Source organism: Nitratidesulfovibrio vulgaris str. Hildenborough (genome assembly GCF_000195755.1).
In the GTDB taxonomy this organism is placed as follows: Bacteria; Desulfobacterota; Desulfovibrionia; order Desulfovibrionales; family Desulfovibrionaceae; genus Nitratidesulfovibrio; species Nitratidesulfovibrio vulgaris.
Map to the genome: position 1 here is coordinate 2,055,776 of NC_002937.3, position 57,671 is coordinate 2,113,446.

A 57,671-nucleotide genomic window follows, 5' to 3' on the forward strand; every position below is an offset into this window, starting at 1 on the left:
TGACCGTCACCCTGTCGTTGCCGTTCGCCACGTTGTCCATGGCGTTGGCGTCGATGTCGAGCGCTTCGCGCATCTGGTCGAAGTAGGCCACTTCAAGGCGCGTACCGTGCCGCACCCGGCCCTGTTGCGGTTCAAGGTCGCCAAGCAGGATGCGCAGAAGAGTCGTCTTGCCCGCACCGTTGGGGCCGATGAGCCCCACGCGGTCGCCCCGCTGGATGCAGACATCCACGTCGCGCAACACAGGTTCACTGTCGCCGTGGGCGAAGGTCACGCCCGTGGCTTCGATGACCAGCTTGCCCGAACGTTCCGCCTCATGCACCCGCATGGCTGCCGTCCCCATGCGCTCGCGCCTTTCGGCCCGTTCAGACCGAAGGGCCTGCAACGCGCGGACGCGCCCCATGTTGCGGGTTCGCCGGGCCTTGACCCCCTGCCGTATCCACGCCTCCTCCTGCGCCAGCTTCTTGTCGAAGAGCGCATTCTGCCGCGTCTCGTTCTCAAGCCGTTCTTCACGCCGTTCGAGGTAGGCATCGTACCCGCAGTCGTAGGCGAAGAGTTGCCCGCGGTCGAGTTCGACGATGCGGGTGGCCAGATGTCGCAGGAAGGTACGGTCGTGAGTGACGAAGACGAGGGTGCGGGCCCTGCGCTGAAGAAAGTCCTCAAGCCACGATATGGCTTCGATGTCGAGATGGTTCGTGGGTTCGTCCAGCAACACGTCCGAAGAGGAGACAAGGGCGCGCGCCAGCAGGGCACGCCGCTTGAGTCCGCCGGAAAGTTCTTCGAAGCGCGCGTCGGGGTCGAGGTGCAAGTGGTTGAGCACGGTCATCATGTCTCCATGCCGTTCCCATCCGTTGCCCGTATCGAGGTGGTGCCGCGCGGCATCAAGCGTGCCGGAGTCGGCGTGCCCGGTCTCCAGCCTGTGGTAGGCGGCAAGGGCCACTCCGTCAGGCCCCATGCCCTCCGCCACGACCTCGTAGACCGACCCCGAGAGATGTGCCGGGACATCCTGCGGCATATGCCCGAAGCGCGTACCCTGGGCACGGACGACTTCGCCCGCGTCCGGGCGCAGGTCCCCCGCCATCAGACGCAACAGTGTCGACTTGCCCGCACCGTTGCGCCCCACGAGGCACAGGCGCTCGCCCGCCTCGACGTGCAGAGTCGCGCCGTCGAGCAAGGGCCGACCGCCAAGATTGAGCGTGATATTCTGAAGACTGAGTAATGCCATGGTGCTCTCCGGGGACGATAGTGCCCGGCCCCCTCTACACCGTCAAAGGCCGGGGGACAAGGGCGAATCACCGGCGGCGGGCTGGTGCGAAGCAAACGCCCCTTGCGCTCCCCCACCGGGCGCGCTACTGCAAGGACATAACAGGAGGAAGAGCCATGTCCGACAACGATCGCGAAGCAAGGGCCGGTCGTCAGGCCGTGCGCCACTGGCTCGAAGACATGTGCACCGCCGTGCGCGACATCGAACGGGAAGCCGCCGACGCCCTGCACGACAAAGAGGATGAGACCGCCTACCGCGAGGCCATGCGCCGCAAGGCTCTTCTGCTGGCTTCGCTTCCCGACCGCGGACGGGACGCCGTATCCCTGCTGCCGCCTCAGGACCGCACTCCGGTCGAGGAACGGCTGCACCGCTTCGCCGCCAGTGCCGCCAACGCGCTCAGCATCGGGTCGGTGTTCTACATGTCGGCCCTGCTGTACCCCGAAGACCACGCACCGGGGGAGCCGAACGACCTCGAACGCTTCGCCGCCAGTTTCACCGAACCGGCCTGAACGCACGATGACGCCATGACCGGACGCTCCTGACGCCGCAAAAAGGCGTGTTCCAGACGATTGTTCAGGCCGGGGAGATTCCCCCGGCCTGAAAGAACGAGCATCCAGGTCTGCCCCGCATCCTCGTGACCTCTGGCAACATGGTCTGTCGCCGTGTCGGGGCGGTCACCTCTTCGGGTGCGCCAGACCTGCGCGACAGCCGATTCGAGCGAACAGGGTGAGGAAAACGAGGCAAACGGAGCAACGAAGTCGAACGGGCCGCATCGGACGAAACGAACCGGCCACCCCGGCCAAAAGGATCGAAAGGGCCTGACGTGACGCGGAACCGAGGCTAGCAAGCCACCACGGGAACACGGGCATCCGGGACGATACCGCTGGCATCCAGAGACTGCCGGAGCGAGCGCATCCACGCACATCCCCCCGGCACCGGCTCAGGATGTACCCCATGCCGAAAGCGTAGAAGACCGCTCGTCAGCTTCAGTTCTTCATGTTCACGAACTGGAGCGGGATGCCGAAATCGCCTTCACGAAGCAGGGCGATGACGTCTTGCAGGTCGTCGATCTTCTTTCCGGTGACGCGCACCTGCTGGTCCTGAATGGCGCCTTGCACCTTGAGCTTGCTGTCCTTGATGGCCTTGACGATCTTCTGCGCCACATCCTTGGCGATGCCTTCCTTGACCTGCACCTCACGCTTCACCGCGCCCCGCGACGTCGCCTCGATCTCCTTGAACTCAAGGCAGCGAGGGTCGATCTTGCGACGTACGCAGTGGGCGTGCAGCATTTCCTCAAGGGCACGCATCTTCATCTCATCGGCGGCAACGACGGTGATACGGAGATCGCCCTTGTGCAGGTCGATCTCGGTCGTGGTGTTCCGGAAATCATAGCGTGTCTCGATCTCCTTCTTCACGTTGTTGACGGCGTTGTCGAGCTCCTGAAGTTCTATCTTGTTGACCACGTCGAACGACGGCATAGCATACCTCCACGTCTTGAATGTCCGTCCGCATGTACCAGACAGGGCACAAGCCTTCAAGCGATGCCCGCCCTCCACAACACCCGCGACGAGACGCGAGCAACACGGTAGTCTGCACCTGCAGCCCTTCATCATCAAACGGGAACAATACCGCCCGTTATTCGTACGGTACGCGCCGCTCATCGCATGCGGCAGCATGGGCGACACCGGACACAGCATGGCGAGCTCGGGCAGGATGCGCTGGGGAACATGCGGGACACTGCGTGACACAACGGGACACAACGGGACTGGGGGGACAGGCGGGACAGCGCGCCGACAGCGCGCCGACAGCGAGAGGCGCAAAACCACGCCCTCTACCGACAGGCTATTCGTCTGAATCACCGCCCTGCCCCCGCATCCGGGAACTTCTGACGAGGTCGACCTGTTCCGCACCCGCAGGCGTCTGTCGTGGGAGACGCGAGGGAATCGTCGGGGGGTGTGCCGCCGGGGGCACGGCATGACGGGGCGGACGCGGACGCCCGCGGCGCGGCTGTTCCTGCGCCTCTTGCGGTGCAGCCGGACGTTTGCCTGCTGGCAGTCGCGGCTGGCGGGGAGGCATGGCCGGACGCGCCCCCTCCGGCCCGCGCACAGGCGCGCCATAATCGAAATCGGCAAGCCTCTCGCGCGGGATGACGGTGCCCAGTACCCGTTCGATGTTCCGCACCTGCGCCTCATCCGCCGGGGTGACAAAGGTCATGGCCGTTCCATTGCGGGCAGCACGCCCTGTGCGCCCCACCCTGTGGATATAGGCGTCGGCCGTCGACGGCACATCGTAGTTCACCACATGCGTCACCTGCGAGATGTCCAGCCCGCGTGCCGCCACATCGGTGGCCACCAGCACGTCGTAGCGCCCGTCGCGGAAGCCCTCGAGCGCGGCAAGTCGCCGTCGTTGCGACAACTTCCCCTGAAGGCAGGTGACGCTGAACCCCACGTTGTCGAGTTGCTGCCAGAGTCTGCGTGCCCCGTGGCGGGTACGCACGAAGACAACGACAGACCCCTCGGGCCCGCTTCGCAAAAACGTCTTGAGCAGGGGCGTCCGCAAATGGGCTGGCACGGGGTACAGGGCATGATGCACGGTGGATGCGGGTTGCACGGCGTCCACCTGCACCGTCACAGGCTGACGTAGCGCCTCGGCGGCAAGGACGCGCACGGCGTCGGGCATGGTCGCGGAAAAGAGCATCCGCTGGCAGGTCGCGGGCACCATGCCAAGCAGCATCCTCACATCCGCCAGAAAACCGAGGTCGAAGAGGGAATCGCCCTCGTCAAGCACCAGGACCTCAAGGGACGAAAGATCAAGGTTGCCACGCCGGATATGATCGAGAAGCCTGCCGGGGCACCCCACCACCACCTCGACCCCGGCCCGCAGCCGCAAGGCCTGCGCCACGACGCCCACGCCTCCGTAGATGGTCGTGCTACGCAGGCGCGACATCGAACCGAGACGCCGCACATGGTCATGGGTCTGTTCCGCAAGCTCACGCGTAGGGGCCACGACGAGGGCGCGCACCGCCCCTCTCGGACCATCCATGAGCCGCTGCAGCATGGGCAGCACGAATGCCGCCGTCTTGCCCGTTCCCGTCGCGGCAAGGGCCAGTACATCCTCTCCCGCCAAGGCGGGCGGGATGGCCCCACGCTGGACGGGTGTGGGCTGGCGATAGCCCATGCCGTCGAGCGCGGCGAGCAACCGGGGAGAGAGGGAGAGGTCTGCGAAAGTCACGGAGCGTCCTGCGGTTGCGGTTTTCGGCGGTGTCGTGCCAGAACGCCCATAGTACGTCGTGCCGTGCTGCGATGCAACGCACAGACATCACCTGCCGGAGGGGGGTGGACAACACCCGCGACCTGTGCGAGGTGACACACTCCACAAGAACCTCGCAGACGGGCGACGGGCAACGGGGCGCGGGCATACGGCATAGCCCGACGCGACCAGCAGCCCGACAGGCGTGGAGCACGGCCCATAGTAACGCCAGCTAGCCGTATACGGGGATTCGACAGGCTGCGACGCATCGTCGCAGGAGCCCGCCATCCGGCAGAGGCTCCCGGCAATCACCCGATGGCAACAGGATGGCGGCCTCCGACGGCCACCCCGGTCACCGGGCAGACGGCCAGCCAGCACACGGGGCGGCACCCCGCGCAGCCCCATACCGCAGTCGGGCGACGGGCCACCGGTTGCCAGCCCACACGTCTTCGCCTGCGCCCATCATGCGTCCATGCTCAACCGCCATCAGGACAGGTACATGCCTCTTCCCCTCCATGGGTACGCCCCCGATTCCGACATCGTCACACCGCGCCTCCTCTCCGAGGTCGCTGCCCGCTTCGACCTTGTACTGCTCGAAACACCACGTGGATACGCCTTCCCCGGAAGTCCCGAACGCTGTGTCAGCCGCCATGTGGTCAGGGCGCATCCCGCGCACGTTACGGCGCCGGAAGCGTCGTTGTGGATGGTCGAACGGCTTGCCCCCGGACAGGCATCGCGCCGCGGCATCATAGGCAGCCTTATTGCCCGCCTCGCCCGTGACGGACTCTCATGGGTACCTGCTCCACGCGCTGTCCGCAGACCGGACAGGGAAACGGGTGATGCCGACCCCTGCACCGTCTTGCCCCAACCCCTGACAGCGGCCCACACTTCTGGGCCGGACTCCGCACAGCCCCATCAGAAAGACGAAAAGCCCCACATGCGCGCGTATGTGCTCGACCACGCCGGATTCCCATGGCAGGTCACGCCGTTCATCGAAGGTGCCCCCCTCCCCCGTCCCGACTACCTCGGTCATGGGTGGCGCGGTGCGGCGGTGGCTGCGTGCATCCTCGACCTCGTCCATGCCGGAGGCGCACTGGAAACAATCCCGCCCGCAGAACACTGCGATGACGGACGGCAGGGCGTGGTAGCGTATGTGAAGCACATGGTCTCTGTCATTGCCGAACGCCATCCCGGAATACGCCAGCGCCTCGCCCCCGTCCTGCCCGTCATGGAGACACTGCCCGACGTGCTTGCCTCGCAGCCTGTGGTGCTGGCACATGGCGACCTGCACCCGCTGAACATCATCTGGAAGGGCGATGTCCCGGCACCCGACACCGCGCACCGGGATATACCGGGAACACCCGGCAGAGAGACCACACATCACGCCATCGCCGGGGTCATCGACTGGGAGTTCGCCGGAGCACGCCCTCTGTTGTACGACGCTGCCAACTGTGTCGGATGCGTCGGGTTCGAGCACCCTTCAGGACTGCGCGGCCCGTTCGTTCTCGGACTCGTACACACGCTGCACAGGGGCGGCATCTCCGCCGACATGCTGCGCCTGCTGCCCGACATGGTCATCGCCTCGCGCTTCGGCTGGCTTTCCGAATGGCTACGCAAGCGTGACCATGAGATGCTGGAGATGGAACTCGACTATTTCGACATCCTCGTGCACCAGCGCCGCGCCCTTGCCGACTTGTGGGGCACGTCAGGCGCGGCATCATAGGTGCGAACCGGCCCCCTGCACGGAGGCTGCAAGCCGGGTGAGGGGTACAGAGTATTCACGGCCTGTACAACACACAACGGCATTGCTATCTCTCAATGACGTGTCACGCCAATCCAAGGAGCACGCCATGACTGCCATTGAAACCCTGCTGCTAACCGGGCTTCTTCTTGCCACCGCCCTGCTGCCGCCGGCCCTTGCCCATGCGGCACAGCCTGCCCCGCCTCCACCAGCCGGGATGCAGGTAGCCGTCTTCGCTGGCGGGTGCTTCTGGTGCATGGAAAAGCCCTTCGATGCGGTGGAGGGGGTGCTGGAGACGACCTCTGGCTATACGGGCGGCACAGTGGAGTCACCGACCTACGAACAGGTCTCAAACGGCGGGACAGGTCACGCAGAAGCCTTGCGCGTCGTGTACGACCCCGCCAAAGTGAGCTATACCGCCCTTCTGGACACCTTCTGGCACAATGTCGACCCGTTCGACGCCGGAGGACAATTCTGCGACAGGGGCAGCCAGTATCGGTCTGCCATCTTCCCGCAGGACGCATCGCAACGCGCCGATGCGGAATCCAGCCTGAAAGCCCTCGAAGAACGATTCGGACGCCCCGTGGCGACCCGCATCGAACCGGCCGGTGCCTTCTGGCCCGCCGAAGAGTACCATCAGGACTATTACAAGAAGAATCCGCTACGTTACAGCTTCTACCGCTCCAATTGCGGTCGTGACCGCAAGCTCAAAGAGGTCTGGGGAAGTCCGAAGTAGCGCGCCCGCCTCCCGGCATGATGCAAAACGGGGACGCCTCACGGCGTCCCCGTTGCATATGCCCTGCTCGCATCTCCCGTCCGCAAGCGGACGAGAGATGCCGGTGCGATCACTCCCCGGCGGGGATATCGCGCGGCATGATCCATTCCAGAAGCATCTTCTGCTCCTCATGGCCCAGCGCCATCTGCGACATGCGGCACAGGTCGTAGGCGTTACGCAGAAACGACTTGGCCACCTCACGCAGGTTCACACTCTGCACTTCATTGAGCAGGTACCCGCCACGCCCGATGCCCACGAGGACGAAGTTGACATGCGCGCGCGCCACCGGCAGTCCGGCTTCGACGCACTTGTCACGGACGTTGCGCGAGGTCTGCGTCATGCTGAATCCGTTGGTGTTCACCTCTTCGACGATGAAACCGAGGAGGGTCCGGTAGTGTTCGGGCCGCAGCAAAGGCATGTCCGTGAGTCGATGCACCCCTTGGGCGAACTCGAAAAGCTCGGGGTAACGACTGCGGAAGTCCTCATGCGTGCTCCGTTCTTCCGGGGGCTGGTGACGCCCGGCCTCGAACAGGTACCCGGGGGGAACCGCCGAAAACTCGATGGGGGCTATCTCAAGATGGTCTATGAAATCGCGCAGCCTGCCGTAGCCGAACCATTCGGTCGAGGCATCAAGTTCACGCTGCAACAACTGCCCGACGGCGGCGATGGGCACCGGCTGGGGAGACTCCGCCACGGTGCGCCTGATGAGGTCGACGGCGCGGGTTGAGATGTCGAGGTCGACGATGGGCCCGGCAGTGGCAGCGGGGCCGCCGAATTCTTGCGGGTCTTCCTCGACTGCCTGCGCCACGAACCAGTCTTCACGGATACGCCACGAGGCTGCTGCGGCATAGGCGGGCGAGGTGTAGCCCACCGACAGGACAAGCGACCGCCGGGCATGTTCCTGAATACGGATGAGCAACGGCGTGAAGTCCGCATCGCCCGACAGGATGATGAACTCGTCGAAACGTGTGGTGTGGCTGAGCGCATCCATGCAGTCCATCACGAGATGGATGTCGGCACTGGTCTTGCCCTGCTGCGTCAGCGGCGGGCAATCGACGACCTGAAACGCGGCCCGGATGAAATAGGGGCGGTACTCCTGATACCATTCGGGGTTGAGATAGCAGATGCGCTTCAGAATGCGCCGCCGCACGCCATCGCCATACAGCATCTTGAGGGCATGCCCTTCAAGCCACTTGAGCCATCGCTGCGGGTTTCTCCCGAAGAGGCGCGCCGTTTCGGGGTCCATCTCCCGAAGGCGGGTGTAGATGTTGTCGAAGTCGACATACAAGGCACTATAGACCTCTTCATAACCGGTAAACTTACCCATAAAGATACTCCCAAGATGTTCATAAGGAGGCGTACGCCCTCTAGAAACGAGAACGAAGCCCGGTTTCTGCCGTTCTGCGGGTATGAGCCATACCCATGCTTTTGCCTTGCCTGCACCGGCGCAGACAGGACGATGCCGCACCCCGGGACTCTGCGTCATACATGCCGACGCGTGTCCGTATCCTGCGGCGCTTGTTCCACTATGACACTAGCACGCTGCACCTTTCGCGACAATCCCCGCATGAAAAAAAGGTGGACCGACGACACCGCCGATACGTTCCGTCTTCCCCAATATCCGTGCATGCACTAGTATGTGACAGTCCTCATCCATCCACAGCCCGCGGCGGATATGCACGTCCCGCACGGCTCATATCCCCCCGGCGGAAACCCCAGGAGGCCCCATGACACTGGCACACCGTACAGGCAGCATCCTCCTTGCGACATTGATGGCGTTGCTTCTCTGCAACGCGACACCGTCACATGCCGAAAGTCCCGATGCTCTTTTCATCAACATGACCACCGATGACGCGCACAGGGCGAACATGGGCATCGGCTTCGGCTACAACCAGTTGCAACGAGGGCACCCGCTCACCGTATTTCTCAACGACCGGGGCGTGATGCTTGCGGCCAAAGCCAACAGTGCCGCCTTCGAGCAACAGCAGAAGACGCTGGCGGCGGTCATCGCCAAAGGCGGCACGGTCTACGTCTGCCCTACCTGCATGAAGCACTACGGGCTTGCGGAAGCGGACCTCATGCCCGGTGCGAAGGTCAGCAACCCCGACCTGACGGAGAAGGCCCTGTTCTCGAACGATGCAAGGACACTCAGCTGGTAGGGCGGCGCATCTGGTCCATGAAGGACGCGCGTGCCGACGGCGCATAGACGCCCCTTCACGCTTTTCCCGAAAGAATGAAGGGCCACCGCCTTGCCGAGGCAAGACGGCGGCCCTTTTCAGACGTGATACTCCGTGAATCCGCTCACGCCGAAGCACTCCGGGAAGTCGACGGCAACGCCTACCCGCCGTTGCGGATGGCCCGTTCCTGCACGAGGAACGCCCCGGTCACGGATGCCGAGTCTGCGATAATCTCCTCCGGAGTTCCCGCAGAGACGATGCGCCCGCCATTCTCGCCACCACCCGGCCCGAGGTCGATGACATGGTCGGACGACAGGATGACGTCGGTGTTGTGTTCGATGACCACAACAGTCGCGCCCCTGTCCACAAGCTGATGTAACACGCGAATGAGCTTGCCCACCTCGTGCATGTGCAGCCCCGTGGTGGGTTCGTCGAGGATGTAGAGCGTGCCGGGCAGGCTACGCTTTCCGAGTTCGCGTGATATCTTGATGCGTTGCGCCTCACCACCCGAAAGGGTCGTCGCCGGTTGGCCCAGTCTGAGGTATTCGAGGCCAACGTCCTCGAGCACCCCAAGCCTGCGCTCCAGCACGGGATAGTTCTCGAAGAACTGCCGTGCCTGTCGCACGGTGAGGTCGAGCACCTCCGCTATGTTGAGGCCCTTGTACCGGACTTCGAGCGTCTCGTGGTTGTAACGACGCCCCTTGCAGACGTCGCACGTGACGAACACGTCGGGCAGAAAGTGCATCTCGACACGCAGCTGCCCGTCTCCGCCACAGGCTTCGCACCGTCCTCCACGCACGTTGAAGCTGAAGCGCCCCGGCTTGTACCCGCGCTTACGGGCATCTGCCGTCATGGCGAAGATGTCGCGTATCTCGTCGAATATCTTGGTATACGTCGCGGGGTTGGAACGCGGCGTCCGCCCGATGGGCGTCTGGTCGATGGCGACGATACGCTCTATCCTGTCGAGTCCGTCGATACCGCCGATGCTCCCCGGCGAATCGACCTTGATACCCCGCGCCAGCGCGACGTGCTTGTACAGCGTGTCCACCACAAGCGAACTCTTCCCCGACCCGGAGACGCCCGTGACACATGTCAGCACGCCGAAGGGGATGGAGCAATCGAGACCTTGCAGGTTGTTGGTGGTCACGCCGCGAAGCGTCAACGCGCCATCGCCCTTGCGCCGCGATTCCGGCAGGGGAATGGTCATCTCACCGCGCAGGTAGCGCGCCGTCAACGTGTCTGCGGTTCCAAGCAGGTCGGGCACGCGCCCGCTGAACACCACCTCGCCGCCAAGAGCACCCGACCCCGGCCCAAGTTCGATGACGGTATCCGCCTCGCGGATGGTCGCTTCGTCGTGTTCGACCACGAGCACGGTGTTCCCGCGCTGCTGCAACCTGCGCAGGGTGCGGATGAGCCGTTCGTTGTCCCGCGGGTGCAGCCCTATCGAGGGTTCGTCCAGCACGTAGGTCACCCCCACCAGTCCGGAACCGAGTTGCGAGGCGAGGCGGATGCGCTGTGCCTCGCCGCCGGAGAGGGTCGACATGTTGCGGCCCAGCGAAATGTAGTCGAGCCCCACGTTGACCATAAACTCAAGACGGTGCGTGAGTTCCTTGAGCAAGGGTTCAGCGACCAGCGTATGCCGTCCGTCGAAGCTGCGTTCGCGCAGCCATGCAAGGGCACGCGCCACTGAAAGCGAACAGAAACTATGGATGTCGAGGTCGTCGACGCGCACCGACAGCGCCTCGGGCCGCAGCCGTGCCCCATGGCACGCAGGGCAGGGGCGACTCTGGCGGTAGCGCGACATCTCGTCACGCCAAGCGTCACCGTACTGCATCCCGCTTTCAAGAAGCTGTGTCACACCGCTCCAGCCCGTGGGCGGCCCGAACGCCTCATCTGCCCCGCGCCTGCCCTTCTTCCGGGTGTCCGCACCGCCGCCGCTGCCTTCGTCACCGGCAGCCGCATGGGGCAATGAACCGTCGCCATGAAAGAGCACTTCCAGTCCTGCAGCGGGCCATGCGGAAAGGGGGGTGGAGAGAGTCACACCGAAACGCTTCGCCAGCTTCTCAAGGTCAGCCTGCCAGCGCGCGAAGACCCGAGGGTTCTTCCACGGCAGCAACGCGCCCGTGTTGAGCGAAAGCCCCCGGTTGGGCGCAAGGAGTGCGGGTTCGAAGTAGTCGACACTGCCAAGGCCAGAACAATGCGGGCACGCCCCCTGCGGACTGTTGAAGGAAAAGAGTTGCGGACTCGGCGCGGGCAGACTGATGCGGCAGGAGGGGCATACCGATTCGGTGGAGTGCACCGTCTCGCCCTGCCCCGGCACCTCGACGACGAGTCTTCCGTTACCGTAGCGCAACGCCAGTTCGACAGAATCGGCAAGGCGTCCGCGTATGCCTTCCTTGACCACGATGCGGTCGACCACGAGGTCGATGCAATGCTTGCGGTTCTTGTCCAGCGGCGGGACGTCGTCGATGGTCGTCGTCTCGCCGTTGACGCGCACCCGCACGAAGCCCTCGGCCTTCAGCTTCTTGAAGCGGTCTGCGTGCGTACCCTTCTGGTGTTCGACCAGCGGTGCCATGATGATGCATCGCGTACCCTCGCCCAGCGCGAGGATGTCTGCGATGATCTCATCCGCAGCACGCGCCTCGATGGGGCGTCCGCACTGCGGGCAGTACATGCGACCAAGCCGTGCATAGAACACGCGCAAGAAGTCGTAGACCTCCGTGACGGTGCCCACCGTGGAGCGCGGGTTTCGCGTAGAGGTCTGCTGCTCAAGGGATATGGCGGGAGAGAGGCCCTCGATCTTGTCGACGGCGGGCTTGTCCATCTGCGGCAGGAACTGACGTGCATAGGCGGAGAGCGACTCCACATAGCGGCGTTGTCCCTCGGCGTACACGATATCGAAGGCCAGTGTGGACTTGCCAGACCCCGAAGGCCCGCACACGACGACCAGTTCATCGCGCGGGATGTCGATGTCGACATTCTTGAGGTTGTGCTGGCGTGCCCCTTCGATGTGGATGCAATGTTTGCTCATGCGGCTGTTCTCCGGGCGCGGGCCGGGGGCGGTATGCCCCGTGCGTGCGCGCAAGGGCATAACATAATCCGCCTCCGGCCGGGTGCAAGCCCCCTTGACGATTCCGGTCAGCCGAAGATGCGAGCCAGCACCACGGCATAGACCAGGGCTGGCAGCATGTTGGAAAGAGGAATGCGCTTGAGTTCCAGCAGGTTGATGCCGATGCCGAGGATGAGCACCCCGCCAGTGGCGGTGAGTTCGTTCATCACCACCGGGCCGAGATAAGGCTGCAACGTACCCGCAAAGAGGGTCAGGCCCCCCTGATACAGCAGCAGCGGCACGGCGGCGAAAAGCACGCCCACCCCCATGGCCGAAGCCAGCGCCACCGAAGCGAACCCGTCGAGAATGGACTTGGTGAGCACGATGGTGCGGTCGCCGCGCAGCCCCTCGTCGAACGGCCCGAGAATGGCCATGGAACCTATGCAGAACAACACCGTGGCGTTGACCAGCCCCTCCGTGAAGCGGGGATTCGACGACTTGAGCCGTGCCTTGAGGGCCTCGCCACCTTTGACGAACAGGTCTTCAAGACGCATGAGTTCGCCCGTGACCGCACCACCGAGGATACTGAAGATCATGATGAGAGGATTCGCAGTCTTGAAGGCCATCTGCATGCCGATGACCATGGTGCATAATCCAAGCCCCTGAAACACGATGGCGCGCACACGGTCGGGAAGACGCGCGCCAAGAAGCAGGCCAATGAACCCGCCGCCCACCACGGCGGCGGCGTTGACCAGTGAGCCGAGAGGCAGGATCATGATGCTCCCCTTTTTGTGCGGTTAATCAGGCGCTTGATAGCCCATATCATGGGATATTGGAAGCATATCCGAACTGTTTGATCGCACAGGCTCATGGACAGATGCGATGACGGGGGCTATCATCCGGATGTGGCATTTTCAGGTGTGCCACATCAACGATTGTAAGGAGTCGTTTCATGTCCCGCCTCATGCGCCTTTACGGATTCCTCCTGCTGGTCTTCGCCTCGACCACCGCCTACGCCGAGACAACACGCCCCACCGCGCTGGATGTATTCAGGCAGATGCCCGCCACCATCTTCGAGAATACAGCCGAAGGGCTGACCGAAGATGAGAAGCTGCAACTCACTGAACAAGGCGAATCGCACTACTGGGCCATCGTCACAGACACACCCGACAGGCTTGTGGTGGCCTCGCTGCCTTTTCTGGAAAGCCGTGTTGCCGTCCACCTGTTCCTCAATGACGGCAACACGGGTGTTGCCGTCGTGGGTACGAACAGCGGCGCTGCCTGCACCATCGAGGTGTGGCGCCTCGAGACGGGTGGCAGACTCGTGCCTGCCGCCGGCCCAGACGAACCGCCCGCGTCGGACTTCTTCGTACAGGGCAACTCGCTGCCGGAGGGCATCGACCCCTCCATCATGCTCTGCCTTGGCGACGCCAACCTCGAAGCCCGCCCCCTTTTCTGGACGGAGACGGGCCTTGCCGACATCAAGCCCGACAACACCGTCGACTTCATATGGAACGGCAGAACGTTCGAAAAGCGCATCCGTCCGGCAGCGTCCGGCAACGGACAGGCCAACGACACCCCCAACACGGTACAGCAATAGCCGCGGTGCGGGCTTGACCACGCCCGCACACTATGACATTAGCTTTCTGCCGTGAGACGGCTCATGCCGGAATGGTGGAATTGGTAGACGCAGCGGACTCAAAATCCGCCGGTGGCAACACCTTGTCAGTTCGAGTCTGACTTCCGGTACCAGAATGAAAACAAAGGGATACGACCACTTTCAACGAGTGGGACGTGTCCCTTTGTTTTTGTCCCTCGCCTTTCTGTCCCTCATCTGTCCCACTCCTGCCCCACTGTGGGGTGTCACCCAAGTTGAGAAAATGCGTCACGCAAGTTGAGAAAGCTGTTTTCTCATCTGGCGTGACAGGGCAAAGCGCTTGCGCGAAATTGGCGGCCTTCTCGCGGTCGATGTGGCGCGCGGGTGTTGCAACACGCGCTTGCGCCAGCTGGCCATCGGAAGCCACCCGCATAAAACGTCATTCCCCGTACCGCCCATGTCAGGCATCACTTACTAATACCCTTCGAATCAGGTAGCGTGTAGCGCTTATCACAAGGCGTAAAGCCATACGCGTGACACGCCGTGTGCGGGGCGGCAGTGCTGTGACAGCCGGGCACGGCATTACACCGGGGGGACCTATGAACCACGAATTCCATTATTGGATGACGGGCATCATCGCCCATGCGGCAGGCTTCGACGAAGACGAGGCGCAGACCATCGCCCACGCTTCGCAGTATGTCGACGACAACGACAAGCACCTCATGGTCGAACTTCCTGAACATGGCGGCATGTATGAAGCCTACATCAGCCAGACCATGAACATCCTCAAGCCGAAGCAGACGCTGATGCGCATCTACCCCATCTTCCATTTCATTCCCGGCGCACCCGAGGCACCATCGGCCCGACGCGGGGACGGCAAGATGCACATTCTCACCACAACGCCCGACAGCGAACGCGCCAACCGCATCTTCGATGCCGCATTGTCCGACATCTCATCGCACAGGCTTCACCGCATCGCCGTGGCGACCCATGCCTACGCAGACACATGGGCACACCAGAACTTCGTCGGCTGGCATGACGCCATCAACGGCATGAGCCTGAACCCCCTGCCCAACATCGGGCATGCCGACTACGCCCACCACCCCGACCTTGTGGCGCACCGCTGGCAAGACAGGCGTGTGCTCGACAACGCTGTCAGCAACAACGAGCGCTTCATCGCCGCGGCAGGGCACATCTATGCGAAATTCCGCAGCATTCCCGGCATGCGCCCCGCCAACAGGCCTTGGGAGGCGCTTGCCGACGACCTTCGCAAGGCGATGGGTGCCGTATCAGACGACGTGACGAACAAGGGAGAGGCACGGCGCATCGCCGCCTACAGGCGACTGCTGGAAATGGACGAGTACTCGCCCACGCGCTGGTTCGATGAAGCCATCGCAACGCAGGTGAACGGGCTGGACGACATGCATACCAAGGGGCCGACCATCTTCCGCGACAGCTACACCTTCAGGGGTAACCACTGGCAGTCGACCGACTGGGCGCACTTTCAGGACGCAGTGAAGGCACACCAGAAATACTGCATGAGCGATATGGACGCCCTGTTCAGCCAGATGGGCATCAGGCTTGGAGACCATTAGCCGAACAGCCCCGGCACGATAGAAGCATGGCAGGGAGTGCGCCTTGGTCATGTCGGGGAGTGAACAGGGGCCGGAAAGGGCAGAACGCTTCAGCCTACCAGCATCACTCTGGATGTGCTGCAAGCAAATGAGATTCAGCGTGTCGAGTGGCATGGCACGATGGCGCGTGCCACTCGCACGACAACGGCGACCCGTGCCGGATTCAGCGCGTTGTATCGCACCAGCCACGCCAGTAGGTGTGCAGGTCCCTGATGCGGCTGGCACATAGTAACGGCATGGCCTCATGCAGACGTTCCAGAGGCCAGTCCCACCACTGCATCTCCAGAAGCAATGCAATGTTCTCTTCATCGAAACGCTTACGAATGAACTTCGCCGGATTGCCGCCCACAATACTGTAGGGTTCGACATCGCGTGTGACCAGCGCACGACTGCCGATGACAGCCCCGTCCCCGATGCTGACACCGGGCATGATCATCGCCTCGGTCCCTATCCAGACATCGTTGCCGACAAGGGTATCGCCAGCGCGCACGAATCCGTCCACTGCCCCCGAAAAGGCTGCTTCGTCCTGCATGTAGAAGAAGGGAAAGGTCGCCGCCCATTCAAGCTGATGCCCCTGATTGCCAGCCATGATGAAGCTTGCACCGCTGCCGATGGAACAGAAACTTCCGATGACGAGTCTGTCCACGTCATCGCGGTCGGGGGCGAGATAGCGGGCGCAGTCGTCGAAGCCATGTCCGTGGTAGTACCCGGAATAGTAGCTGAAACGCCCGACTCTGATGTTCGGGTTGGTTACCTGCTGTGACAGCGGAATCCCCTCAAAGGGACTCCTGAATGGAGAGTCGGACACAGTATCCTCCCATGGGGATGGCTCAAGTCTTACGGCCCATACAGGATGCGCTGGCGCGCCGCAAGAAACGCGGGTCACACGAACGGCCTCCCCCCACACATGGCAGGCGGAGGCCGCGTCAGTACGTCAAGACACATGCGGGGTTACTTCAATGCACCCCTGGCCCGAAGCTTCTTGTCCGCCTCGACAACGCCATAGGCGAGGACCGAGACACCAAGGATACGCAACCATGCCCCCAGTCCTATGGGGGCGCTACCGAACAGCCCGTTCATGACAGGCACATAGGTGAACGCCACCTGCAAGACGATCATGCACGCCGCCCCGAGCAACGTCCACGGGTTGCTCATGATACCAAGCTCGAAGGGAGACCGGGTGAAAGACCGGCTATTGAACAGATAGAAGGTCTGCACCAGAACGAACACGTTCACCGCAACGGTACGTGCCGCCTCCTGCGTGTGCCCCTGCGCCAGTTCGAACTTGTAGAGTCCGAAGGCAGACACCAGAAGCAGCGAGCCCACAAGAACGATGCGCCGGAAGAGCTCACGGTCGAGAATGGGGTGCGCCGGGTCGCGCGGCTTGCGCTGCATGAGGCCCGGTTCCATGGGCTCAAAGGCCAGCATGATGCCCAGGATGCTGGCGGTTGTCATATTGATCCACAATATCTGCACGGGAAGGATGGGCAGTGCCATGCCAAGCAGCACCGCCACCAGAATGACCAGCCCTTCGCCAAGGTTGGTCGGCAACGTCCACACGATGAACTTGAGCAGGTTGTCGTACACGCCGCGCCCCTCTTCGACGGCAGCCTTGATGGTCGCGAAATTGTCGTCGGTGAGCACCATGTCCGAAGCTTCCTTGGCGGCCTCTGTCCCTCCGTGCCCCATGGCAACGCCGATGTCCGCCTGCTTGAGTGCGGGGGCGTCGTTGACGCCGTCCCCCGTCATGGCGACGACCTCGCCCCTGCTCTGCAACGCCATGACCAGTCGCAACTTCTGTTCCGGCGCGACACGCGCGAAGATGGATGTCTCAGCGGCATGACGCACCAGTTCATCGTCGGTCAGTCCCGCAAGTTGCGCACCCGTGAGCACCTTGCAGGCGGGGTCGCCGGGGCATCCGGCATCGCCAAGGCCGATCTGCTTGCCGATGGCGGCGGCTGTCACGGCATGGTCGCCTGTTATCATCTTGACCTTCACGCCCGCACCATGGAATGCGGCGACAGCCGCCACCGCCTCGGCCCTGGGCGGGTCGATCATGCCCTGCAACCCGACCACGACAAGTCCGGACGCGACATCATCATGTGTCAGATGCGCCACACCCACACCGTCCACGCGCTGGGCCAACGCAAGCACACGCAATCCCTGCACCGCCATGCGTTCGACCTCTTCGCGAAATGCCGCGACATCAAGCGGAACGAGCGTGCCATCGTCCAGCAGCATCCGGTCTGCGCGTGACAGGACGGCCTCGACCGAACCCTTCACGTAGACCACCGGGCCAGCCTCGCCATGATGCAGCGTCGCCATGTACTGATGCTCGGACTCGAACGGCAAGGCATCCGCGCGGGGCGCAGTCCTCAACGCGTCGGCGACATGAATGCCCGCCTTCGCAGCCACAACCAGCAATGCGGCCTCGGTGGGGTCGCCCTCGACCTTGTCGCCTTCGGGGGTTGCTTCGATGCGGGTATCATTGCAAAGCGCACCACCCAGCAACGTGGCGAACAGGGCCTTCCGGCCCGAAAGTTCAGCCATGGCAAGTCCACGATGCGCATCATCACCGGCAGGCGCATATCCCTCGCCACTGGGCATGATGTCCCCGGTGGGCCGATAGCCTGTCCCGGTTACGGCATACCGTCTGCCCGCCGCATAGAGGGCGGTGACGGTCATCCTGTTCTCGGTGAGCGTTCCGGTCTTGTCGGAACAGATGACGGAAGCCCCGCCAAGAGTCTCAACGGCCGGAAGGTTACGGATGATGGCCCCGCGCGACGCCATGCGCGACACGCCAATGGCCAGAATGACCGTCACGGCTGCCGGAAGGCCCTCGGGGATGGCACCCACCGCAAGCGCGACCGCTGCCATGAACATCTCCGCTGCCTTCTCGCCGCGTGCCACTCCGGCGACGAAGGTCAGCACCGCAAGAGCCATGATGGCCCACAACAACAGGTGACTGAACTTCTCGATACGGCGGGTGAGGGGTGTTGCCAGTGTGTCGGCCTCATGCACCATGGTCGAGATACGCCCGATTTCGGTATGGTCGCCCGTGGCGACCACCACCCCCGTGGCAGTGCCGTAGGTGACCAGCGCCGAAGCGTAGGCCATGTTGGTGCGGTCTGCGAGAACGGTCTCCCGTGGCAGAGTGCCCACCGCCTTGGAGACAGGTACGGATTCTCCCGTAAGGGCCGATTCGTCGACCCGCAGGTCTTTGACAGTGACGAGACGCAAGTCAGCGGGAACTTTATCGCCGCTGCGCAACAGCACCACGTCTCCGGGCACGAGGTCCACGGCGCCGATACGCCGGACACCACCTGACCGGACGACCTCGGCCTCTGCCACCATCGAACGGGCCAGTGCCTCTAGCGCACCGGCAGCCTTGGCCTCCTGAATGTAGCCGACGATGGCGTTGACCAGCACCACACCGATGATGACGGAAGAGTCGACGACCTCGCCCAGCACAGCCGTGATGAGCCCGGAAAGCAGCAGCACATAGATGAGCGGCTGATGGAATTGCAACAGGAACCGCTCCAGGGGCGTCTTTCCTCGACGTCCTGTGAGAGCGTTGGGGCCGAACTCTACCGCCCGCCGCTGCACCTCGAAGGTGTCCAGCCCCTTCTGCGGGTCGGTCTGCAGGGCTTCCGTAGCCTTTTCAGCACTGAGATGGTGCCAGAGCTTTCCTGTCAGAGAATCCATGCTTGCTCCTTGTGGCAAATGGTCCAAGGATATTGCAACACTCCATGCAAAAGATATCATCACCTATCATTCTGAACAGTCAACCACTAGTATACACTGAAGAAGAGAGAAGACTCAACAGTAGAGTCCACTTCGTGGCCCCGTAACGATGGCCGGACGGTCTTTTTCTTACGAGGCCAAAGGCATTGAGTTTTCCGCCACTGGAATGCCAGATCCCGCAGGTCAAGACCCCTCTCATACGGCGCATACCCAATCCAGATTCGATAGAACTCGGCCGTGACAGCCCTTGCAGGAGAGCCTTGGCGAAGACGTGCGGAGCCCGTTGGCAAGATTCATATCGCTTTCAGCTGCGCAATTGTGTACCAGTCTCCCACGCACGATTGCGCCGACATCATAGGTGCCACATGCAGGTTCCGCACAAGAGGAAAATGCTCGCCAGCCGTACGCCTCACACCTGTTCCTGCAATTACTGCCCTGCCGTGTGCCGTGTATAAGGCTATGCCTTTACCTAGCCTGAGGGCGCACGCTACAATGCGGGTTGAACTGGGGCTGCACTGGTTCGTCAGATGCAATTTGCCGGGTTTACAGGACCGCCGAGAATGGACTTGAGGTGTGCACATTCGTCAGGTCGAGTCTGCATGGGCCCATTCGGTCGGTTTGAGCAGGGCAAAACGGATTCCGCCCCTGTTTTTCCACAGCCATTCAACGGCAGGACGCCGGACTTGATATCATGCTCGTTGGTCAACTGGCACATGACTCTGCACTCATGCTCATCGCGCGCAAACAGGTCGGGGGCGGAACACCCGCTCTTTCCGGTCAGTTCGCGCCTCCCCTCCCTGCATGTTTTCAACGTCCTTTCCGGCGGTTTCTGGGTGGGAACAGGCACAGTGTGACAAGCCTGGGCCGAGCACACACCCCACCGTTACGACTCGAATTCGCGGATGGCCCGCATTGGGCTGAAACACAGGCATACCCCATGGTCGGGGCCATGCCTGATATGACACCTGCGACCATAACAGTGCATATAATGCCCGGTACGCCTCATTTCATGTACACAGCCAGCCCATCCGAGGCCATGAACGCCAACGGGTACCTGTACGGAAGAATCCGCCTTACGAAAACTCACACTTCCCTTGCCGGAGAATACACCCCCCTGACAGGCGAAGACGAGGCATCTGCACTCGCGTTGTCAGGGAGGCAACCCACTCCGAGGATATGATCAGGTTGGCGGTGCACCACGTCGCCCCAGCTCAACAGGGAAAACGCTTTGAAATGCTTTTTCAGGAGGATACATGGACATCACATGCACTCTTTCCAACAATCGAGCTCTGGTAGGATTATCCGGACGCATGGATGCTGTAACCGCCCCTGCGTTCGAGCAACATTGTGAGTCTCTGATAACGCAGGGAACCACCGCCGTCATCGCGGATATGTCCGGCCTTGAGTACATCAGCTCTGCGGGGCTGCGCAGCATCCTGTCGTCTGCCAAGAAGCTGCGCACAGCAGGAGGCAACCTTTCGTTTTGCGGCATGACCGGAATGGTTGACGAGGTATTCCGCGTTTCCGGATTTTTCAAAATGTTCCGTGTGTTTGCCACAAAAGACGAAGCACTTGCAGAATGACACGGAACTGCGTGTCGCTTCGCTTCGACCACGGGGAACAGCCTTGCCGGAGTTCAGTTGTCTCTTCGCAAGCGAAGCGTTACACGAAGCGTCCCTGAATTGCTTCTGGGTGTATCGAGCTGGTTTTGGAGGAGTGTGTCGCCCCAGCACAGGCAGCTAGCTATCCGGAAGGCGTGAGCGATATGGAATTGGAGTGCGGCGAAGAGGTAGAGGGGTCAGACACGCCTGCTATGCCCTCCGGCATCCAGCAGGACGTGGGTGTCCCTCTGACCTGCGGACAGGCAAACATGCCCCGGACGCCTCGCTAGGGTCACAGCCTATCGCCAGACTCGGCCATATCTCATGCGGAGACTGACGGTGCACTGCGAATACCAGCGTAATGCCGACGCCAACGAGTCAAGAGCCTACTTCAGCAAGGAGGACAAACGGTAACCACACAGCCAGCTGCATCCCTTTCCGGTCTTCGCTGTGCCCACACGCTCTCGCGCGGTATGCTCTTGCTACCAAGGCCGAATTGACACTCAAGCCATGCGCAGCCAATCTGATAGATTTCGCAACAATGCACTCACCCTGATCATCTTAGTAACGTGGAGTATATATGTTAGAAAGCTGGATTATTCTTTTTTTGTCCATTTTTTGCGAAGTCACCGGGACCTCGTGCTTGAAGCTGTCGGATGGATTCTCCAAAATCATTCCGACTATCTCTGTTTTTCTCTTTTATGGATTGGCCCTCTGGGGACTCTCTGTGGTGGTGAAGAAAATGGACGTAAGCATCGCCTATGCTGTGTGGTCAGGCGTAGGGACAGCAACGGTAGCCATGATCGGGATTTGTATTTTTGGAGAAAGGGCAACAGTCGTAAAGATATGCTCACTGTTACTCATCATCATAGGAGTAGTAGGTCTCAACTACACTTCTTCAGGGGAATGACCTAAACGGCCCTTTCCTCCCAGCACTGATGAACATAAGCTTTCAGTTTTTTCGCAAAATCAGAGAATGTATGTATCGATTCAAATCCTGGTTCAACACCGTTCAAATATTGCAGCATCAAATTCTCGCTGCTGTTGTAACCAGATGACACTCCGGCAAAGAAGAACCCCATCGACTCAAACTCACTGCACATTTCCAAAGTCATTGCATTTGCGAGAGGAAGCCCGAGCTGGATAGATGGAATCCCTTGAACGACAGCCTTGTAGAACTCACTTTTCAGATGGGAGAACGTATCAGGGCCGTATTCCTTTACCACAATCAGCATCCAGCCTTCCTTGAACTCTACATCCGTCACGATTTGCGAACACCCACGCATTGAATCGCTTTCAGCAGTCTTTTCAGCAACGACCGGTTCAACCCCCATGTGTGCGTATATATCCAAAATCATCTCCCTGTGGCGAGGCGGAAGAAACAGGGGGGCGGATTCTCTCGCACCAAGATATCTTACAAGCCCTAGGTTGCCTATCCTATGCAATGAAGACTCTTCATTCTGCTTATGGCGGGAGGCTGTATTCAGCGCAAGATACAGGGCGTTTTCAGAAAAACCATCAGCCAGGCATCCTTTTTGCGCGTATATATGATTGGTCACGACATAAGATTGAATTGCGTACACACCTCGTCGCTTGGCATCTTCAATCAGTATTGCAGGCAACTTCGTAGTGTCACGACTTTTGAAATTCTTATCACTTACCACATAGGTCAACTCCTCCACCCGGTCTCCAGAGATGTCCTTCAGAAGAGCGAAGTGGGCTATCAACTCTCCGCATTCAGCCTCTGCAACGACTGAAACCATCCTCTTTTCCGCAAGCATCTCTTTAACCATATCAGGATAATATATACTCTCACCGAACAACACTGCATCATGCGACCGCAAGACAAGACGAGAAATCTTCTCTGCGTCTTCAGGCACTGCAAATCGCTTGGTATGCTCAGTTGCAACTCGAAGTGTTCTTTTACGCTGGACCGCATCTTTAACTTTCTGTTCAGGAATGTATTTTTCAAAATACAGATCTCTCGCCCCATCTTCACTAATAGAAACACGAAAACTATCTGACATGTTTTTCATAAGATGATAACTCAAGCCAGTCGTGTCATTGTATTGTGACACTCTTTGAAAATTATACTGCGGAAGTTTTTCAGGCTCCAAAGGCAAACATACGCTGTCAATTTTAACCCCAAGCCCTGACGTTATGTTATAGATTGTGATATCGACCTCATTCTCTGTATCCCCAAACCCCATCTCGATCGAGTTGGTCAGGGCCTCTTCCACAACAAGGCAAAACGTCTGCACATCTTCCTGTGAAAAGCCTCTTGCCCTCGCGCATTCACGCGCTGCGCTGCAAACGACTGATATATTCTCTACATTCTCAGGAATCTGCATCCCGAATATTTTCTTGCTCTTCATCAACGCCACCCTACTATTCCATAGTTGATATTCAGGCATTTCCGACTGCGAATCGGCGGTGTCGGACCGACCATGCAACACATACCATATCTCGCAAAGCGGCCCCAACCTTCATACGTAATCACGGCTACGAGAAGAAGACACAACACCTGCGACGCTCACCACGCACATCTTTCTATATACATCATGAAACGTGCGTTCAGCTTCAGTTACCGCACAAGGCCTGCCTGTGTAAAATAGTGTTTTCCACATCAGCGACATGCTGGCTCACCGTCAGCGTTCCACATCTACTCACCGATACGTTGCTCCCTCGACGTACACTGTAGCGGGACGAAGCTGGTCATAACGTGGGCCGCCCCGGCAAGAATACACATGTCTTCTTCCTCCTTCGCCGGAGGCGGTTCCGTGGTCAGTCGCAACAAGGAGTCCAACTTCGAACACATCTGTGTCATTGCCGTTTGCTTCAACTTTCCATATGAAGCAGACAACTCGCCGCATGGACTGACATGGAAAGCGGCACCGGAGAAAATGGCATGAAACACCTTTTCAAAGAGCTTGCCGAAGACGCAACGTCTCCCCAGATGGTTCCCGCTCTTGCCCTCGGGCTTGTCATCGGCGTGCTGCTTGTCGTGATTGGCGTCTCCTTTGCAGCCATGATCTTTTCCGGGCCGCTGGCGCCACTTGCAACCCGCGGTGCTGGACTCACCCTTTTCGGCGCGGCATCTCTATGCGGTTTTCTGGCTGTTTCCAGCTCGTTCCGATCAGCCATATCAACACCACAAGACGCCCCCGTAGCCGTTCTGGCCACCATGGGCGTGCCGGTCGTAGCAGCCATGGGCATGTCGGACCCCAATGCCACATTCGCCACAATGCTCGCCGCCATGAGCATTGCCACCCTCGCCACAGGTATCGCGCTGATGGCCATAGGGCACTTCCGGCTCACCAGATTTTTCCGCTTCATGCCCTATCCGGTTGTAGGCGGATTCCTCGCTGGCGGTGGCTGGATGCTCGTCAAAGGGGGCATCTCCGTGATGAGTTCCCTATCGCTGAATGTTGAAAGCCTGCCAATGCTTTTTGAAAGCGTACATATCTGGAAGTGGAGCCCCGGAGTCCTGTATGCCATTTCGCTATGGCTGGTACTCAAACGATGGTCGCACTTTCTGATTCTGCCCTGTTCCATCGTGATGGTCACAGCAGCCTACTACGTGGCCTTTCACATCCTCGCCATATCCTTGGCCGATGCCCGCGCGGCAGGCATTCTTCTTTCTGGGGTTCCGTCATCGGGCCTCTGGCCCGCCTTCTCCATTTCCGACCTGCAGACTGTGCGTTGGGATATCGTGTTTGACCAGACGCCCATCATGTTCACGGTGGTGCTCGTAACCATGATGGGACTGCTGTTGAACATAAGCGGTCTGGAACTGGGGAGCGGTACGGATATCGATTTCGACCGTGAATTCCGCAATGCCGGACTTGCCAATACTCTGGGCGGGCTTGGCGGAAGCGCTCCCGGCTCGCACACGCTCTCCCTCTCACTGCTATGCAGCTCAAGCGGGGCTTACACTCGCTTGGCGGGCATTATCACTGCCAGCGTTATCGCCGCGGTGCTTTTCATGGGCGGCAGTGTGCTTGAATACTTTCCCCTGCCGGTTCTGGGCGGACTGCTGGTGTTCTTGGGCATAGACATAATGGACAGCTGGCTCCGTGCCACGCGTCGCAGACTCCCCCTCTCCGACTATCTTGTTCTGTGTGTCATCTTTCTTGTCATCTGCTTTTCGGGGTTTCTTGAAGGCGTCGCTGTCGGTCTCGTCATCACGGTTGTGCTGTTCATAATCCGCCTAAGCAAAGTCGACATCATCCACGACAGCTTTACCGGCCTCACTCTTCACAGCAGGGTGAACCGCTCCATTCCACAGCGGACGATTCTCCAGCAGCATGGGGAACGCATCCGCGGTTACAGATTGAGCGGCTACCTGTTCTTTGGCTCTGCCTCCCTTCTGGTCGAAACCCTGAAGCAGGAACTGCGCAAGACTCCGCAGCCATGGTGTATCCTTCTGGATTTCAAAAATGTTTCAGGATTTGACATATCCGCAGCCAACGCCTTCCAGCGATTCATCTCCTCAGCGCACGCCGAGCACGTACGCATCGTACTTACCGAGACCTCTCCCCGCTTCATTTCCATGCTCCAACGGATTCTGCCAATAGAGAGCATAGACAATCTGGTGACGGCACAGGATATTGACCGAGGTCTGGAGGCATGTGAAGAAGCCATACTGACCGAATATACAGAGCGGACTGCGCAACAGGCAAACGCTGCGGATATGCTGTTCGAACAATCCGTCGATGATATGATGGCCCATCTCGACCGGCAGATTCTCTTTGAAGCACTCGTAGAAGAGTTGCGTCCGTGGGTGCAAGAATGCCACTACGAAGGCGAAACGCTCCTCGTAGAGAAAGGGAAGACGCAGCAGGGGTTGCAGATGCTCGTATGGGGCTCTGCAACGGCAACGGACGGGGATGGAGGAACCCGCTTGGCCCACCTCCGCGCCGGTGACGTGCTTGTACCGCAGGCGGCCTTCGCCCCATTCGTCGCCAGAGAACACATCATGGCCGACAGCCCATGCCGTACGGTCCTGCTCACCGCGCAGGCAAGACTCCTTATGGAACAGGAGAATCCTGACCTTGCCCTGCGCCTTGACCGATACGTCATCTCTTCATGGAAGGCCTAGACCCGACAGTGAGCCGCCAGTTCAAGTCGAAGGCCTTGATTGCGACTTGTCGTCTATTACAGGTACGTGCGCGTGGTTAGTGGATTCAGATAAAGACGCATGATCGCAGTCTGCTTTCCACAGAAATATGGGGCGGAGGCTTACCGCACCTAAACGTGGCCATGTATAGCTTGATAGCACCCTCGACAGGGTTTTCAGGTGCGGACCAACTGTGGAGGGCACCCTCGTCCAGTGACCTGCTGGCCGAATCGGCGCCGGGACCAGACACCCTTGAGTTGGCCCCATACGCTGGCAGTGAAAACGTCGGCATTGCCCGCCCCTATCCGGACGGCGCAACCTCGGCATCGAACTGTCCAAGGATTATAACCAGAGACCCTACGAATGGCTCGCTGCCTACCGGCAGACGATCGGAAGCGAGGGCACAAAAGAATTCCCTGAAGGCAACACCCTCGGGGGCTTCTACGATAGCCGACTTCGCGCACGCGCTCGCAACGCTTATGCCTGTCACGCAAGTCGAGAAAACAGCTTTCTCAACTTTGTGCCCCCCACAACTGGCAGATGCGTTGTCGGAATCGAGCTTTCCGCCGGGTACCATGCAAGGGCATCGCCCCCCTCGCCGAAGCCGCCCAAATCATGGCCGGAGACAGGCCCAAAACGAAGCCCCCGGCAGACCATCCTACCGGGAGCTTCTTGCCGTATGTTCCTTGTGCCAATTCGCCCGCCACACAATGTCAAAGCGTTCGCGCACGTCCAGGCTTGCGTGACGCATTTTCTCAACTGGGGTGACACCCCACACCTATAATCACCACCGCTGAAAGATTACTAGCCCCCCGCATAGCGGGGGGGCTACATACACAACAAAAAGCGCGCATGGAATATTCCATGCGCGCTTGCGTTTACTGGTTGCGGGGGCAGGATTTGAACCTACGACCTTCGGGTTATGAGTTTATTAGTCCATACTTTTCCCTAACTTTCCCGACCCATCACAGATCTCCACTTTTATACAGTAAGATTGCAATTTTAAATAATAAATCCTCAAATTAAACCTCCCCAAACCTTCCCGAACTTTCGCATTGTCACCCCGTAAAAGGTGGGGCTATAGTGGGGCTGCAAATTCTCTCACTGAAACATGCCACACAGAGGCCCCCATGACTACGATGACTTCCACCAGCTACCGTGGCGTTCGCTACCGGGAAAGCCAAACCCGCAAACATGGGTCAAAACCAGACCGCTACTTCTTCATACGGTACAAAACCGATGGCAAATCAAAAGAAGAAGGTGCCGGATGGGCATCCGAGGGCATGACAAGCCAGAAGGCCTCTCAGCTGCGGGCCAGAATCACTGAAAACATCAGGCTTGGACGACGCCCCCAGTCTCTTGCCGAAATGCGCGAGATGATGCGAGAGGCCCGCGAACAGGCAGCGATCGAAGAACGACGTGCTGCCAATGCAGCTACGACCATGAACGAATTCTGGGAAAAGCACTATCTGCCTTCATCAACCCTGCACAAGACACCGCAGACGATGAAAACGGAATCTGGCTACTACGCAAAATGGATCAGGCCAGTCCTTGGAGATTCCGCCCTCAGCGACCTTACCCCACCCTAATTGAGCAGGTGGCCAGCAATGCCATGACAGCAGGGCGCAGTGCAGCTACCATCCGCCACTTGCTGGCCATTATCTCCCAGATCTGGGGCATGGCCCGCAACCATGAAATCGTCAACGGAGAGTGCCCCTGCACCCGCATCAAAAAACCTCGCAAAGACAACAGACGGATGCGTTTCTTGACTGAAGCCGAAGCGAGCACCCTACTCGTTGAGCTAGAAAAAAGATCAAAGGACACTCACGACAGCGCCCTACTATCGCTCTTCTGCGGCCTCAGAGCAGGGGAAATCCACTCGCTCACCTGGACGGACCTCAACTTCACCTCGGGAACTATCTACATCCGTGACCCTAAAAACAAGCATAGCCGCCATGCCTACATGACTGATGAAGTCAGATCGATGCTCATAGAGAGATCCAAACAGTTAAACGCTACCGAATACGTTTTTCCGGCTCAAAACGGAGCAAAGCGCAACTGGGTTTCTGACACCTTCGAGCGCGTCGTCGACCAACTTGGCCTCAACGACGGGATCACCGACTCCAGACAACGTGTGGTGTTTCACACTCTTCGCCACACTTTTGCCAGCTGGCTCGTTCAAGACGGGACACCGCTGTATACCGTCGCCGAACTCATGGGGCATACAACGCTCGAGATGACTAAGCGTTATTCACATCTTAGCCCCGACACGGTCAGGGCTGCAGCATTAACACTTCAAGGCAGACTCAACAGATAGCCTACTGACAATATCCACTCTCTTCTTTACAGTACAACATCACCATAATGGAGTACGAACACCAAAGTAAACAGTGCAAGGCATCCCTTGACGCAACACAGATTTTGGCAGCTCCATGTCTGGCTTGAGCAATACTGGCACTACAAGCATCGGTGCAGAAAATGAAGAATGCAAAGCCACTGGTATACGTTGCGTTATGCCTGCGACACTGAAAACTGTCAGAGGAACTGAAACGCCTTCCGCAAATTGCCCATACGCCTTTGCCCCGACGCGTACTCGCAGCATGTCGGCTGGTGCAATGTATGCTGTGATATATCCTGGCCCTTCGACTGCAAGAGTCAGGAGAGGAGCCCCTTGTGTCGCGACCTCGCTCTAACCAGCGTTTTTTTCAAACACAAAACTCTAGGAGTTGCTTCACGTCGCTACGAAGCCAGAGAAGCAAAGGTCGGCCGTGCATTAGCGAAGACAATCAAGAGTGATTACTTTGGCGCAAACTCTCCTATAACGCACAAACCGTCCTCGGACATGCCCGAGGAATCGAAGACTACAGCGGAAACGTCCATACGAAGGCATGCTGTGAAATCGCCCGATAATTCAAACACATGCCCCCCACCCAAGCTGCTATGGCCGACATACACCACAAGGCCTGAAGCCCTGTCGCACAGCCTCTTCTCTCGACGGCAACTCTATAATGCAATTAGGGCACTGGTAGTCTTTACAGCGAGGATGATGAAAAACCTTACTTCTCTGGTTACCATGGTAAACGAGTTTCCCTGACGAGACAGCCACTGCCGGACTTCCTCCAGTAGCAGACACTGTGGACGGACTCCGCTTGTCCCTACGCCAATCCCAAGGCGGAACAGGCTCTTTGTCATTCCAAAGACCTACACCCCCGTTCTTAGCGGCAGCCTCTAGCAGCCCGTTGATTTATTCATGATCAACACCGCTCGACGGCAATCTGAGTTCCGACGAATTCTTGGCCAGTCTCGCTCTTCATCTCAACCAAAATTATCGAAACGACCATCCGTCCCCAAACAATAATAAAAATTTGCGCTGAATTGAGGTAAAAATACCCCTTCGGGGTCCCGAAACCTATCAACTGACGCATTAGCAGGCCGAGATTGAACCCGGCCACACACAGGAGGTATCGTTTGTGGACGTTTTCCTGCCCTCGAAGGTGCGTTCTCCGCATACCTCCACGATCGAGCACATGCTGGAAACTTCGTTCGACCAATTCCGTTCGTCGCTTTGCCAGTTCGCGCCCTTTGGCTGACTTCAACCGGGCGCGGTTGTTGTAAACGGCCCGCCGCGCCTCGTGGTCACCTTTCCAGTTGAGCAGACCGTTCGCTTTCGGCACGGCGATCCTCGTCCTCCAAACTCCGCCATCCAGTTCTTTCACTACTTCCCGGGAATGGTAGCCCTTGTCCGCGATGACTTCCGTTGGAGCCGTGGTAATCGGCGTACAACCGATGTCGGAAAGATTCTTCCTGGCGGATTCCAGCGTCTTGCCGATCGTCGTCGTATCCCCTTGGTCGGCCTTGTGGATGTCGGCGGAAACAATCGCTCCGGTGTCCAGATCTACGGCGTGCTCGGGCTTGTAGGCGAGGTGAGTGCGGCTGTCCTTCATCTTGGTGATCCGCGCATCCTCGTCAATCTCCGACTTCCAGTCCTTGTTCGAAAGCTTCTTTCCCTTGCGCTTGCGATCCATGCGAGCCAGTTCTTCACGGGTCGGCGTTTTGATCCCACTGTCCTTGGCGATGCGCTCAAGCATCTGCTGATACGTTTCGCCCGTGTCTCGGCGTACGATCGAGCGCATGGCCGCGTTGGCTTCCATGGTCGAGGCGTCGATGCCAAGACGTTCCCCAACTACCAGGCCGGACTTGGTCAGTGCCTGCAACACCCATCCGAACACTTCCTGATGAACTTCCAGAGGCAACCTCTGTCGGATTCTGCTCAGGCTGGAGTGATCAGGTACCCTCTGGGTCAGGGAGAGCCGCAGGAACTTTCGCAGCGACAAGGAGTCGGAACACCGCCACTCAAGCCCGCGCTCGCTCTCGATCCCTTCAAAATAGCCAACCAAGTGCATCCTGAAATAACGACCTGGAGGAATGGATTTCCTGCCGGGACCAGACGCATAATACGGCTCACAGACCTTCTCGACAAAACGGTCAAAGCCGCCCTTGATCAAGACCGACTGCATGTGCTGAGCTAGTTATTACCTGACAGTAGGCCCTTCAAAAGGAAGTGGTCATGCCGTTCCCGACTGGGGTAGCGATGAGGTTGCGAAGCTTCATCAACCACCAGCAAGGAATCCGACATGACCACAGGCAAGAAGGTAGCACGAAGGAAGTTGAGCCTGCTAGAGCTTGCAAGCGAACTCGACAACGTGAGCAAGGCGTGCCGCATCATGGGGTATTCGCGGCAGCAGTTCTATGAAATCCGCCGTAATTACCAGACGTTTGGCGCAGAAGGGCTTGTGGACCGCCTGCCGGGGCCACGAGAACCACACCCGAACCGGGTGGACGAGGCGACAGAGGATAGGATTTTGGCGTACAGCCTTGAATTTCCGACGCATGGCCCCGTCCGCGTGGCCCAACAGTTGGTTTTGCAAGGTGTTCAGGTCAGTTCCGGGGGCGTGCGGGGTGTCTGGAGCCGCAACGGGATGCTGACCCGACATGAACGGCTGCTGCGCCTGGAGCGGCATGTGCGTGATACCGGAATCGCCCTGAATGACGACCAGGTTCGCACCTTGGAGCGATTCAGCCCGGAATTCCGGGAGCGCCATATCGAAACCCGGTGCAGCGGCGATCTGGTGGCCGTGGATACGTTTTTCGTAGGCACGCTGAAGGGCGTGGGGAAAATCTATCTGCAATCGGCCATCGACTGCCACAGCCGCTACGCCTTCGGCAGACTGTACACCAGCAAGCTGCCGGTTACGGCGGTACACATGCTCAACGAGTCCGTGCTGCCCTTTTTCGAGGAGCACGACACGCCGGTCGTCACAGTGCTTTCGGATAATGGCCGGGAATTCTGCGGGCGTCCTGACAGACACCCCTACGAACTATTCCTGCAACTGGAAAATATCGAGCACCGGACAACCCGCGTCAGACGTCCGCAAAGCAACGGCTTTGTGGAGCGGCTGCACAGGACATTGCTCGACGAGCATTTCAGGATTCAGGGGCGAAAAAACTGGTATGAGTCTCTGGATGAAATGCAGGCAGACCTTGACGCCTACTTGCGCCACTATAACCACGAGCGGGCACACCAAGGCAGAAACATGAGCGGCCGGACACCCTATCAAGCCTTCCTTGATAGCCGTCCCGAAGGGCAGCCGAAAGAAGACAACGAAGGACACTACGCAGCCTGATCAGCGCCCCAGCCGGGTACGGCAAGTGTCAGGTGAATACTATCTCTGTACAGACTGCAAGCGGTCATAAAAAACGTGTCCAGGTGAGCGCGGTAAATCCGCACACATGACAAACACCTGACTCTGGTCATCACTCTGGTTGCCAAGTCCCATAACAGCTCCTTGTTCATGGCAACCTTCTATATTTTTGAGATTTTTTCAATATATAAATAGCTTCGTATATAAAAAAATCATTTGTTAAAATTTTGTAAAATGCTTGTCTTGTTTAAAATTTGGTCCGCCAACTGACGAACGTCTGAAAGACATCAGCGACCTTTCGGATTCTTTTCAGCACACTGGCACCCACCAGCCTTTTTTTCGTTCATGATACGTTCAAAAATTGTAGATTTTCCGTTTTGAATAACATCCTGCTCAATATCGTTGGATGTATAGCCAAAACAATAGCATACGAGTTCTGACATAATCAAACTCCTTAAAGAAATTTTCCGATGAATGCATGATTTTCTCTGAATGGATTACGGCCAGGATGACGGCGATGTCAATTTTTGGCTCTGACGTCGGAAGGAATTTTTCAACACGCTGCTAGGCCTATCCAGCCTGAGCAGAAACCATCCCGGCAGTAATGGCGGTACACCCACGCCATCCCCTGCCGAATCTGCTCAGCATTGACGTCTAATGATCCCACGTAGAGCCTTGCCACGACACGCCCATATCGATCGCGGTCCTTCTCTTCGACCCGAACGACCTTACCAAACACCATATTGGCAAGAGACTGTTTTGCTTTCGCACCAAATGCCTGAGCGCTTTCTGGCGCGTCAATTCCGTAGAGCCTGATACGGATCTGATCATTATTTTTCGACAACACAGTAACGGTATCACCATCTGCGACACCAACAACCTTCCCCTCCCATGCTGATGCATCTTGCGATATCAACAACAAAAAAGAGCTCAAGCATACAAAAAACATGAACACGAATAATCTTTTCATCAAGGCACTCCAGCATCAGCATTCTCATGCATTGCAAGCAGAAACATCATCAACACTACAAGCTTACTATATTATAAAATAAGTCTGACAAAAATAGAAATTACAAACACCACACAGAATGGACAAAGCAATCCACTAACATCACAACTTCAATCAACTTAACATCATGCTAAAATAGGTATATCTAACATAAATACAATCTAAATATAATACATAATCTAAATTAATACAATATACAATACAACACTACATGCAATACAAGCTTAACACAAGAACAGACAAGACTAATATCTTCGAGAAAGTCTGTCTTGATGTAAACTGCCACACGACATTTCAATTTAATAAACAAGGACAACAAAAATGCTTATCACTGATCGAAATATATACAGGAACTATACAGTACAGGCATACGAAGACAAACCAATTCGTACAGACATCATTGATGCGATTGTGAATCGCATTGAATATATGACTTCACGGTTTAGCAGAGTCCTCTTTATACGATTCGATCTGCACTACCCTATTGATTTCATAGCTCCTCATGACAATAGCCATCTGAGCAAATTTCTTAATAGCTTTACACGCTACTTGTCACGTGAAGGCATCGCCTTTCAATACGTCTGGGTACGGGAACAATCCAGAGAGAAACATCAGCATTATCACGTGATACTCCTCCTAAATGGCAACGTCACTTGCCATAGCTGGAACTGTAAACCTCCCCAAGTTAGTGCCATCCAAAAGTAGAGACTTCCTTGGGTGAATTTTTCAGGAGGAACTCTGCCGGGGTCAAATCGCCAAGAGACTCATGGGGTCGTTCCTCGTTGTACTGCCGCAGCCAGTTCTCCGTAATTTCCTTCACTTCTGTAAGGGATTTGAACAGATAGAAGTCCAGAACCTCTTCCCGATAGGTCTTGTTGAACCGCTCAATGTACGAATTCTGTGTGGGCTTGCCTGGCTGGATGAACTCCAATGCCACGCCGTTTTTCTCGGCCCAGTCGGCCAGCAGCACCGAAATCAGCTCCGGCCCGTTATCCATTCTCAATTTGGCAGGCAGCCCGCGCCAAGCCACTATTCGGTCCAAAACTCGCAAGACTCGTGCCGCTGGCAAATTCGTATCAACTTCGATAGCCAAACACTCACGGCTGAAGTCGTCCAACACATTGAACGTCCTGAACCTTTGACCACTAGCCAATGCGTCATGCATGAAGTCAATGGACCAGCAGACATTTGCGCATGGCGGAACCGCCAGTGGTTGCGGGTTTCGCGAGGGCAGGCGCTTCTTGCCTTTGCGCCGAAGGTTCATCTTTAAAAGACAATATACCCGGTAGACGCGTTTATGGTTCCAGCGAAAACCGTGTCGGCGCAATACCGCGAACAGCTTGCCGAAACCGTAACGAGGATACCTGTCGGCCAGCCCCAGGAGCGCTTCAATGATCGGCGAATCATCTCTCGGTTTGAGCTCATACCGGTACACTGTCCGGCTAAGCCCCAGCGCAGCGCATGACCGCCGCTCACTGAGGCCATGCTCGCTGTGTATGAAATCCGCCAAATCGCGCTTCTCGGCTGGCCTCAAAGCTTTTTTGCAATGACGTCCTTCAAGGCCTCGTTCTCGAGGCTGAGATTGGCGAACATGCGCTTGAGCTTGCTGTTCTCTTCTTCAAGTTCCTTGAGCCTGCGGATATCCGAAGCTTCCATGCCGCCGAACTTGGCCTTCCACTGGTAGTAGGTGGCTTGGCTCACGCCGTTTTCACGGCAGATATCAACGACCTTGCGACCGCCATCGGCTTCTTTCAAAATCCTGATGATTTGGCTTTCAGAAAATCGAGATTTCTTCATTTTGCACTCCATGAGGCAATCTTGATCAGAAATCTCTATTTTTCAATGGACCTATTCTAGGGGAGGGCTACACTGTGAGGCCAAGGCCCAACGTCAGTAAATCGTTAGCTTCCACGGCTCCTTCCCTCCTGGGCAAAAGGAAAGGCTACGATGCGTCAGGAAGGAGAGTCAAGAAAGCTGATTTCCACGTCTCGCGGCGAGGAACCCCAGAACCTTGGCGGGAATGGGTGGTTTTTCCTTGTTGATGGCGTAACCGCCAAAAATCAGGACTCCAAATGTCAACGCGAGACAAAAAAAGAAAACAGCCTTTACCTTTGGACTTATCATTTCTGCCCTCCATTGAATCCAACACAAAATCTGATTGGAAGCCTCAACGAATCTTTAAAGCAGAGATCAGCTATTGATGAAAAAAAGGGGAGCCGAAGCCCCCCCTTCATCTATTTACCCGCCATCATGGCCGCGATGTCATCCTGCACTGTTCCGATTGGTTTGATGTTGAAATTTTCAACCAGTACCTTGGCCACGTTCGGGGACAGGAATGCCGGAAGCGTGGGTCCGAGGCGGATTCCCTTCACACCTAAGAATAGGAGGGCCAGAAGCACGGCCACGGCCTTCTGCTCGTACCAGGCGATATCGTAAGATACGGGCAGATCGTTGATGTCATCCAGGCCGAAGACTTCTTTGAGTTTCAGAGCAATGACGGCCAGGGAATAGGAATCGTTGCACTGCCCTGCGTCCAGCACACGTGGAATGCCACCGATGTCACCGAGATTCAGTTTGTTATAGCGGTACTTGGCGCAACCGGCCGTCAAGATCACGGTGTCCTTGGGCAAATTTTCGGCCACTTCAGTGTAATAGGAACGAGACTTCTGCCGACCGTCACACCCGGCCATGACCACAAAGCGCTTGATCGCGCCGGACTTGACAGCCTCAACCACCTTGTCGGCCAAGGCTAGTACCTGATGATGGGCGAAACCGCCGACGATGCTACCAGTCTCGATCTCAACGGGCGGAGGACATTTCTTGGCCTGTGCGATCAGCGCCGAGAAATCCTTGGCTCCTCCCGCAGGCCGGTCAGCGATGTGCTTGGCCCCTTCATACCCAACCACGCCAGTGGTGTAGAGACGGTCCAGATAGGTGTTCTCTTTTTTGAGCGGCACCAGACAGTTTGTGGTCAGCAGGATGGGGCCGTTGAAGGACTCGAATTCGGGATTCTGCTGCCACCAGGAACCGCCGTAGTTCCCCACGAAATGCGGGTACTTCTTGAACGCCGGATAATAGTTGGCGGGAAGCATTTCGCCGTGGGTGTAAACGTCCACGCCTGTGCCCTCGGTCTGCTTCAGCAACTCGGCCATATCCTTCAGGTCATGGCCGCTGATGAGGATGCCGGGGTTCTTGCCCACGCCGATGTTGACCTGGGTGATTTCCGGGTTGCCGTAGGTAGTGGTGTTGGCCTCGTCCAGCAGGGCCATGGTGGTTACGGCCATGCCGCCGGCCTTCATGACCAGCGCGACCATTTCATCCACGGACAAATCCTTGGTCGTTGAAGCCAGGGCCTCAAGCATGAATTCGTCGATTTCGGTCTTGCGAAAGCCCAGTACAGCAGCGTGCTCGGCATAGGCCGCGACACCTTTCAGACCGATTATGAGCAGTTCGCGCAAAGAACGCACATCTTCGTTCTCAGTTGCCAGAATGCCTACGCTCTTGGCCTTTTCAGCAAAAGCGGTAGAGTCCCCAGTCCAAGTCGCGGCTTCGGGCAACGGCTCGCTGAAATCTTTGCCATTTTTTGCCTTGTAAACAGCCAGAAAAGCATTTCTCAACTTGTCACGCCGAGCCAAGCCTTCCGATATCATAGCCTCAAATCGGGCATCATCCCAGTTAGCATTGGTGATGGTCGCAAATAATCCCTGGAGCACGAAGTCGTCATTAGAGCGGTCCGGCTGTCCCAACTCCTTTAATTTTTCGCCATAAATGGCGATGCCACGCAGCACAAAAATGAGCAGATCCTGCAAATTGGCGGTTTCTTCCGGCTTGCCGCACATACCTTTGACCGTGCATCCCGTATTCTTCGCTGTTTCCTGACACTGGAAGCAAAACATAGTGACCTCCTTTATAATTACTGTTGCCGATCGCGTGACAATGCACGCACCTCAAATCGATACTAGAAAAAAAACTACCTCTGAAAGCCGCTTTCCTTGTGCTTGGCGGCAATGGCATCCGCCAGACGATCCAGGGCACCGTACGTGTCGTCTGTGGGCAACCCCTTACACAGCACAGGATCCAGCACCTCGACCTTCAGATTGGGAATCATGCCGGCCAGAGTTTCCACTGTCTTGCCGCCCCAGCCGTATGAACCGACTATGGACAGATATTTGGCCTTGGGCCGCAGGGCGTTGGCCAAAAATGCCGCGTAGGCGGCCATGGGATGCGGACCGGCAAGCACTGTGGGGGTGCCGAGCACGATGGTGCCCGCATCCACGAGGGACATAGCCAGCTTGCCGATGTCGGTCACGGCAAGGTTAAAGAGTTCCACCCTCACATCGCGTTCGGACAAAGCTGCCGCCAAGTGGTCGACCATGAGCCTAGTGCTGCCGTGCATGGACACGAAGGGAAAGGCCACCAGGTTGTGCGCCACGCCTGAAACCCAGTCCCTGTAGGCGTCAATGATCCAGCCGGGGCTGTCGTAAATCTGGCCGTGGCTGGGGGCGATCATGCGTATGTCATAGGGGCCGAGTTTTTCCAGGTTCTTGGCGATTATGGTCCTAAACGGCATCATGATCTCGCCGAAATAGCGTTTTGCCGCTTCATGTACCCGGCCTTGATCGCGCACAAAGAGATCGCTCGTTGCGATGTGCGAGCCAAAAAAGTCGCAACTGAACAGAATCTTGTCTTCGGCCAAGTAGGTGGACATGGTTTCCGGCCAGTGCACCCAAGGCGTGAGAATGAATGTGAGCGTCTTGTCGCCAAGGGAAAGGGTTTCGCCATCCCCGACAACGATGAATTTGTCGTCGGGGATGAGCAAAAGATCCATGAGCATAGACTTGGCCTTGGCGTTGGTGACGACCTTGGCCTCAGGGTACAGGTCCAGCACCAGGGCAATGGTCCCGGAATGATCCTGCTCCGCATGCTGGGATATTACGTAATCAAGCTTTTCCACCCCATCCAGATGCCCAAGTAACGTATCGACCATATCCGGGTCCACGGCGTCGATGAGAGCGGTCTTCTCGCTGCCTTCCACGAGATAGGCGTTGTAGGTTGTCCCATCGGGGAGCGGAACCAAGGAGTCGAACAGACGCCTGTCCCAATCCACTGCACCAACCCAATACACTGATTCTACAATTTTTCTCATTTTTTTCTCCCATACTGAATTTTAGTATCAAAAATTACAGACTTGTTTCTTCCAGTTCTTTTAGCTTCATACAAAGCTTTGTCAGCTTGATTATAACAATCAGAATGACTCATTCCATCTGTATACACAGAAGCGCCTATGCTAATCGTTATCTTGGACTTGTCTTTGGAAAATTCTTTTTCCACTACACTCCGAATTTTTTCAGCCAAAAGTAACGCGCTTTCGTGATCTGTCTCGGGTGACAAAACAGCAAATTCTTCCCCCCGATCCGGTAGAAAAAGTCTGTCTTTCTGATACATTGCCTGACCGTCCCTGCCATTTTTTTAAGAACCCTGTCTCCTTCTGTATGCCCTAAAGAATCGTTAACTTTTTTAAAATGATCTATGTCCATTATGAGCAATGAAAACTCCCTCTTGTTTCTCTCATATCTGTCTATTTCTTCTTTGATATCCAGGTCAAATTGACTCCTGTTATAAACAGACGTCAAACTGTCATGGCAGGAGCTATGCTCGACTTTTTGTACAAAAATCTTCGATATCAAATAGAAAATGAATGACGAGCCAAAAAGGAAGAAAACATAATAGTATAGTTTTTTGATATTTGAAGTTTTACGATCTGATCCAATAACTTTCCTCAACATGAGAGAATTAGAACCACTCCAAATAGATTCACTCATTAATGACAGTTCTTGTAAAAATTGCTGCTGTCCAGCCCTGTTTTTATACAAAACATCCTTAAATGCATTCCATTCACCATAAAGACTCTTAAAAGGCTGATATATCTCTGGGTCAAACCTAAATTCAGCCGCCTTGCCATCAGCAACGTAAATAGCAAATATTTTATCCACCTCGCTAATAGAGAAATCAGCACTATCAATATTTTTAAGCAATTCAAATTTCAGAATTCTTTGTGTCGACCCACGAATAAAACCTATGTTGCTAATAAGCTTGGCATCGCGCTCCAACGAAGAATGAATCGAATATATACTCCACACAATAAAAATATTAATAATAAAAAGAATTAACGAAAAAAAAGATATCAGCTTTGATGCGAAAAGTTTTTTCATCAATCCCTCACGTTTTTAGGGTCTTCGACGTTAGCTGTGGAATTCACGCCTCCAAGAGTTGGGTGATGGGCGCTCCGATCAGGTAGATCATGGTGATGAAGGTTGTTACGTTCCGATACCCTCTGGCCCGCGAGCGAGCAGCCTGAAAGAGGCCATTGAGCCCTTCCAAGCGAGCATTGGAAAGCAAGGAGTCCCATCTTCTCAATATTCGAGGCAAATGATCCTCGAACGTGTTCAGCGCCTTGCGTACCGGTGCGAGCAGAACCGAATCCCCGGCAAGTTCCCGAGCGAATTCGAAAAACCGCGTTGCTCGCCATCGCGCACCCTGCCTGGTGTCAGCTTTGCGCACCCACCGCAGCAGTTCCTTCACCCGAAACGCGGTGGCTGTCGCCAATCCACGTTCCTCCAACTCCTTGAGCGCCGCGACCTGCTCCTCGATACGCCAAGTTTCCAGGCCCTTGAGAACCGCCCACCGGGCAGCCTTGGGAAGTATGACCTCTCTGGCTTCCAGACGCCTGACCTCGTCGAGGGCTTTGGTGAAAATCTGAACCACATGGAACCAGTCCACGGTTACAGCGGCATTTCTGAAGGTCGCCTCGGCCGCCGACAGAAAAGCTGGTGACATGTCGCAGACCACCTCGACCACGTTCTCCGGATTGCCCTGACGCCCTTTGAGGTACGCGGCAAAGGTCTTGAGGCATTCCTTGCCTTTGCCTGGAGTCGCGAAGACCACCGGGCGGCTTTCCCGGTCCATGTCCACGAAGATGGTGACGTAATGATGGCCACGCTTGGTTGCCGTTTCGTCAAGGCCGATTCCGCACAGTCGGCTGAGATCAAGCTTGCCCATGCCCTTCAAGACGTAGTGCGTCACGACCCGCCATATCCGCTTGTCGGTGACGCCGACGTAACGCGCCACGGCGTTGACCGGCATCTCTCGGGCAAGAAGCATGACCGCTTGCTCGAAAAGCAGGGTGAACCCGCTGCCAGGCCGTGCCCATGGGACATTGACGCGCTTGAGGCCATGTTCCGGGCATCTCACTCGGGGGACACGGGCCTTGATCAGGCAGTGATGCTGGAAGAAGTTGAGATGCCGCCAGCTGAACTCAGCGAAATCATGGGCCTTACACAACGCACCGCACGCCGGGCAAGGGTAGCGCTCACCTCTCGCGGCCTCGACCTCAAGGCGAAGTTCGCTTGGCTGCTTTGAAAGGTCCAGAGACTGGTCCACGACTCGCCAGGGAGCTGTGAGGCCAAGGCCCAACGTCAGTAAATCGTTAGCTTCCACGGCTCCTTCCCTCCTGGGCAAAAGGAAAGGCTACGATGCGTCAGGAAGGAGAGTCAAGAAAGCTGATTTCCACGTCTCGCGGCGAGGAACCAGTTTTCTTTTCAATTGAACGGAACAGGTTGGAAAGCGTTGATTTGCCGGTGCCATTCCAGCCATAGAACAGATTCTTCTCCTTGAAATCCAGCAGGTCCAGGGGCCAGACGAACCCACGGAAGATCCGATGGCTTTTGATTTTGCTTATCCGTTCAATGGTCATTGTCAGATTCTCCGGTTTTGATGAACGTCACCTCGAACGCCTTGCATGGTCGGCATTGCTGCAAGCGATTGGCGAAGGTAAAGGCATCGTTCATCTCATAGTGCTGAAAGATGTCTAGGCCACGATCCAGGGAGATTTTCCAGCCGTGGTCGGTGACGATATGGCGGGCATGGATCGTCCCGGTGCCGTCGAACTCCCAGGTGAAGTTCACTCCTACGCTGCAGGCGGCTTCCTTCATCTTCTCGAAGTTGTCCTTCTGCTGTTCGCCTTTGAACTCGTCTTCCGTGGTCACCAGATGCACGGACACTTCCTCATCCGGGGCCTTGTGTTTGACCACGGTCTCCAAAAATTCCATGAAGTTGCGCACCTGGTAGAACAGGCGGATGTATGGATCGGTGACGGTGATCGTGGTCGCGCCCTTGAGATAAGGGCCGAGCAGCGTATCGAAGGAGAGGCCCTTCTGGTTCTCCTGGAATGTGAGGTGCTTTTCCTTGAGGACGGGCTCGGCCGGAGCTAGGGGTTCGGATGGACCTTGGGGCGAGTCCGGTTGCGCAGCTTCCAAGATTTCCCCGTCTTCGCCCTCGGCGATGGTCTTGTGGTAGTAGCCGGGGTATTCCTCTTCTTCGAGCGTGGTGACAGGCTTGGCCCGACCATCAGTGTCTTGATAGGTAAAGCGGACGTTGCCGTAGGTGGAGTCGATGCGCATCAATTGGTCTTTGACGCGCTTGCGGCCTTCAATCGCGAACCTTAGCAGTTCCTCGACCTCTTCCTTTGTTGCTCCACCATGCGGAAAGAGGATCTTCATCAGACCGGAGAACGTCTTGTTGATGCCATCGCGGTCCCGCGTCGAAATATCGGAGGAGAGGGAGAAGTGGTCCTTGTAGCGGTCCGAGTAATCGTGATTGCGCAGTGAGCGAAGGATCTCGGCCAGGTAGTCCACCACGAAACCATAACCGTTGGAGAACATCTCGCCCCGGATGATGTCCACCTCCCAGCCGGGGATGTAGAAATGGATGCGGTCCAAAAACGCGGAGTCGTAGAATTTGTCGGGCAACTCGCAGAACAGGTCAGAGTGCTTGAGCATGTAGGGCACGGTGTGCTGGGTGTTGCCCACGAAAACCATGGACGCCTCCGCGCCCAGCGTCTCGACGCCCCGCGAGAAGGACTTGTTGGCCATGTAGTTCTTCATGATGTCGACGAGGGCCTTGTCCACGCGCTTTTGCTTTCCGGCAAACTCGTCGAAGGCAACGCAATCCCAGTAGCCGACCAGGCCGATCTTTCCGGAAGAGTTGTTTACGAACAGCTTGGGAACCGTAACCTCGCCGCCGGAGATCAGGATGCCGTGAGGCGAGAACTCCGAGTAGATGTGCGATTTGCCGGTCCCCTTGGGGCCAAGCTCGATCAGGTTGTAGTTGCGCTCGCAAAACGGGATCAGACGGACCAGTTGGGTCAGCTTGCTGCGCTTGCCGAACATCTCCGGGTTGAAGCCGATGCTTTGCACCAGCAGGTCGATCCACTCGTCGGTGGTGAATTGTTTGCGGGCCTCAACATAGCCGTCGAAATCGAAATGGGAGAGCTGGATCGGCTTGAGGGTCGACAATATCCAGGGGCTGGCGCTTTTGTCTTCGGTAAACTCATATTCCAGATCAGCGATGCACCACACGCCGCCGACCAGAAGCTTGGGGTGCTTTTTTACCGTTCCGGAATCAACAAGAACCTCTTTTAGCCCTAAGTTGGAGAACTGCGCCTGATAAACATCCTTCTTGTCGTTCAGATCTACACTGATCTTGTCGATGACCTTGTAGCGCCCCTTTTCCTTGATGTTCGAGCGGACCAATCCGGCTTCGTTCCGGTGAACATAATGCTTGGCAAGGATCTCCTTGACCGTCTCGATGCCGGTCTGGATGGTCGGCTCATCGCTGGTGGCGCAATACTGTCCTAGCAGGTATTCCAGCACGTAGGAGGGAACGATGGCGTTGCCCTTGACCGTCTTGACGAGATCCTTGCGGACAACGAGTCCCGGGAAGTGTGTGTTGATTTTCTGGTCAAGTTCGTTCATCGGTCACCCGTCCTTTAAAAGTCGAAGTCACTAGTAAATGAGCGCCGTACCAAGTACCGGATCGACTTGTATTCCTTGTAATGTGAAGTCCCGGCGTGCTTTTCCTCCAGCCGTAGAATGACTTCCTGGCCGTTGGCCTCGTCGGCCTTGCGGGTGAGCACGAAGCGCACCTGCAGCTCCCGCTCCCGGGGATTGTCCGAGCTCAGATCAAAGGTCAGGTCGTGGCTGTCGGAGATCAGGTCGCCTGCCTCGGTGTAGATGCCAGCCCGCAGCACACGCGGCTGGATCTTGTCCGTCACCGGTCCGGCCTGGTACATGGTCACCACCAATTGCCCGGAGGTGATCACCGAGCTGGCTCCGCGCAGGATGTCCACCTCGACGGCGGTGACATCGCTCTGGCGCTTCTTGTTGATCTTGAGCACCGGGATCACCACCTCCTGCAACGATGCGCCGCCATGCACAAAGCGGCTGCCGGAGCCCTTCAGACGCAGGCGGTTGATCGACTTGGGAATCTGCACCTCCACCTCACCTGCAAGGCCAAGCGGCTCGGGGGTGAACTTGTGCAGGCTGGATGCCTCGGCAAGCCCCTTGCCGAGCACGAAGCGGCGGTCCCGGAACAGAATCTGTTCACCCTCGGCATCGACCCCGGAAAAGTCGCTCTCGTCGATGGCGCGGTTCTGGTAGATGAAGCCATGGTCCGAGGTCACCAGCAAGTTGTTGGCGTTGGCCCCGGTCAGCTTCTTGATCAGGCGAATCAGCTCCTGCAGGGTTTCTTCCACCGCCTCGAAAACCCGCTCCTCGGATTCACGCTTGTCGCCGGTGGCATCGATGCGGTTGTGGTAGACGTAGATCACGTCGTGATCGCGCACCAGCGCCCGGCAGTCGTCACCCTTCATGGCCATCAGTTCATCGGCCTTGCAGGCCGTAGCTCGATGACTGATCGCCTGGCCAAGGATCTTGATGCGATTGGCCGTACCCTGCGAACTTTGCCCATCCACCAGCACGGTACCGGTTTCATTGTCGGCAATCGCCAACGCCTTGTTGGGCAACAGCGCCGCCATACCGAGCTGGGTGTAGCTGGGCAGCATTGAAAGGGCCGGTTCCAGTTCTGCGCTGTAACGATCCTCCTGACGGATCAGGCTCAGCAGCTCATCACCGATCTCGTAGCGCATGGCATCGGAGATGATCACGCAGACCTTGTTATCCTTGCGCAGGAACGGCCGGACCCAGTGCTCGAAAAACTCCTTCTGCTTGCGCACCGGGAAGGCTTCCCACTTCGTTGCCGCGTCCACGAAGGTCTGGAAACGGTCGCCCAGCTTCAGCAGGTAGTTGTTGGAGTAGAGGTTTTCGACCTGGTCGGTCAGGCTGCCCATCAGCGACGCCTGCCCCGACATGCGCACGTGGTAAGTGAACTTGCGGTAGAGCTGATCCAGCTGATACCAGAAGCGGCTGTAGCGCTGCACGCCCTCGGCCAGGCTGTCCATGGCGAGCTTGGCCTCGCCCAGGGCATTGGTAAACTGGGCGGCGTAATCGACCGCCTCGTACAGATGCCGGTATTCGCGATACCAGTGCCCTTGCCGCCGCTGGCGAACCCAGATCGCCACGTCACCGCTGGAGGCCGTGCGGGCTGCCACCGCCCGCACCAGGTCGCTGATGATCTTCTGGTCGATCAGGCGGAAGTAATCCAGCTCGATCAACTCGCGGAAATCCCGCTTGGTCAGATCCTGCTCAATGCCAAGGACCTCGGCGCATTCCCCCGAGAGGGTCTCGAAGCCGCCCTCGAACTGACGGCTATCCTTCCAGCGCTTGAGAAACACCAGGGCGTCGCCGGTCAGTTTCACCTGGCCGTCGGTGCCCATGGCGTAGCAGGACTTGAACAGCTCGATGGCGAAGTCGCGGATGCCCGGTTCCTCAGACTTGTAGCCATAGCAGCGGGTCATCTGTTCCCAGAGGAAACCGTCCAGGCTGCACCGGCCAACCAGCTTGATCTTCTCGTCGCGACCGTCGGCCAGCTCCTGCAGCAGGTTTTCCACCACCGCATCCATGCGCGGCTCGCTGCCGGTGCATACCGCCAGCATCTTCAGGCGAATCTGCCCGGCGGTGTCGTCGGCTTTCAGCAGCTTCTTGAGGGCGTCCTTGCGTTTGATCGCTTGAAAGAACTCCGCATGGGCCTGCACCACATCCGTGAACTCCAGGCCGAGCTCCAGTTCGGACAGCCAGATGGCCACCTGATCGGTGCGGAACTCGCCGTGGGCCAGTTGCACATCCAGCAGCCAGTTATCCAGATCGGCGGGCTGAGGGCCTTCTCGGTAGAGCAGGAATTTCTGTTCCGGTTGCTCGCGCAGCAGCTTGTACTTGATGCCGTACTCGTTGTTGGTCAGTTCCAGCTTTTCGACACCGGGTAGATGAAGTGCCTCGAAATCGTCGCGCAACTCCAGCTTGGCGTCGTACCAGAAGACGATCCGGTGCCGGTCGAAGAGTTTGGTCAGGGCCTGGGCAATGCGGTCGTTCATGAAAGATTCCTTGAACCGCGAAAGGCGCTAAAATCGCGAAAATTAGAGTTAGCAATGCGAACGATTTCAACTTTTGGATATGCGCCGAAGTTGACCAGCAGGCCGAGTTCAAGACCCGTCGCCTTGAGGTAGTTCAAAAGCTGGGCTTTATGCTCTGAAGCAATCTCTTTAACCGATTTCAACTCAACAATAATATTGCCGTAGCAGATAAAGTCGGGCTTGTAGGTTTGAGATAGGGGCTGGCTTTTGTATGACAGAAGAAGCTCCTTCTGGGCCTCAAACGGCAACTCCCGTGATCTGAACTCCTTTTCCAGACACTCCTGATAGACAGCTTCAAGGAACCCGCAGCCCATTTCTCGATATACCTCAAAGATCGCTCCCTGAATGGCATAGCATTCATCTTTGAAGAGAAGTTCTTCTTTAGCGCCTTTCGCGCTTTTTGCGGTTAAATCTTCGTGGTTCATCAGTCTTCCTTGGCATCGAGTCCGGGTATTTTCTTTAATGCAGATCCGAGTTTGGGGTAGTTGACCTTCACGCCGTCGTCGAGGTCGATCTCCACCTGCTCGGTGGCCAGCGGGTAAAGCACCTCGCGCTCGTACTCCTCCATCTCGGCGATCATCTTGGTGATCTTCTCGATCTCCTTCAGGGCCTTGGTCTTCTCGCCCTGGCTGCTGCTGGCACTGATGCTGACCGCCTCCAGATGGTTCTTGTGCGAGGTGAGCTTGGTGCGGAACTCGCGCAGGTAGTCGTTGAGCACCACGCTGGCTGTATCCGGGCGGTAGCGGTGCATGTAGATCAGCGCGTTGAAGCTGCCCTTGGGGCTGGAGAACAGCCAGTAGATGGGGCGCTTTTTGTAGCGTTTCACATGATCGGTGTAAAACTCGCCAAGGAAGTAGTCGCGGATGCTGTAATTGCGCTTGCCCTTGATGTTCAGTGCCTGCTCGACGAACCGGAGGTTGGCCTCGTAGTGCTCCTCGCCAAAGGCCACACGCAGGAACTTGCGGAAGCGCTCGGCGATGTCGTCGGTGAACCAGTCGCCGTCCAGCATGGGGATGACGTTGTCGTCATCGGCTGGGAAGCTGGGCTCCGGAACCCGCTTTAGGTAGTCCTCGATGGTCTCGCCCTGGTTGGCCAGGATCAGACCCGGCTTATCCAGCGCATAACGTCCAAACATGCAGCCCACGGCATAGGAAACCAGCTCCCGCATGGTGTCGGCCAGCAACAGAGCCTCCAGTTCATCCTCGCTCTTGTCATTGCCGTAGCGGTAGTGCGGGTTGCAGGTCAGGGTTATCTCGTTGAGCGGTACTTCGGGCTTTAGTTCATCCTGCAGGCCGTAGGCGTCGATGAAGGTGCGGTTGTTCTCTTCCTCCAACCGCTGCATCTCAAGTGTCATCTCTCGCCAGTGGGCGCGGAGCTTTTGGTAGGTAGTCTTTAGAGTTGGCTGGCGGTAGTCGGGATTTAGCACTGGAAGGCTGGTGAAGTCCCAAGAAGTTTCATAGGAATCCCAGTCATTTTTTGATAACGAAACTAACGTTGATGCGTTATTTGAAGCGCTTGGGTCTACTTCGAGAACAGGAATCTTCGCAACATCGCCCACCTGAAAATGGAATGATGCATTGATAAGCGATAGAAGATAGTCAAAAAGCCGTGTATTGCTGTAGGCAAGCAATACCATTTGCTTGTTTCTCGGTGGATAGAAACAGTGACCAGAAATATCGTGAAATGTGTCGTCAGGCGCATATCTGGCGTTAAATGGTCCAGACGTAAGATCCGTCCATGTGCATTTTGCCTCTTTAAGCTTTGTCTCTGGCAGAACTGTAGCGTTTGGCTGCTGCTTTATAAACTGAGGGTTCTTGTTATACCTCAAGAGGTAGTCAAGATTGCCATACCACCTCCTAAAGGCTCCCCCTTTAAGATATTTGATCCATTTTGGAGGCATCTCTTCATCTTTGAATTCATGAAATGAGACCTCGGGCCAGAGTCGCAAATACTTGTCGTTGTTTGACGTTTGCATACCGACTTTTGGAAAACCAACGTCGCCAAATGGAGTTCCTTGCGCAAAAGCGTTCCTAACTTTTTCACTGATCCAATATGCAATTGGGCGGCCAGGTATTGTGTCAAAATCGTCCGACGAAGCTAAGTAAGGTCGGCCCTTTAATTCTTTTAGCTGATTTGACTTTTCTTGCTCATCCTCTCCATCAACGAGCCGAAGATATGTTCCTTTATATTCTCTATCAGCAATATTCTTACAGATGAAAGCCGTTGTAGAAACCACTTCGCCACCGATTGAATCAAAGGCACGAGCGCCAAGATGCGCCATGCTCACTATGGAGCTGTTGGATAAAATATTCGACCTTAAATTCTCGAATGTAGAAAGAAACATCCACGACTGCATTGTGATCATAGCGACGTATGCGGAATCTTTAGCTAAGTCCACATTGCGTTCGATAAACATTGCAAACAGGTCAGTCTTGCTTCTTTGGTAGCTGTCTTTTGCTAATACCTGCAAACGACCATTCATGCTGCGCTTGCCCATATACGGCGGATTGGCAATCACCACATGGTATTTCGGGCTCAGGTAATCGGCCTGTCGCAGGGCTTGCAGCACCTTCTGATGGGTCATGCTGATAAACAGCTGCCCGGAGACGTTCTTTGACTCCAGAATTCTGAGCATGCCGTCCACGTCGGTGACATCCGGGCGGATCAGGGAGCCGAAGTTGTCGGCCTCTTCGAACTGGCGCAGGGTGGTCTGGAGCGGCGCGGTGAACAGGTCGCGACCGACAAAATCCATGTAGTCCTTCAACTCATTGCCGTCGAAGTGGACGTTCTCCAGCACGCAGATGTTCGGCTTGACACCCTTGTTGAAGAATCGGCGCTGCTTTGAGCGGGCCTTCATGGTCAGGGCAAAGGCAGCCAGTTCCCCGGCGCGTTCGTCGATCTCGATGCCGTAGAGGTTATTCGTGAGGATCTTCTCCGGAATCTCGGCGGGCTCGTAGCCTTCCTCCTCGTAGATGGCGTAGAGGAGGTCGAAGGCATAGGTGAGCATGTGGCCGGAGCCGCAGGCCGGGTCGCAGATCTTGATCTCCTCCGGCTTGGCGATGCGCAGGAAGTCGGTTTCCGCCTGTTCGGGCTTGATGTAGTAGTCCATCTGCTCAACCAGCTTCGAGCCGGGACGATTGAGCAGCCACAGACGGCCGAGGGAGTTTTCCACCAGGTAGCGGACGATCCAGTGTGGGGTGAAGAGCTGGGTGGCGGCCGGGATGTTCTCGGGCGTGATCTTCTTGTTCTTCTTCAGGCCGTCGAACACCTCGTCCTTCTTCTCGGAGATGTAGAACTGGTAGAGCCAGCCGATCACCTCGACATCCTCGCAGGCATCCGGCGTCATCGCCTCGCGGGTGTAGGCGAGTATGGAGTTGCCCGAGAGTAGGTCGTCGGGCATCAGCAGTTCGGTGTAGTCATCGATGCGCTGGAACAGGAACGGCATGGCCTTGTTCCAGAAGTTGCAGGCGGCCACGACCAGCAGCCGGTAGGCCTCGCCCTGCGGGTCGCGGCTGGGGGCTTTGCCATCGAGCAGGGCAAATATCTGCTGCCGGACCTTGCCTGACACCATTTCTTCGTCGATGTGGCCCATCTTGGCCTCGGCCAAAATCTCGGGCTGGAACTGTCCCTCGGCGGGCGACACCACGCCGATGCGGGTGTAGCGGTTCACATCCATGAAACGCAGGGCGCAAAAGCGGTTGAACCAAATGTAAGCTACCCGGTCAATAACCTGTTCCTTGCCGCGCCCCTTGATCGCCTCCTCAAGCTTCTTAACGGCATCGGCACATTCACGCCGAGCCGCGCTGTTTTCAGCCAGCACCAGTTTTAGCTTGGCGGAGACCTGTTCCAGCAGGCTGCGGCGGGCGAACTGGGCGAATTTTTTTAGTTTTGCGGTTTCCATCTATTTAGGCTCCTCCGGCTGCAGCAGCGGCCAGGCGGGTGACCGGCCACTTGGGGAAGTTTTCATTCCATTTGTCCAGGTTGACGACATGACAGCTTGTAGCCAGGGCCTGGACCCAGCGGCGTGATGCTCTGCCCACCGGCAGCTCCTGTTTCAGGGATTTCTGCATCCGGCTGTTCAAGGCGTTGTCAAAGGTGATCAGGCAGACGTAGTGAACCGGCTTATCCACCTTCTGCTCGGCATGCCGGTAGAGGTAGGAATCCCGGAACTTGTATTTCAGGTAGTTCTTCAACCACTTGAAGCTGGCTTGCCGCGAGTTTGTCTCGTCTTCGGTGGACGCGCCAAGGACGTCATAAATCGACGGGTCGTCGTAGTCCTTCAGCTCCACGTAAACATAGGCCTCAGCGAACTCGGCGACGATGTCGACGCCTTTCATGGGCGCACCGTGGAATGTGGGTTTGGTGCTGTCCGTCTCGTCGAAGACGAATGCGTCCAGAGCATCCTCAAAACGGAATTCGAAACCGTCAGCCTCAACGATCTTCATTTACCGAGGCCCCCCATGTCGTTTTCGATCTCCTGGTTGATGAGAAAGCCAAAGGCCTCGTCAATCGGGTTCGGCGTGATTTTCAGGTAGTCCTCGGTGGAGGCGACTTTGATCTCGGAGGTGTCCGCATCACGGTACAGGCTGTGGAAACGCACGTGGTCATCCTTGCCCTTGTCCATGAGCAGATCGAACCACTTGAGCAGCACATAATCGTGGGTCGCCAGAATGATCTGCTGGCCGTTGCGTGACAGCTCCAGCAGGATCTGCACGAGCAGCTTCATCAGCTTAGGGTTCAGATTGGATTCAGGCTCGTCCCAGAACAGCGGGCCACTGACACCGGGCTGGATCGCGCCGGTCTCCAGCAGGCGGGAGAGTATCCCCGCCTTGCGGAAGCCTTCGGCCATGGAGTTGGCGGAGTATTCGGCATTCTCGGTTTTGAAGGTGACCTTGCCGCCACCATAGAAAACGAAACGGCCGCCGCAGATGCCTTCGATCTCGGCCATGGCCCATTTGGATTTTTCGTGCAGGGTCTCCGGACGGACTTCCGGGAGATCCAGCAGCAGACAGATATCCTGATAGGTCTGGTCAAAGGAGAGCCCGTATTTCTCGTACAGGCTGTTGAACCCCTTCATGAACGAGAGGACTTCCTTGGTCGGGATGAATACCGCCTCGGCCTGGTACTTCTCGTAGTTGGCGCGATCCTGAACGGCCAGCGCCTTGGAGTTGTTGAAGAAGGTCGCGGCGATCTTCTGCCCCCCAGCGAACTTCGCCGACAGATAGGCCTGGTCGGTCGCGCCCTGGCGATGCATCTTGCCGAGCTTGTCGTCCAGCGGCATGAAGAGGCGCAGCAGCTTGGCGGTCAAAGCGGCTTCGAGCTCATCGTCGCCGGTATCGGGCTTGTTCTTAAACAGGGGCGCACCGGCGCACAGCCCATAGGCCGCCTTGAGCAGATGGGTTTTGCCGGTACCATTCTCGCCAATGATCACGTTGATTTTTGGCGAGAGCTCCAGTGTCAGGCCGGTGAATACCGTGAGGTTTCTCAGTTCAAGACGCTCGATCATATTTGAATCCTTTTTCCTTTGCGGATTTCATCCAGCAGCGCCTCGCGCATGGATTCCAGGTAGCGTTCCACGTCGGTCTCGTCGGCCAGCCAGGCCTTGTCGAAAGAGACCTTCACCGAGCGGCTGGGCACGTACTCGATTCGCGGTTCCGGCTTGACGGGTGGCGTGGGGCTCAATCCTGCATCCGGCGTGGCGGTTTTACCGGGTTCCGGCGCAGGCTCTGGTGCCGGTGCCGGTTGCGCCCAGGAGGTCATCTGCGAAAGCAGCCGCTGGTAGTCGCTTTCCTCAAACCGGCGCAGGGTATCGCGGATGACGGCAATCAGTTTTTGGCGCTCTATACCTGAGTCGAATTCGTTGAACGGACGGGTGATCTGCTCCTGCTGCTCGCCGTTCAGTGCGCCGAACTCAGCCATGCCGCAGAGGCGGGCTTTGAGGGCGGCGACCGCTTCCTTGGCCTTGGCAATCTCGGCTTCGATCTGGGCAGCGACCTTCCCCTGCAAGGTTTCGACTTGCGTCTTCACCTGCTGCATGCAGTTGCCCTTGAAGCATTCCGGATCGGTCAAACAAGCGACCACCTGTGCGGCTTCGTCGCCTTCGAGGTAGGCGAAGTTGGGCTCCTGGGTTTGAACGAACTTGCGGGCGTTATCGAAAATGTCTTTCTGCGGGCCGTTCATGAACTTGCGGACAGGATCGATGACGCTTTCCTTCATAGTCAGCAGCGCGTCTTCCTGGCGGGTGAGTTCGGTCAGGTACCAGGTGTAGGGCTTACCGCTCAGCGCCTTGAGCTTCTCAATCACCGGAGTCAGCGTATTCAGGAATGGATACTGGGATGCTTGGGCAGCAAGCGGGCTGAGCTGATGCATGAGATCCTGGAGCGCGGTGCCGGTCTCCTTGCCGAGCGCCTTCGCTTCACTGGCGCGGGGCGGGGCATCGAAGAAGTCCTCAAAGAATTCCTTGAGGGCGCGGACCTGCGATGCGGTAAATTCGACCTGGGGCTCCAGCACCACATTGCCGTGGCCATGGGTGTTGCGCAGCACCCGTTCCAACTCGTCCTCTTCCAGCAGATTGCCGTCGGCGCGAACCTCGACCTTGCCGCGAGCGCACAGGTTGGCCAGAGTGCAAAGCACGGCGGCGTAGTACCAGCCGTAGGGTTTGCGCTCGAATTTCTCCAGCAGGTTTTTCAGCGTGCTACGCACGCCCCCCCGGTTATTACTCTGAATGAACGCCAACAGCTCTTGCTCGGACTCGGCCAGGTGGGTGACGTCGTTACCGAATAGCCCATGCTGCGAGTGCTTGAGGCATTTGGCGATGTCGTTCTCGGTATAGGTGATGCCACGCAACATGCGAAGGTTCGGATAGGCGCGGGAGATGAGCTCATGAAATCCGCGCAACACCCGAGTCTGCGCATCCTCGGAACCGATTTCGATGTCGGCACCTGCCACGAACAACTTGGCCTTGCCCATCAGGCTGTGAACGCGCTGCAGCAACTCGGCATAGCGTTGCCGGTTCTGGAAGCCCTTGTCGGTCAGGATGCGTTTCACCGCCTCCTGCTGGGTGATCGAGATATTCTGACGGATGTATTTCTCCGTCCGCTTGTACATGAGGATGTCGCGGACGAGGCGTTCGTCCGCAGGCAGCAGGACCAGCAGTTCGTCTCGGCCCGTGTTCTGCAACTGCAGGATGGACTCGCTTTCGGCATTTTCATGGAACGGGCTGATGACATGGATGGCCAGCTCGTACTCGCGCCCGTGCAGTCGATCATCAAGTTTTCTGGAGAACGGGTAGTCCTGACCATTTTCGTCGTAGCGGATCTTCCGATGCTTGATGACGTGGTCGAAAACGATCTTCTCAAGCTCGGCGGCAACGTCTGACGACTCCACCTCGGTGTTCTTGATTTCCTGTTCGACGTCTTTTTCCTCGTCGGTCAGGTACTCGTAGAGATCGCCATTGCGCTGCACGTAGGTCTGCTGTTCCAAGAGGCTGAGAGCTTCCTCGACTCGCTTCCTCAGCGCGGGCAGATCCTGATTGAAACCGTCGAGCATCAGGACGCAAAGGTTGCGAACGGTTGGCTTGAACTCCTTGACGTACTTGACCAGGAAAAGTGTTTTCAACAGCCGAATCGCAAAGGGACCATCCAGATGGTTTTCTGCCTGGATGATGGCCCGCTGGATATTGGATTTCAGCGCGCTGCGGATGCCTTCGAACATCAGGTCGAAGGTCGCCAACTGACCGATTTCATGCCCCCCGATCTGAATCGCAACCTGCTGGAACACCCCAAGCATGGAACGTTCGCCCACCGAGCTGTGCTTGCCCTCAAAGGCGTTGTGCTGTGACAGATTCTGAATAGCCGACTGGAACAGCGCGAACTGGTACGGAATGAACGGATAGCTGTGAATGAAGTGGTCCCGATCCTGATAGTTCCGGTAGGTTTGCGAGCCGTCGGCAAAGTCGAACAGAGTCTTAAAATTGTTGGACTGCGCGTAATAAATATCCGAAAGCAGACGAACGCCTTCTTCGGTTTTCATCAGCAGACGCTTCTGGATGACCTCCGCCACGTCGGCGCTGGTCAGCTTCATGCGGTTGGCGAACCGCGCTTGGATCTTCGAGAAGTCGTTGCCTTGCTGTTTGCCCATCTCGCCGACAACCGTTCCCATGTCCTCCTGGGCGGTCACGATGACCCATGCGCGGCCTCGGCATTTGGTGGCCATGCTCTCGGCGATGGTCTGGAGGTTGGTCATCAGCTTGATGTTTTCAGCGATGTACTGACCGACCTCATCAACAAAGAAGTTCAGACGGAAATCAGGTGATTGCCGCTCGATATACGCATGTACCTGCTCGGCAAAATCTTCGATGGAGACACGGTACTGGCTGCGATATTTATCGAGTATCCCCATGGCCGATGCTTCGTCACCACCGGTTGCATGGGCATAGGCTTTAGCAATGCTTTTCCCTTCCAGCAGAGCTTGCTCGCGGCCCTTTTGCCATGTTCTCCCCGCAGTGGATTCATAGGCCGACTTGAACTTGTCATAGAGGCCACGGCTGTCGAGATCGCGCTCGAATTGGGCGATGTGCCCCTGCTTGCCGTAGTAACCGCACATCTCGTCAAAGACCTTGACGAAGACAGCGAGGAGCGCATCGATCTGGGTCTTGCTGATGACATCCGCTTTCTGGTCGATGTTGAACAGAATACTTTTCGACGGGATGGCAACGGCTCGCTTGAGATCACCGCGAAGGATTTCGTTGTCGCCACACTTGGGCAGGAACAGGTCAAGAGCCGAGGCCCCGTCGATCTGCCGGTTTTCGAGCAAGAGCGCCAGCATCTTTAACAGGTGGGATTTACCTGATCCGAAGAAGCCGGAAACCCAAACGCCGTTGGCACCTTCATAGTTGTTGTAGGCATCAAGAAAGGATTCAAGCCGTTTCTCGACTTCGTTGGTCAGTACGTATTCTTCAATTTCGAGGCGAAGGCTGGCTTCATCGTCAGCTTTGATGACCCCTTCAATCGGGCGGTCAACTGGCTTGTTAAAAATGGTCTTAAGAGTCATCACGCTTCCCTCGTTTATACTTCGCAGTGAAAGATGTTGAACGCCCGGTAGTACTTGTCGTCATGCAGCCTTCCGAAGAGATCGAGCGATGCTCCAGACTCCAGGGAGTGGGTGTAGGCTCCTGGGAAAAACATGACGGTCGGCTTTTCTTTCGCCGTGCTCTGCAAATTGTTCAAGACGTTGTGCGAACGGATATAGGGGAACACTTCGCCAACGCCGGACAGAAAAAGAACCTCGAAATCGATGCTTGCCAGTTTGGCCGCAATCGCCGGAACAAGATGCGCTTCGGGGTCCAGCACGCCTTGCAACAGTTCTTTGAGCTGCTCTTTGGAGACTGAATCCTCCATCTCGACAATCTGGTCCCAGATGTCACGCTCTTTGAGTATTTCTATCGAAATGTCATACAGATTGATTTCCAGAATCCGAATACCGGCCTGCTCAAGGCGATTAACCAGCTGACGCTGTAGCCGCTCCATTTCGACGGACTCTTCCGGCTTGTAAGGGCAGATAAAGAACGGGACCTCGTTGCCGAGACCTTGCTTGTTGAGAAAACGCTGGCCTGAGATCACAGCAAAGAGATGCTGAAATCTGTCCTGCATCGGCATTCTGGCTATATCTGCTGTCACTACGCCATCCCCTCCACGTAGGGTTCAAAGATAGGGAAGTATAAGAGCTCACTGCGGCTACCTTGATGAATTGCTTCTAATAGTCGCGGGCTGAGCATAGCTGCTTGTATCAAGTTGTTGGGCGAAAGGAGGTCGGCCTCACGAAGTATCTTGAATAGGACTTGTCGCAGTTTGCATCGCGTTGCGGGTGTGATCTCGTCCAATTCCAAGTGCCATTCGGATTTCCGGTTGAAGAAGGAATCAAAATCTTCGTTGGTCAGATCAGTTTTCAGTGTGATGTAACGCTCTCTAAGCACTTCGACGGCAAAATCAGCAATAAATCTGTACCGACGACAAACTGCGAGCCAAAGGAGATACGCCTGCTCTTGGTGGCTTCCACCAACAAGGAATGCAAGTTCGTCTGGGCTAAACGTCCTCAATCGAGAGAGTACCTCGCTGAAGACTCGTTTGAGCGTATTCAATGTTCTGGTTTGTAGTAAATTTTCTGCGATGACCTTGCCTCGAACAGAATTCCAATCTCCAAGGTCAAGATATAGCGTGGCCAGTTTCACCGATTCATGAAGAAAGAGGCCGCCTGTTGTAAAAGACATAATGTATCTAAATCTAACCATGCCAATAAAGTCCGTTTGATGGTGGTCGGGCCTGATATCGTCGACAATCTTTTTTTCGCATCTAAACGCCTTTTACTCCACACTATCGATATAATTCTTTGGCTTTCCCAAGCTCCTGAACAATCTGCTGTCTCAGGTGTTGAGGGGAGATCAGCTCAGCATGGGTGCCAAAGCTGAGCACCCATGACGTCAACTCGGCTTCACTTCGGGCTGCAAGCTCAAGGATGACACCGCCGTCTTCTTGCGCAGTCAGTGACTGCTCCGTGCTCCATCTTCTCTCCCGTATATATGGTGCTGGAGTAGCCCCCAATTAGGCCGGACCTCTCTGCCAACCGAAGAGGTAGTGCTAGAGGTATGTCCAGACAGAGTGCTAAAGAGATTTCCACGGTCGAGGTCGTGACCATGGTTCAACGTCGTCGTTGGACCATTGCCGAGAAGCTACGGGTAGTTGAAGAGTCGTCTTTACCCGGAATGAGCGTCTCCTTCGTGGCTCGCAAATACGGCATCGCTCCGAATCTTGTCTTTCGATGGAGAAAGCTCATGAGCGATGGCGGAAAAGTGGCTATTCAGGCCGACGACCGAGTGGTGAGCGTGGCAGAGGCGAAGGCTTTGAAGAAGCGCATTCGGGATTTGGAACGGCTTCTCGGCCGAAAGACGATGGAAGTCGAAATCCTGAAGGAAGCTATCGACATTGCACGCGAAAAAAAACTGATCTCGCGTTCGCCGTTGCCATTCGAGGACGGTTCCCTATGAAGCGTGTAGCGGACTCCCTGCAAGTCTCCCGTTCGCGTTTGGCAGAGCGGCTTGACGGTCCACATCGTACCAGAAAGCCTCGTTACGTGAAGGCGCAGGATGAGGAATTGCTTCGTCTCATCCGTGCCATTCTTGATGAGCGGCAAACCTACGGCTATCGGCGGATACAGGCGTGCCTCAATGCCCATTTGAGAGCTACAGGGCAATCTGAAGTCAATCACAAGCGCGTTTACCGCATCATGCGGATGAATGGCCTGTTGCTCACCCGTCATAACGGCAAACGTCCAGACAAGGCGCACGAAGGCAAGATTGTTACTCTGCACCGCAATACACGATGGTGTTCTGATGGGTTTGAGATCCCATGCGATAACCGGGAGGTCGTGCGTGTCGCGTTCGTCCTCGATTCGTGCGACCGGGAAGTCATCAGCTACGTTGCGACGACCAGGGGCATCTCAGGCTCTATGGTCCGCGATCTGATGCTGGAAAGCGTGGAGCGCCGATTCGGCAATGCGCACACGTCCCATACAGTGGAATGGCTTTCAGACAATGGATCTTGTTATACTGCGAAGGAAACAGTGGAGTTTGCCTCGTGGCTAGGCCTGCGAAGCTGCTTTACCCCGGTGCGCAGTCCAGAGAGCAATGGCATGGCAGAGGCATTCGTGAAGACATTCAAGCGTGATTACGTTGACTGCAACATCTGTCCCGACGCACCGAGCGTTCTGAAGCGCCTTTCCGAGTGGTTCGAAGACTACAACGAAAATGCTCCACACAAGGGATTACGGATGCGCTCGCCAAGACAATTCATCCGACTGTCAGCAACCGCAGGGTGTCCGGTTTAGCGGGGGCAACTCCAGGTGCAACAGACCGATCGAAGCGAATGCGGGCCTTAAATGGCTCCTGCGGCATTAGTCCAAACAGCCCCTCTGCCTCGCTCGGAGGCAAAGGGAGATTGAATGTTCTGCGCGTAGGAATGACAGATTTGAATCTATGGAGTGCCAGCAGCATTGGATGTACTGGTTCAGGTGTTCCTTTAGGAGTAACTTTCCATGCAGATACATACAGCGCCTCGCGATACGCGATGATGCGCATGGGGGCGATTTCATGGAGCTTGGGCTGGTCCAGGTTTGCTGCAAGATATTCTATTTCACATACATGTTTTTCACGAATCGACTGCAGTAGCGCGTCAAGAAAACCATGGAACGGTGTATAATCGATCTGGCCACGGACTGAAACCTGGATGTACGAGTCCATAGCTTGGCATCGCTGCTCTGGTTCCGGGAGGAGAACAGTTGTCTGGCGGATAGTTCGCGCCACAGATGCTCGGAGATCATCAGGAAGCAAATGCATAACGAGGTCACGGCAAAGAACAAGCTGGCTAATTTCGGCTGGGGTCAGAGAAACGTGTGGCTGCTTTTTTGGGGCGCAGATGCGATAAAAGCAGGTACGTGAGCGCGTTTCACGTTCAATCTTGGCTTCGTGGCTTAGTTCGATCTCTTCAAGGAGCCTAGAGATCGTTTGTTTGGAGCATTTGAATATCTGGGCAAGGTCCGGAAGGGAATACCATTCCCCAGAGAAAAGTAGGAGGCTGAACAAGCCGAGAAGCTTGCG

At 56.9% G+C, this 57,671-nt stretch carries 41 protein-coding genes, 1 tRNA gene and 2 pseudogenes (2 of these 44 running past the window's edge); 15 read left to right on the top strand and 29 right to left on the bottom strand.

The features are described 5' to 3' along the window. Nucleotides 1-1,222, bottom strand: partial view of an ATP-binding cassette domain-containing protein gene (locus tag DVU_RS09370; protein WP_010939265.1) — the 5' portion only. It extends 704 nt beyond the left edge of the window; the window shows 1,222 of its 1,926 coding nt (coding positions 1-1,222); its start codon is at nucleotides 1,220-1,222; the stop codon falls past the left edge of the window. A 155-nt stretch (nucleotides 1,223-1,377) separates the two neighbouring features. On the opposite strand from DVU_RS09370, the gene DVU_RS09375 reads away from it, so the two are divergent. Beyond that, nucleotides 1,378-1,770 (top strand): hypothetical protein, encoded by a 393-nt coding sequence (locus tag DVU_RS09375; RefSeq protein WP_010939266.1) that lies wholly within the window; start codon nucleotides 1,378-1,380, stop codon nucleotides 1,768-1,770. Between the two features lie 477 nt (nucleotides 1,771-2,247). On the opposite strand, the gene DVU_RS09380 is transcribed toward DVU_RS09375, so the two are convergent. Then, nucleotides 2,248-2,739: a YajQ family cyclic di-GMP-binding protein gene (locus DVU_RS09380; protein ID WP_010939267.1), complete on the bottom strand. Its 492-nt coding sequence runs from the start codon at nucleotides 2,737-2,739 to the stop codon at nucleotides 2,248-2,250. 364 nt (nucleotides 2,740-3,103) lie between these two features. Further along, nucleotides 3,104-4,492, bottom strand: a complete 1,389-nt coding sequence (locus DVU_RS09385) for a DEAD/DEAH box helicase (protein ID WP_010939268.1) — start codon at nucleotides 4,490-4,492, stop codon at nucleotides 3,104-3,106. Nucleotides 4,493-5,009: 517 nt separating this feature from the next. Between DVU_RS09385 and DVU_RS09390 the strand changes: the two genes are divergently transcribed. Together DVU_RS09390 and msrA are read left to right on the top strand one after the other, a co-directional pair. Next, nucleotides 5,010-6,233: a phosphotransferase gene (locus DVU_RS09390; RefSeq protein WP_010939269.1), complete on the top strand. Its 1,224-nt coding sequence runs from the start codon at nucleotides 5,010-5,012 to the stop codon at nucleotides 6,231-6,233. A 127-nt stretch (nucleotides 6,234-6,360) separates the two neighbouring features. After that, nucleotides 6,361-6,987: a peptide-methionine (S)-S-oxide reductase MsrA gene (gene msrA, locus DVU_RS09395; RefSeq protein WP_010939270.1), complete on the top strand. Its 627-nt coding sequence runs from the start codon at nucleotides 6,361-6,363 to the stop codon at nucleotides 6,985-6,987. Nucleotides 6,988-7,096: 109 nt separating this feature from the next. On the opposite strand, the gene DVU_RS09400 is transcribed toward msrA, so the two are convergent. After that, nucleotides 7,097-8,353, bottom strand: a complete 1,257-nt coding sequence (locus DVU_RS09400) for an NYN domain-containing protein (RefSeq protein WP_010939271.1) — start codon at nucleotides 8,351-8,353, stop codon at nucleotides 7,097-7,099. A gap of 400 nt (nucleotides 8,354-8,753) precedes the next feature. On the opposite strand from DVU_RS09400, the gene DVU_RS09405 reads away from it, so the two are divergent. After that, on the top strand, nucleotides 8,754-9,185 hold the full coding sequence (locus DVU_RS09405) for a DsrE family protein (RefSeq protein ID WP_010939272.1): 432 nt from the start codon (nucleotides 8,754-8,756) through the stop codon (nucleotides 9,183-9,185). A 178-nt stretch (nucleotides 9,186-9,363) separates the two neighbouring features. On the opposite strand, the gene uvrA is transcribed toward DVU_RS09405, so the two are convergent. Together uvrA and DVU_RS09415 are read right to left on the bottom strand one after the other, a co-directional pair. Continuing rightward, entirely contained in the window at nucleotides 9,364-12,234 is a 2,871-nt protein-coding gene (gene uvrA / locus DVU_RS09410; protein ID WP_010939273.1) for an excinuclease ABC subunit UvrA, read from the bottom strand. Nucleotides 12,235-12,341: 107 nt separating this feature from the next. Beyond that, nucleotides 12,342-13,028: a DUF554 domain-containing protein gene (locus DVU_RS09415; protein ID WP_010939274.1), complete on the bottom strand. Its 687-nt coding sequence runs from the start codon at nucleotides 13,026-13,028 to the stop codon at nucleotides 12,342-12,344. A gap of 176 nt (nucleotides 13,029-13,204) precedes the next feature. On the opposite strand from DVU_RS09415, the gene DVU_RS09420 reads away from it, so the two are divergent. From DVU_RS09420 to DVU_RS09430, 3 genes are all read left to right on the top strand, one after another. Continuing rightward, on the top strand, nucleotides 13,205-13,852 hold the full coding sequence (locus DVU_RS09420; RefSeq protein ID WP_010939276.1) for a hypothetical protein: 648 nt from the start codon (nucleotides 13,205-13,207) through the stop codon (nucleotides 13,850-13,852). A 65-nt stretch (nucleotides 13,853-13,917) separates the two neighbouring features. Beyond that, a tRNA-Leu gene (locus DVU_RS09425) sits at nucleotides 13,918-14,004 on the top strand. Between the two features lie 444 nt (nucleotides 14,005-14,448). Beyond that, complete coding sequence (locus tag DVU_RS09430; RefSeq protein WP_010939277.1) at nucleotides 14,449-15,444, top strand: DUF6765 family protein; 996 nt, start codon at nucleotides 14,449-14,451, stop codon at nucleotides 15,442-15,444. 202 nt (nucleotides 15,445-15,646) lie between these two features. Here DVU_RS09430 and catB read toward each other — a convergent pair whose 3' ends face one another. Further along, nucleotides 15,647-16,291 carry a type B chloramphenicol O-acetyltransferase gene (gene catB / locus DVU_RS09435; protein ID WP_010939278.1) on the bottom strand — a complete coding sequence of 215 codons (645 nt, stop codon included), beginning with the start codon at nucleotides 16,289-16,291 and terminating at the stop codon, nucleotides 15,647-15,649. Nucleotides 16,292-16,434: 143 nt separating this feature from the next. After that, a complete protein-coding gene (locus DVU_RS09440) occupies nucleotides 16,435-19,188 on the bottom strand; it encodes a cation-transporting P-type ATPase (protein WP_010939279.1) in 2,754 nt (917 codons plus the stop codon). Nucleotides 19,189-20,480: 1,292 nt separating this feature from the next. Here DVU_RS09440 and DVU_RS09445 point away from each other — a divergent pair. Both DVU_RS09445 and DVU_RS09450 read left to right on the top strand, forming a co-directional pair. Further along, nucleotides 20,481-20,810 carry an STAS domain-containing protein gene (locus DVU_RS09445; RefSeq protein WP_010939281.1) on the top strand — a complete coding sequence of 110 codons (330 nt, stop codon included), beginning with the start codon at nucleotides 20,481-20,483 and terminating at the stop codon, nucleotides 20,808-20,810. Between the two features lie 598 nt (nucleotides 20,811-21,408). Further along, nucleotides 21,409-21,738 carry a DMT family transporter gene (locus DVU_RS09450; protein WP_010939282.1) on the top strand — a complete coding sequence of 110 codons (330 nt, stop codon included), beginning with the start codon at nucleotides 21,409-21,411 and terminating at the stop codon, nucleotides 21,736-21,738. Nucleotide 21,739: 1 nt separating this feature from the next. On the opposite strand, the gene DVU_RS09455 is transcribed toward DVU_RS09450, so the two are convergent. Then, the gene (locus DVU_RS09455) at nucleotides 21,740-23,203 is read right to left on the bottom strand and encodes an ATP-binding protein (RefSeq protein WP_014524359.1); all 1,464 of its coding nucleotides are present in this window, start codon (nucleotides 23,201-23,203) and stop codon (nucleotides 21,740-21,742) included. Between the two features lie 533 nt (nucleotides 23,204-23,736). Between DVU_RS09455 and DVU_RS09460 the strand changes: the two genes are divergently transcribed. From DVU_RS09460 to DVU_RS09470, 3 genes are all read left to right on the top strand, one after another. Continuing rightward, nucleotides 23,737-25,929: a SulP family inorganic anion transporter gene (locus DVU_RS09460; protein ID WP_049775578.1), complete on the top strand. Its 2,193-nt coding sequence runs from the start codon at nucleotides 23,737-23,739 to the stop codon at nucleotides 25,927-25,929. Between the two features lie 1,148 nt (nucleotides 25,930-27,077). Next, nucleotides 27,078-27,536 carry a hypothetical protein gene (locus tag DVU_RS09465; protein WP_164928132.1) on the top strand — a complete coding sequence of 153 codons (459 nt, stop codon included), beginning with the start codon at nucleotides 27,078-27,080 and terminating at the stop codon, nucleotides 27,534-27,536. A gap of 23 nt (nucleotides 27,537-27,559) precedes the next feature. Continuing rightward, entirely contained in the window at nucleotides 27,560-28,264 is a 705-nt protein-coding gene (locus DVU_RS09470; protein ID WP_164928133.1) for a tyrosine-type recombinase/integrase, read from the top strand. Between the two features lie 937 nt (nucleotides 28,265-29,201). Here DVU_RS09470 and DVU_RS09475 read toward each other — a convergent pair. Further along, nucleotides 29,202-30,464: pseudogene (locus DVU_RS09475) on the bottom strand (transposase); the annotation flags it as partial. Between the two features lie 117 nt (nucleotides 30,465-30,581). On the opposite strand from DVU_RS09475, the gene DVU_RS09480 reads away from it, so the two are divergent. Next, a complete protein-coding gene (locus DVU_RS09480) occupies nucleotides 30,582-31,631 on the top strand; it encodes an IS481-like element ISDvu4 family transposase (RefSeq protein ID WP_010937781.1) in 1,050 nt (349 codons plus the stop codon). A 305-nt stretch (nucleotides 31,632-31,936) separates the two neighbouring features. Here the strand turns inward: DVU_RS09480 and DVU_RS09485 are convergent, their stop codons facing one another. Both DVU_RS09485 and DVU_RS09490 read right to left on the bottom strand, forming a co-directional pair. Next, nucleotides 31,937-32,092: a (2Fe-2S)-binding protein gene (locus DVU_RS09485; RefSeq protein ID WP_010939290.1), complete on the bottom strand. Its 156-nt coding sequence runs from the start codon at nucleotides 32,090-32,092 to the stop codon at nucleotides 31,937-31,939. Between the two features lie 110 nt (nucleotides 32,093-32,202). After that, complete coding sequence (locus tag DVU_RS09490; protein WP_010939291.1) at nucleotides 32,203-32,619, bottom strand: thermonuclease family protein; 417 nt, start codon at nucleotides 32,617-32,619, stop codon at nucleotides 32,203-32,205. A gap of 468 nt (nucleotides 32,620-33,087) precedes the next feature. Here DVU_RS09490 and DVU_RS09495 point away from each other — a divergent pair, with 468 nt between their 5' ends. Then, on the top strand, nucleotides 33,088-33,363 hold the full coding sequence (locus DVU_RS09495; RefSeq protein WP_456264873.1) for a YagK/YfjJ domain-containing protein: 276 nt from the start codon (nucleotides 33,088-33,090) through the stop codon (nucleotides 33,361-33,363). Here the strand turns inward: DVU_RS09495 and DVU_RS09500 are convergent. The 16 genes and pseudogenes from DVU_RS09500 to DVU_RS09580 form a co-directional block, all read right to left on the bottom strand. After that, nucleotides 33,344-34,455, bottom strand: a protein-coding gene (locus DVU_RS09500; RefSeq protein ID WP_150103618.1) for an IS3-like element ISD1 family transposase whose coding sequence is annotated in 2 segments (ribosomal slippage) — nucleotides 33,344-34,203 and nucleotides 34,203-34,455 — 1,113 coding nt in all. Because the reading frame shifts where the segments join, the coding sequence is not laid out codon by codon here. The genes DVU_RS09495 and DVU_RS09500 overlap by 20 nt on opposite strands. 437 nt (nucleotides 34,456-34,892) lie before the next feature. After that, complete coding sequence (gene hcp, locus DVU_RS09505; RefSeq protein ID WP_010939296.1) at nucleotides 34,893-36,554, bottom strand: hydroxylamine reductase; 1,662 nt, start codon at nucleotides 36,552-36,554, stop codon at nucleotides 34,893-34,895. A 74-nt stretch (nucleotides 36,555-36,628) separates the two neighbouring features. Further along, nucleotides 36,629-37,804 (bottom strand): FprA family A-type flavoprotein, encoded by a 1,176-nt coding sequence (locus DVU_RS09510; protein ID WP_010939297.1) that lies wholly within the window; start codon nucleotides 37,802-37,804, stop codon nucleotides 36,629-36,631. Beyond that, a pseudogene (locus DVU_RS16950) lies at nucleotides 37,801-38,870 on the bottom strand (GGDEF domain-containing protein). The gene DVU_RS09510 and the pseudogene DVU_RS16950 overlap by 4 nt, the downstream one beginning before the upstream one ends. 43 nt (nucleotides 38,871-38,913) lie before the next feature. Further along, nucleotides 38,914-40,155 (bottom strand): ISL3-like element ISDvu5 family transposase, encoded by a 1,242-nt coding sequence (locus DVU_RS09525; RefSeq protein WP_010939300.1) that lies wholly within the window; start codon nucleotides 40,153-40,155, stop codon nucleotides 38,914-38,916. A 40-nt stretch (nucleotides 40,156-40,195) separates the two neighbouring features. Continuing rightward, a complete protein-coding gene (locus DVU_RS09530; protein ID WP_014524354.1) occupies nucleotides 40,196-40,411 on the bottom strand; it encodes an AAA family ATPase in 216 nt (71 codons plus the stop codon). After that, nucleotides 40,401-42,470, bottom strand: coding sequence for a BREX system Lon protease-like protein BrxL (gene brxL / locus DVU_RS09535; RefSeq protein WP_010939301.1), 2,070 nt, complete (start codon nucleotides 42,468-42,470; stop codon nucleotides 40,401-40,403). The genes DVU_RS09530 and brxL overlap by 11 nt, the downstream gene beginning before the upstream one ends. 14 nt (nucleotides 42,471-42,484) lie before the next feature. Further along, nucleotides 42,485-44,983 carry a BREX-1 system phosphatase PglZ type A gene (gene pglZ, locus DVU_RS09540; protein WP_010939302.1) on the bottom strand — a complete coding sequence of 833 codons (2,499 nt, stop codon included), beginning with the start codon at nucleotides 44,981-44,983 and terminating at the stop codon, nucleotides 42,485-42,487. Then, on the bottom strand, nucleotides 44,980-45,447 hold the full coding sequence (locus DVU_RS09545; protein ID WP_010939303.1) for a GxxExxY protein: 468 nt from the start codon (nucleotides 45,445-45,447) through the stop codon (nucleotides 44,980-44,982). Before DVU_RS09545 ends, pglZ begins: the two co-directional genes overlap by 4 nt. After that, entirely contained in the window at nucleotides 45,447-48,923 is a 3,477-nt protein-coding gene (gene pglX / locus DVU_RS09550) for a BREX-1 system adenine-specific DNA-methyltransferase PglX (RefSeq protein ID WP_010939304.1), read from the bottom strand. Before pglX ends, DVU_RS09545 begins: the two co-directional genes overlap by 1 nt. Nucleotides 48,924-48,927: 4 nt before the next feature. Further along, nucleotides 48,928-49,467 (bottom strand): hypothetical protein, encoded by a 540-nt coding sequence (locus DVU_RS09555; protein ID WP_010939305.1) that lies wholly within the window; start codon nucleotides 49,465-49,467, stop codon nucleotides 48,928-48,930. Continuing rightward, a complete protein-coding gene (locus tag DVU_RS09560) occupies nucleotides 49,464-50,528 on the bottom strand; it encodes an AAA family ATPase (protein ID WP_010939306.1) in 1,065 nt (354 codons plus the stop codon). The genes DVU_RS09555 and DVU_RS09560 overlap by 4 nt, the downstream gene beginning before the upstream one ends. Then, nucleotides 50,525-54,073 (bottom strand): BREX system P-loop protein BrxC, encoded by a 3,549-nt coding sequence (gene brxC, locus DVU_RS09565; protein WP_014524353.1) that lies wholly within the window; start codon nucleotides 54,071-54,073, stop codon nucleotides 50,525-50,527. The genes DVU_RS09560 and brxC overlap by 4 nt, the downstream gene beginning before the upstream one ends. 14 nt (nucleotides 54,074-54,087) lie before the next feature. Continuing rightward, a complete protein-coding gene (locus tag DVU_RS09570) occupies nucleotides 54,088-54,672 on the bottom strand; it encodes a DUF1788 domain-containing protein (protein ID WP_226987309.1) in 585 nt (194 codons plus the stop codon). A 26-nt stretch (nucleotides 54,673-54,698) separates the two neighbouring features. Next, entirely contained in the window at nucleotides 54,699-55,310 is a 612-nt protein-coding gene (locus DVU_RS09575) for a DUF1819 family protein (protein WP_014524351.1), read from the bottom strand. Nucleotides 55,311-55,392: 82 nt separating this feature from the next. Next, the gene (locus DVU_RS09580; RefSeq protein WP_010939310.1) at nucleotides 55,393-55,620 is read right to left on the bottom strand and encodes a WYL domain-containing protein; all 228 of its coding nucleotides are present in this window, start codon (nucleotides 55,618-55,620) and stop codon (nucleotides 55,393-55,395) included. A gap of 44 nt (nucleotides 55,621-55,664) precedes the next feature. Between DVU_RS09580 and DVU_RS09585 the strand changes: the two genes are divergently transcribed. Further along, nucleotides 55,665-56,902 (top strand): IS3-like element ISDvu2 family transposase gene (locus DVU_RS09585; protein ID WP_150103616.1). Its coding sequence is split into 2 segments (ribosomal slippage): nucleotides 55,665-56,010 and nucleotides 56,010-56,902, totalling 1,239 coding nucleotides; the frame shifts between segments, so codons are not numbered across the junction. On the opposite strand, the gene DVU_RS09590 is transcribed toward DVU_RS09585, so the two are convergent. Beyond that, nucleotides 56,865-57,671 carry the 3' portion of a helix-turn-helix transcriptional regulator gene (locus DVU_RS09590; protein ID WP_014524448.1) on the bottom strand. It continues 36 nt past the right edge of the window, so 807 of the gene's 843 nt are visible here — the last part of the coding sequence; its start codon lies off the right edge, out of view; its stop codon occupies nucleotides 56,865-56,867. The genes DVU_RS09585 and DVU_RS09590 overlap by 38 nt on opposite strands.

Coding starts and splice junctions, on each gene's coding strand:
- DVU_RS09375 (WP_010939266.1), top strand. CDS start 1,378: ATGTCCGACAACGATCGCGAAGCAAGGGCCGGTCGTCAGGCCGTGCGC.
- DVU_RS09380 (WP_010939267.1), bottom strand. CDS start 2,739: ATGCCGTCGTTCGACGTGGTCAACAAGATAGAACTTCAGGAGCTCGAC.
- DVU_RS09390 (WP_010939269.1), top strand. CDS start 5,010: ATGCCTCTTCCCCTCCATGGGTACGCCCCCGATTCCGACATCGTCACA.
- msrA (WP_010939270.1), top strand. CDS start 6,361: ATGACTGCCATTGAAACCCTGCTGCTAACCGGGCTTCTTCTTGCCACC.
- DVU_RS09400 (WP_010939271.1), bottom strand. CDS start 8,353: ATGGGTAAGTTTACCGGTTATGAAGAGGTCTATAGTGCCTTGTATGTC.
- DVU_RS09405 (WP_010939272.1), top strand. CDS start 8,754: ATGACACTGGCACACCGTACAGGCAGCATCCTCCTTGCGACATTGATG.
- uvrA (WP_010939273.1), bottom strand. CDS start 12,234: ATGAGCAAACATTGCATCCACATCGAAGGGGCACGCCAGCACAACCTC.
- DVU_RS09415 (WP_010939274.1), bottom strand. CDS start 13,028: ATGATCCTGCCTCTCGGCTCACTGGTCAACGCCGCCGCCGTGGTGGGC.
- DVU_RS09420 (WP_010939276.1), top strand. CDS start 13,205: ATGTCCCGCCTCATGCGCCTTTACGGATTCCTCCTGCTGGTCTTCGCC.
- DVU_RS09430 (WP_010939277.1), top strand. CDS start 14,449: ATGAACCACGAATTCCATTATTGGATGACGGGCATCATCGCCCATGCG.
- DVU_RS09440 (WP_010939279.1), bottom strand. CDS start 19,188: ATGGATTCTCTGACAGGAAAGCTCTGGCACCATCTCAGTGCTGAAAAG.
- DVU_RS09445 (WP_010939281.1), top strand. CDS start 20,481: ATGGACATCACATGCACTCTTTCCAACAATCGAGCTCTGGTAGGATTA.
- DVU_RS09450 (WP_010939282.1), top strand. CDS start 21,409: ATGTTAGAAAGCTGGATTATTCTTTTTTTGTCCATTTTTTGCGAAGTC.
- DVU_RS09455 (WP_014524359.1), bottom strand. CDS start 23,203: ATGAAGAGCAAGAAAATATTCGGGATGCAGATTCCTGAGAATGTAGAG.
- DVU_RS09460 (WP_049775578.1), top strand. CDS start 23,737: ATGAAACACCTTTTCAAAGAGCTTGCCGAAGACGCAACGTCTCCCCAG.
- DVU_RS09465 (WP_164928132.1), top strand. CDS start 27,078: ATGACTACGATGACTTCCACCAGCTACCGTGGCGTTCGCTACCGGGAA.
- DVU_RS09470 (WP_164928133.1), top strand. CDS start 27,560: ATGACAGCAGGGCGCAGTGCAGCTACCATCCGCCACTTGCTGGCCATT.
- DVU_RS09480 (WP_010937781.1), top strand. CDS start 30,582: ATGACCACAGGCAAGAAGGTAGCACGAAGGAAGTTGAGCCTGCTAGAG.
- DVU_RS09485 (WP_010939290.1), bottom strand. CDS start 32,092: ATGTCAGAACTCGTATGCTATTGTTTTGGCTATACATCCAACGATATT.
- DVU_RS09490 (WP_010939291.1), bottom strand. CDS start 32,619: ATGAAAAGATTATTCGTGTTCATGTTTTTTGTATGCTTGAGCTCTTTT.
- DVU_RS09495 (WP_456264873.1), top strand. CDS start 33,088: ATGACTTCACGGTTTAGCAGAGTCCTCTTTATACGATTCGATCTGCAC.
- hcp (WP_010939296.1), bottom strand. CDS start 36,554: ATGTTTTGCTTCCAGTGTCAGGAAACAGCGAAGAATACGGGATGCACG.
- DVU_RS09510 (WP_010939297.1), bottom strand. CDS start 37,804: ATGAGAAAAATTGTAGAATCAGTGTATTGGGTTGGTGCAGTGGATTGG.
- DVU_RS09530 (WP_014524354.1), bottom strand. CDS start 40,411: ATGACCATTGAACGGATAAGCAAAATCAAAAGCCATCGGATCTTCCGT.
- brxL (WP_010939301.1), bottom strand. CDS start 42,470: ATGAACGAACTTGACCAGAAAATCAACACACACTTCCCGGGACTCGTT.
- pglZ (WP_010939302.1), bottom strand. CDS start 44,983: ATGAACGACCGCATTGCCCAGGCCCTGACCAAACTCTTCGACCGGCAC.
- DVU_RS09545 (WP_010939303.1), bottom strand. CDS start 45,447: ATGAACCACGAAGATTTAACCGCAAAAAGCGCGAAAGGCGCTAAAGAA.
- pglX (WP_010939304.1), bottom strand. CDS start 48,923: ATGGAAACCGCAAAACTAAAAAAATTCGCCCAGTTCGCCCGCCGCAGC.
- DVU_RS09555 (WP_010939305.1), bottom strand. CDS start 49,467: ATGAAGATCGTTGAGGCTGACGGTTTCGAATTCCGTTTTGAGGATGCT.
- DVU_RS09560 (WP_010939306.1), bottom strand. CDS start 50,528: ATGATCGAGCGTCTTGAACTGAGAAACCTCACGGTATTCACCGGCCTG.
- brxC (WP_014524353.1), bottom strand. CDS start 54,073: ATGACTCTTAAGACCATTTTTAACAAGCCAGTTGACCGCCCGATTGAA.
- DVU_RS09570 (WP_226987309.1), bottom strand. CDS start 54,672: ATGCAGGACAGATTTCAGCATCTCTTTGCTGTGATCTCAGGCCAGCGT.
- DVU_RS09575 (WP_014524351.1), bottom strand. CDS start 55,310: ATGGTTAGATTTAGATACATTATGTCTTTTACAACAGGCGGCCTCTTT.